The organism is Arenibaculum sp., from assembly GCF_035998295.1.
Classification (GTDB): Bacteria; Pseudomonadota; Alphaproteobacteria; order Azospirillales; family Azospirillaceae; genus DASYHS01.
On record NZ_DASYHS010000193.1, the window covers coordinates 1 to 55,844 of the forward strand.

At 71.6% G+C, this 55,844-nt stretch carries 52 protein-coding genes and 1 riboswitch (1 of these 53 running past the window's edge); of the genes, 33 read left to right on the forward strand and 19 right to left on the reverse strand.

Annotated elements, in window-relative coordinates; all coding sequences use genetic code 11:
* The 11 genes from cheB to VGO20_RS19010 all read left to right on the forward strand — a co-directional run.
* A partial coding sequence (gene cheB, locus VGO20_RS18960) for a chemotaxis-specific protein-glutamate methyltransferase CheB (protein ID WP_327503945.1) occupies positions 1 to 1,036 on the forward strand: 1,036 nt, incomplete at its 5' end.
* A 1-nt stretch (position 1,037) separates the two neighbouring features.
* Complete coding sequence (locus VGO20_RS18965) at positions 1,038 to 1,655, forward strand: HEAT repeat domain-containing protein (protein WP_327503946.1); 618 nt, start codon at positions 1,038 to 1,040, stop codon at positions 1,653 to 1,655.
* 4 nt (positions 1,656 to 1,659) lie between these two features.
* Positions 1,660 to 2,532 carry a CheR family methyltransferase gene (locus tag VGO20_RS18970; RefSeq protein ID WP_327503947.1) on the forward strand — a complete coding sequence of 291 codons (873 nt, stop codon included), beginning with the start codon at positions 1,660 to 1,662 and terminating at the stop codon, positions 2,530 to 2,532.
* Positions 2,522 to 2,938, forward strand: a complete 417-nt coding sequence (locus VGO20_RS18975) for a response regulator (RefSeq protein WP_327503948.1) — start codon at positions 2,522 to 2,524, stop codon at positions 2,936 to 2,938. Before VGO20_RS18970 ends, VGO20_RS18975 begins: the two co-directional genes overlap by 11 nt.
* Positions 2,935 to 5,472, forward strand: coding sequence for a chemotaxis protein CheA (locus VGO20_RS18980; protein ID WP_327503949.1), 2,538 nt, complete (start codon positions 2,935 to 2,937; stop codon positions 5,470 to 5,472). The genes VGO20_RS18975 and VGO20_RS18980 overlap by 4 nt, the downstream gene beginning before the upstream one ends.
* Positions 5,469 to 5,717: a hypothetical protein gene (locus tag VGO20_RS18985; RefSeq protein WP_327503950.1), complete on the forward strand. Its 249-nt coding sequence runs from the start codon at positions 5,469 to 5,471 to the stop codon at positions 5,715 to 5,717. The genes VGO20_RS18980 and VGO20_RS18985 overlap by 4 nt, the downstream gene beginning before the upstream one ends.
* Positions 5,714 to 6,082, forward strand: coding sequence for a response regulator (locus VGO20_RS18990; protein ID WP_327503951.1), 369 nt, complete (start codon positions 5,714 to 5,716; stop codon positions 6,080 to 6,082). The genes VGO20_RS18985 and VGO20_RS18990 overlap by 4 nt, the downstream gene beginning before the upstream one ends.
* Positions 6,083 to 6,224: 142 nt before the next feature.
* Positions 6,225 to 6,608, forward strand: coding sequence for a response regulator transcription factor (locus VGO20_RS18995; RefSeq protein WP_327503952.1), 384 nt, complete (start codon positions 6,225 to 6,227; stop codon positions 6,606 to 6,608).
* Positions 6,608 to 7,261: a chemotaxis protein CheC gene (locus tag VGO20_RS19000; protein WP_327503953.1), complete on the forward strand. Its 654-nt coding sequence runs from the start codon at positions 6,608 to 6,610 to the stop codon at positions 7,259 to 7,261. Before VGO20_RS18995 ends, VGO20_RS19000 begins: the two co-directional genes overlap by 1 nt.
* Complete coding sequence (locus VGO20_RS19005; RefSeq protein WP_327503954.1) at positions 7,258 to 8,664, forward strand: sensor histidine kinase; 1,407 nt, start codon at positions 7,258 to 7,260, stop codon at positions 8,662 to 8,664. Before VGO20_RS19000 ends, VGO20_RS19005 begins: the two co-directional genes overlap by 4 nt.
* Complete coding sequence (locus tag VGO20_RS19010; RefSeq protein ID WP_327503955.1) at positions 8,661 to 9,062, forward strand: response regulator; 402 nt, start codon at positions 8,661 to 8,663, stop codon at positions 9,060 to 9,062. The genes VGO20_RS19005 and VGO20_RS19010 overlap by 4 nt, the downstream gene beginning before the upstream one ends.
* A 103-nt stretch (positions 9,063 to 9,165) precedes the next feature.
* Here the strand turns inward: VGO20_RS19010 and VGO20_RS19015 are convergent, their stop codons facing one another.
* The 3 genes from VGO20_RS19015 to VGO20_RS19025 all read right to left on the reverse strand — a co-directional run bounded on the left by VGO20_RS19015 (position 9,166) and on the right by VGO20_RS19025 (position 12,231).
* Positions 9,166 to 10,587: a sensor histidine kinase gene (locus tag VGO20_RS19015; protein WP_327503956.1), complete on the reverse strand. Its 1,422-nt coding sequence runs from the start codon at positions 10,585 to 10,587 to the stop codon at positions 9,166 to 9,168.
* Positions 10,588 to 10,605: 18 nt separating this feature from the next.
* Positions 10,606 to 11,262, reverse strand: coding sequence for a chemotaxis protein CheX (locus VGO20_RS19020; protein ID WP_327503957.1), 657 nt, complete (start codon positions 11,260 to 11,262; stop codon positions 10,606 to 10,608).
* A 132-nt stretch (positions 11,263 to 11,394) separates the two neighbouring features.
* Complete coding sequence (locus VGO20_RS19025; protein WP_327503958.1) at positions 11,395 to 12,231, reverse strand: SGNH/GDSL hydrolase family protein; 837 nt, start codon at positions 12,229 to 12,231, stop codon at positions 11,395 to 11,397.
* Between the two features lie 389 nt (positions 12,232 to 12,620).
* On the opposite strand from VGO20_RS19025, the gene VGO20_RS28695 reads away from it, so the two are divergent.
* Complete coding sequence (locus tag VGO20_RS28695) at positions 12,621 to 14,582, forward strand: methyl-accepting chemotaxis protein (RefSeq protein WP_327503959.1); 1,962 nt, start codon at positions 12,621 to 12,623, stop codon at positions 14,580 to 14,582.
* Between the two features lie 102 nt (positions 14,583 to 14,684).
* A complete protein-coding gene (locus VGO20_RS19035; protein WP_327503960.1) occupies positions 14,685 to 15,575 on the forward strand; it encodes an NAD(P)-dependent oxidoreductase in 891 nt (296 codons plus the stop codon).
* A 7-nt stretch (positions 15,576 to 15,582) separates the two neighbouring features.
* Here the strand turns inward: VGO20_RS19035 and VGO20_RS19040 are convergent, their stop codons facing one another.
* Positions 15,583 to 16,071 carry a YchJ family protein gene (locus VGO20_RS19040; RefSeq protein ID WP_327503961.1) on the reverse strand — a complete coding sequence of 163 codons (489 nt, stop codon included), beginning with the start codon at positions 16,069 to 16,071 and terminating at the stop codon, positions 15,583 to 15,585.
* A 147-nt stretch (positions 16,072 to 16,218) separates the two neighbouring features.
* On the opposite strand from VGO20_RS19040, the gene VGO20_RS19045 reads away from it, so the two are divergent.
* Positions 16,219 to 17,025, forward strand: a complete 807-nt coding sequence (locus tag VGO20_RS19045; protein ID WP_327503962.1) for an enoyl-CoA hydratase-related protein — start codon at positions 16,219 to 16,221, stop codon at positions 17,023 to 17,025.
* Between the two features lie 58 nt (positions 17,026 to 17,083).
* The gene (locus VGO20_RS19050; protein WP_327503963.1) at positions 17,084 to 17,902 is read left to right on the forward strand and encodes an SDR family oxidoreductase; all 819 of its coding nucleotides are present in this window, start codon (positions 17,084 to 17,086) and stop codon (positions 17,900 to 17,902) included.
* On the opposite strand, the gene VGO20_RS19055 is transcribed toward VGO20_RS19050, so the two are convergent.
* The gene (locus tag VGO20_RS19055; protein ID WP_327503964.1) at positions 17,851 to 19,485 is read right to left on the reverse strand and encodes a glycoside hydrolase family 17 protein; all 1,635 of its coding nucleotides are present in this window, start codon (positions 19,483 to 19,485) and stop codon (positions 17,851 to 17,853) included. The genes VGO20_RS19050 and VGO20_RS19055 overlap by 52 nt on opposite strands.
* A gap of 374 nt (positions 19,486 to 19,859) precedes the next feature.
* Between VGO20_RS19055 and VGO20_RS19060 the strand changes: the two genes are divergently transcribed.
* Positions 19,860 to 21,218: a sensor histidine kinase gene (locus tag VGO20_RS19060; protein WP_327503965.1), complete on the forward strand. Its 1,359-nt coding sequence runs from the start codon at positions 19,860 to 19,862 to the stop codon at positions 21,216 to 21,218.
* A gap of 9 nt (positions 21,219 to 21,227) precedes the next feature.
* Here VGO20_RS19060 and VGO20_RS19065 read toward each other — a convergent pair whose 3' ends face one another.
* The 3 genes from VGO20_RS19065 to VGO20_RS19075 all read right to left on the reverse strand — a co-directional run bounded on the left by VGO20_RS19065 (position 21,228) and on the right by VGO20_RS19075 (position 23,872).
* The gene (locus VGO20_RS19065; protein ID WP_327503966.1) at positions 21,228 to 21,902 is read right to left on the reverse strand and encodes a CbtA family protein; all 675 of its coding nucleotides are present in this window, start codon (positions 21,900 to 21,902) and stop codon (positions 21,228 to 21,230) included.
* Positions 21,903 to 21,912: 10 nt separating this feature from the next.
* Complete coding sequence (locus VGO20_RS19070; protein WP_327503967.1) at positions 21,913 to 22,095, reverse strand: CbtB domain-containing protein; 183 nt, start codon at positions 22,093 to 22,095, stop codon at positions 21,913 to 21,915.
* A gap of 34 nt (positions 22,096 to 22,129) precedes the next feature.
* Positions 22,130 to 22,351, reverse strand: a riboswitch (cobalamin riboswitch).
* A gap of 78 nt (positions 22,352 to 22,429) precedes the next feature.
* Positions 22,430 to 23,872, reverse strand: coding sequence for a helix-turn-helix domain-containing protein (locus VGO20_RS19075; RefSeq protein ID WP_327503968.1), 1,443 nt, complete (start codon positions 23,870 to 23,872; stop codon positions 22,430 to 22,432).
* Positions 23,873 to 24,081: 209 nt separating this feature from the next.
* On the opposite strand from VGO20_RS19075, the gene aceA reads away from it, so the two are divergent.
* Positions 24,082 to 25,359 (forward strand): isocitrate lyase, encoded by a 1,278-nt coding sequence (gene aceA, locus VGO20_RS19080; protein ID WP_327503969.1) that lies wholly within the window; start codon positions 24,082 to 24,084, stop codon positions 25,357 to 25,359.
* A gap of 38 nt (positions 25,360 to 25,397) precedes the next feature.
* On the forward strand, positions 25,398 to 25,592 hold the full coding sequence (locus VGO20_RS19085; protein ID WP_327503970.1) for a DUF4170 domain-containing protein: 195 nt from the start codon (positions 25,398 to 25,400) through the stop codon (positions 25,590 to 25,592).
* A 91-nt stretch (positions 25,593 to 25,683) separates the two neighbouring features.
* On the opposite strand, the gene VGO20_RS19090 is transcribed toward VGO20_RS19085, so the two are convergent.
* Positions 25,684 to 26,007: a DUF4870 family protein gene (locus VGO20_RS19090; protein ID WP_327503971.1), complete on the reverse strand. Its 324-nt coding sequence runs from the start codon at positions 26,005 to 26,007 to the stop codon at positions 25,684 to 25,686.
* 591 nt (positions 26,008 to 26,598) lie between these two features.
* On the opposite strand from VGO20_RS19090, the gene VGO20_RS19095 reads away from it, so the two are divergent.
* Positions 26,599 to 27,165 (forward strand): DJ-1/PfpI family protein, encoded by a 567-nt coding sequence (locus tag VGO20_RS19095; protein ID WP_327503972.1) that lies wholly within the window; start codon positions 26,599 to 26,601, stop codon positions 27,163 to 27,165.
* 86 nt (positions 27,166 to 27,251) lie between these two features.
* On the opposite strand, the gene VGO20_RS19100 is transcribed toward VGO20_RS19095, so the two are convergent.
* Genes VGO20_RS19100 through VGO20_RS19120 form a run of 5 tightly spaced genes read right to left on the reverse strand, consistent with a single transcriptional unit; the run spans position 27,252 to position 32,694 of the window.
* The gene (locus tag VGO20_RS19100) at positions 27,252 to 28,244 is read right to left on the reverse strand and encodes an ABC transporter ATP-binding protein (RefSeq protein ID WP_327503973.1); all 993 of its coding nucleotides are present in this window, start codon (positions 28,242 to 28,244) and stop codon (positions 27,252 to 27,254) included.
* Positions 28,241 to 29,275 carry an ABC transporter ATP-binding protein gene (locus VGO20_RS19105; RefSeq protein ID WP_327503974.1) on the reverse strand — a complete coding sequence of 345 codons (1,035 nt, stop codon included), beginning with the start codon at positions 29,273 to 29,275 and terminating at the stop codon, positions 28,241 to 28,243. The genes VGO20_RS19100 and VGO20_RS19105 overlap by 4 nt, the downstream gene beginning before the upstream one ends.
* Positions 29,272 to 30,141, reverse strand: a complete 870-nt coding sequence (locus VGO20_RS19110; RefSeq protein ID WP_327503975.1) for an ABC transporter permease subunit — start codon at positions 30,139 to 30,141, stop codon at positions 29,272 to 29,274. Before VGO20_RS19110 ends, VGO20_RS19105 begins: the two co-directional genes overlap by 4 nt.
* 11 nt (positions 30,142 to 30,152) lie before the next feature.
* Positions 30,153 to 31,076, reverse strand: coding sequence for an oligopeptide ABC transporter permease OppB (gene oppB, locus VGO20_RS19115; RefSeq protein WP_327503976.1), 924 nt, complete (start codon positions 31,074 to 31,076; stop codon positions 30,153 to 30,155).
* Positions 31,077 to 31,089: 13 nt separating this feature from the next.
* Positions 31,090 to 32,694: a peptide ABC transporter substrate-binding protein gene (locus VGO20_RS19120; RefSeq protein WP_327503977.1), complete on the reverse strand. Its 1,605-nt coding sequence runs from the start codon at positions 32,692 to 32,694 to the stop codon at positions 31,090 to 31,092.
* 246 nt (positions 32,695 to 32,940) lie between these two features.
* Between VGO20_RS19120 and VGO20_RS19125 the strand changes: the two genes are divergently transcribed.
* Genes VGO20_RS19125 through VGO20_RS19135 form a run of 3 tightly spaced genes read left to right on the forward strand, consistent with a single transcriptional unit; the run spans position 32,941 to position 36,955 of the window.
* Positions 32,941 to 35,214 carry a VTT domain-containing protein gene (locus VGO20_RS19125; RefSeq protein ID WP_327503978.1) on the forward strand — a complete coding sequence of 758 codons (2,274 nt, stop codon included), beginning with the start codon at positions 32,941 to 32,943 and terminating at the stop codon, positions 35,212 to 35,214.
* Positions 35,211 to 36,008: an endonuclease/exonuclease/phosphatase family protein gene (locus tag VGO20_RS19130; protein ID WP_327503979.1), complete on the forward strand. Its 798-nt coding sequence runs from the start codon at positions 35,211 to 35,213 to the stop codon at positions 36,006 to 36,008. The genes VGO20_RS19125 and VGO20_RS19130 overlap by 4 nt, the downstream gene beginning before the upstream one ends.
* The gene (locus VGO20_RS19135; RefSeq protein WP_327503980.1) at positions 36,005 to 36,955 is read left to right on the forward strand and encodes a lysylphosphatidylglycerol synthase transmembrane domain-containing protein; all 951 of its coding nucleotides are present in this window, start codon (positions 36,005 to 36,007) and stop codon (positions 36,953 to 36,955) included. The genes VGO20_RS19130 and VGO20_RS19135 overlap by 4 nt, the downstream gene beginning before the upstream one ends.
* A gap of 49 nt (positions 36,956 to 37,004) precedes the next feature.
* Here the strand turns inward: VGO20_RS19135 and VGO20_RS19140 are convergent, their stop codons facing one another.
* Complete coding sequence (locus VGO20_RS19140) at positions 37,005 to 38,081, reverse strand: COX15/CtaA family protein (RefSeq protein ID WP_327503981.1); 1,077 nt, start codon at positions 38,079 to 38,081, stop codon at positions 37,005 to 37,007.
* A gap of 218 nt (positions 38,082 to 38,299) precedes the next feature.
* Here VGO20_RS19140 and VGO20_RS19145 point away from each other — a divergent pair, with 218 nt between their 5' ends.
* The 3 genes from VGO20_RS19145 to VGO20_RS19155 are packed head-to-tail and all read left to right on the forward strand — an operon-like array spanning position 38,300 to position 42,973.
* Positions 38,300 to 39,004, forward strand: a complete 705-nt coding sequence (locus VGO20_RS19145; RefSeq protein ID WP_327503982.1) for a class I SAM-dependent methyltransferase — start codon at positions 38,300 to 38,302, stop codon at positions 39,002 to 39,004.
* A gap of 25 nt (positions 39,005 to 39,029) precedes the next feature.
* Entirely contained in the window at positions 39,030 to 42,557 is a 3,528-nt protein-coding gene (locus VGO20_RS19150) for a pyridine nucleotide-disulfide oxidoreductase (protein WP_327503983.1), read from the forward strand.
* Positions 42,554 to 42,973 carry a nuclear transport factor 2-like protein gene (locus VGO20_RS19155; protein ID WP_327503984.1) on the forward strand — a complete coding sequence of 140 codons (420 nt, stop codon included), beginning with the start codon at positions 42,554 to 42,556 and terminating at the stop codon, positions 42,971 to 42,973. The genes VGO20_RS19150 and VGO20_RS19155 overlap by 4 nt, the downstream gene beginning before the upstream one ends.
* Here VGO20_RS19155 and VGO20_RS19160 read toward each other — a convergent pair.
* The gene (locus tag VGO20_RS19160) at positions 42,954 to 43,574 is read right to left on the reverse strand and encodes a TetR/AcrR family transcriptional regulator (RefSeq protein WP_327503985.1); all 621 of its coding nucleotides are present in this window, start codon (positions 43,572 to 43,574) and stop codon (positions 42,954 to 42,956) included. The two genes, VGO20_RS19155 and VGO20_RS19160, sit on opposite strands and share 20 nt — an antisense overlap.
* Positions 43,575 to 43,660: 86 nt before the next feature.
* Here VGO20_RS19160 and VGO20_RS19165 point away from each other — a divergent pair, with 86 nt between their 5' ends.
* The 5 genes from VGO20_RS19165 (at position 43,661) to VGO20_RS19185 (ending at position 49,278) form a co-directional block, all read left to right on the forward strand.
* Positions 43,661 to 44,431, forward strand: a complete 771-nt coding sequence (locus VGO20_RS19165; protein WP_327503986.1) for an HD domain-containing protein — start codon at positions 43,661 to 43,663, stop codon at positions 44,429 to 44,431.
* 76 nt (positions 44,432 to 44,507) lie between these two features.
* Positions 44,508 to 44,837 (forward strand): heat shock protein HspQ, encoded by a 330-nt coding sequence (gene hspQ / locus VGO20_RS19170; protein WP_327503987.1) that lies wholly within the window; start codon positions 44,508 to 44,510, stop codon positions 44,835 to 44,837.
* A 97-nt stretch (positions 44,838 to 44,934) separates the two neighbouring features.
* A complete protein-coding gene (locus VGO20_RS19175; protein WP_327504001.1) occupies positions 44,935 to 45,942 on the forward strand; it encodes an aspartate-semialdehyde dehydrogenase in 1,008 nt (335 codons plus the stop codon).
* 125 nt (positions 45,943 to 46,067) lie between these two features.
* Positions 46,068 to 48,677 (forward strand): AsmA family protein, encoded by a 2,610-nt coding sequence (locus VGO20_RS19180; protein WP_327503988.1) that lies wholly within the window; start codon positions 46,068 to 46,070, stop codon positions 48,675 to 48,677.
* Positions 48,678 to 48,792: 115 nt separating this feature from the next.
* The gene (locus VGO20_RS19185; RefSeq protein ID WP_327503989.1) at positions 48,793 to 49,278 is read left to right on the forward strand and encodes a response regulator; all 486 of its coding nucleotides are present in this window, start codon (positions 48,793 to 48,795) and stop codon (positions 49,276 to 49,278) included.
* Between the two features lie 14 nt (positions 49,279 to 49,292).
* On the opposite strand, the gene VGO20_RS19190 is transcribed toward VGO20_RS19185, so the two are convergent.
* On the reverse strand, positions 49,293 to 50,369 hold the full coding sequence (locus VGO20_RS19190; RefSeq protein WP_327503990.1) for a winged helix-turn-helix domain-containing protein: 1,077 nt from the start codon (positions 50,367 to 50,369) through the stop codon (positions 49,293 to 49,295).
* 88 nt (positions 50,370 to 50,457) lie between these two features.
* On the opposite strand from VGO20_RS19190, the gene VGO20_RS19195 reads away from it, so the two are divergent.
* Positions 50,458 to 51,024 (forward strand): hypothetical protein, encoded by a 567-nt coding sequence (locus VGO20_RS19195; RefSeq protein WP_327503991.1) that lies wholly within the window; start codon positions 50,458 to 50,460, stop codon positions 51,022 to 51,024.
* Positions 51,025 to 51,043: 19 nt separating this feature from the next.
* Here the strand turns inward: VGO20_RS19195 and VGO20_RS19200 are convergent, their stop codons facing one another.
* Complete coding sequence (locus tag VGO20_RS19200; RefSeq protein WP_327503992.1) at positions 51,044 to 52,810, reverse strand: stimulus-sensing domain-containing protein; 1,767 nt, start codon at positions 52,808 to 52,810, stop codon at positions 51,044 to 51,046.
* Between the two features lie 17 nt (positions 52,811 to 52,827).
* On the reverse strand, positions 52,828 to 53,523 hold the full coding sequence (locus VGO20_RS19205) for a response regulator transcription factor (RefSeq protein WP_327503993.1): 696 nt from the start codon (positions 53,521 to 53,523) through the stop codon (positions 52,828 to 52,830).
* Positions 53,524 to 53,668: 145 nt separating this feature from the next.
* On the opposite strand from VGO20_RS19205, the gene VGO20_RS19210 reads away from it, so the two are divergent.
* Both VGO20_RS19210 and VGO20_RS19215 read left to right on the forward strand, forming a co-directional pair.
* Positions 53,669 to 54,442, forward strand: a complete 774-nt coding sequence (locus VGO20_RS19210; RefSeq protein WP_327503994.1) for a HugZ family pyridoxamine 5'-phosphate oxidase — start codon at positions 53,669 to 53,671, stop codon at positions 54,440 to 54,442.
* 124 nt (positions 54,443 to 54,566) lie between these two features.
* A protein-coding gene (locus tag VGO20_RS19215) for a phosphoenolpyruvate carboxykinase (protein WP_327503995.1) crosses the window boundary here: on the forward strand, positions 54,567 to 55,844 show its 5' portion. It continues 330 nt past the right edge of the window; only the first 1,278 of its 1,608 coding nucleotides appear in the window; its start codon is at positions 54,567 to 54,569; its stop codon lies beyond the right edge, outside the window.

The window sequence follows — 55,844 nt, forward strand, 5'->3', positions numbered from 1 at the left end:
GGAACTGCTGGCGCTTGCCCGGACGTTCCGCCCGAACGTCGTGACGCTCGACGTCAACATGCCGGTCATGGACGGCCTGACCTGCCTCGGCCGCCTGATGGTCGAGACGCCCTGCCCCGTCGTCATGGTGTCCTCGCAGACGGTGGAGGGGGCCGAGGCGACGATGGAGGCGCTGCGCCTGGGCGCCGTCGACTTCGTCCCGAAGCCCGAGGGCGCCATCTCGCTCGGCATCGACCGGGTCCGGCCGGTCCTGGTGGAGAAGGTGCGGATGGCGGCCCGCGTCCGCCTGCGCTCCACGCTGCGTCTCGCCGACCGGGTGCGCCACCAGATCGGCCAAGCGGCCCGCCCGCACGACCGGCCCGATCCGCCGCGCCCGGCCCGGCCTGCCCAGGGGCTTGCCCAGGAGCCGGCGCAGAAGGGACCGGCGCAGGCGCCCTACGCGCCGGCCCTGCCCGACCCGAGCCGCTCGGGGCTGGTCCTCCTGGGGGCGTCCACCGGGGGCCCCCGCGCGGTCGAGATGATCCTGTCCGCGCTGCCGCACGACTTTCCCTGGCCCGTGCTCGTCGCCCAGCACATGCCGGCGACCTTCACCGGCATCTTCGCGCGGCGGCTCCAGCAGCACTGCGCGCTGTCGGTCGTCGAGGCCGCACGCGCGATGCCGCTGCGCACCGGATACGTCTATATCGGGCGCGGCGACGCCGACCTCGTCGTCGCCCGCCGCCCGTCCGGGCTGTTCGCGCTGCCGGTCCCGGCCTCGCAGGCGTATCGCTGGCATCCCAGCGTCGACCGGCTGGTGACCAGCGCCCTCGACCATGTCGGGGCCCGGCGCCTGCTGGGCGTCCTCGTGACCGGGATGGGCGACGACGGCGCCGCGTCCATGGCCAGGCTCAGGGCCGAAGGCGGGCGCACGATCGCGGAGGACGAGAGCACGGCGATCGTCTGGGGAATGCCGGGCGAATTGGTGAAACGGAACGGCGCGGATCAGGTTCTCGCTTTGCCGGACATCGGTCCGGCCCTTTCCAAGGCCGTGAGGTGACATGCCGCTCGTAAGACGGGAGCCGGGGAAACCGCAACCGGACGCCGGGACCGAGGCCGCCGATCTGCGCTCGGCCGACCCCGAGCGCCGCAGGCGCGCCGTCCGCGGCCTCGGCCGCGCCCTCGACCGGAATCCGGAAGCGGCGGAAACGCTCACCGGCCTCCTGGCGACGGAGCCGGACCCGACGGTGCGCGAGGCGATCCTCAGCTCCCTGGTCGGCCATCACGACCCGCGGACCGCGCAGGCCCTCCTGCCGCTGCTGCGCTCGCAGGACGCCGGGCTGCGCAACGGCGCCTCGGAGGCCCTGCAGGCGATGCCCGACGCCGTCCGCCCCCATCTGCCCGGCCTTCTGGCGGACGACGATCCCGACGTCCGGATCCTGGCCGCGGACCTGGCGCGCGGCCTGCCCGCCCGGGAGGCGTCGGCGCTGCTGTGCGACATGCTCGACCGGGAGACCCATGTGAACGCCTGCGCCGCGGCGATCGACGTGCTGGCCGAAACGGGGACGCCCGATGCGCTGGGAACGCTGCGCGCGGTCGCCGGCCGGTTCCCGGGAGAGCCGTTCCTCGCCTTCGCCGTGTCGGTCGCGATCGCCCGCATCGAAGGAAGCGGGGGCTGACCGCGTGGCGCGAGACATCCCGGGGCAGCCGGCGTCGGACACCGTCGCGGTCACCGACGCCGAGTTCGAACGGCTCTGCGCGTTCCTCTACCGGCGCTCGGGCCTCAGCTACGGAGAGACGAAGCGCTACTTCGTCGAGCGGCGGCTGCGCGACCGCATGGCCGCGACCGGCGCCCGAAGCTTCCAGGCGTATTTCGGCAAGCTCGCCACCGATCCCGGCGAGGTCGAGCGGCTGATCAACGCCTTCACCGTCAACGAGACCTACTTCTACCGCGAGGAGCACCAGTTCCGTTGCCTTACCGGCTCGCTGCTGGACAGGATCGTTGCCCGCAAGCCCGCGGGTTCCCCGATCCGCATCTGGGCGATCCCGTGCGCGACGGGAGAGGAGCCCTACTCGATCGCGATCTGGCTGCTGGAGAACTGGCCGAAGGTGGACGAGTGGGACATCGAGATCATCGGCTCCGACATCGACACCCGCGTCCTGAAGGCCGCCGAGGCGGGCCTGTATTCCACGCGCGCGCTGATGCGCCTTCCGGAGGTCCTGGTCGCGAAGTACTTCCGGCGGACCCCCGCAGGCTTCCTGATCGACGAGGCGCTGCGCGGCTCGGTCAGGTTCACCCGGGCCAACGTCGTGGATGCCGCGGAGATGGGGCGGTATCGGGGCTTCGACGTTGTATTCTGCCGCAACCTCCTGATTTACTTCGACGAGGTCTCGCGAAGGCAGGCGGCGGAGAACATTTATGACAGTCTGGAACCCGGCGGCTACGTCTGCCTCGGCCATACCGAATCGATGAGCCGCATATCCTCGCTGTTCCGCGTCCGCCGCTTTCCCGAAGCGATCGTCTACCAGAAGCCCGCCGCCCCCGATGATGACTGACCCTGCCCTTCCCTTCGTCCGCCGGCCCGACGCCGCGCGCAGGGTCCTGATCGTCGACGACGCGACGCTGGTGCGGCTCTTCTACCGCGAGGCGCTGCAGGCCGCGGGCTTCGAGGTCGAGGAGGCCATCAACGGCATCGAGGCGATGGAGAAGGTCCTGTCGCAGCGCTTCGATCTTCTGGTGGTCGACGTGAACATGCCGAAGATGGACGGCCTGGCGCTTCTTCGGGCGTTGCGGGCGCAGGCGGAAGTCGCCTCGGTCCCCGTGCTGGTGACGAGCAGCGAGGCCGCCGAGCACGACGTCGCGGCCGCGCGGGCGGCCGGCGCCAACTATTATCTCGTCAAGCCGATCTCGCAGGAGGACCTCGTCCTCTACTCGGCCGTCCTCACCGGAGCGCCGGCTTGAACCCGCTGCTGCAGCAGTTCCTGCTCGAAGGCCGCGACCTGATCCAGGAGGCGACGGACAACCTGCTCGCCCTGGAGCGCGACCCGGCCGCCGCCGAGCGCGTCGCCGTCGTCTTCCGGGCCTTCCACACTCTGAAGGGGTCTTCCGGGCTGTTCGACGTGCAGCCGATGACGCGCGTCCTCCATGCCGCCGAGGATGCCTTGGCCGCCGTGCGCGCGGGACGGCTGGAGATCGCCCCGGCCCTGATCGACGCGCTCCTGGAGTATCTCGACCATACCGCGCGGTGGCTGGGCGACCTGGAGGCGGCCGGGGCCCTGCCGCCGGACGCCAATGCCAGGGCCGCCGACCTGATCGGCCGCCTGGACCACCGTACCGGGCGCGCGGAGGAGGACGCCGGCGGGACCGGCAAGGCAGGTGGTGCTGGCGACGCCGGCGAGGACGACCTCGCGGCGTTCCCGGAAGCCGATCGCATGGCGGTGCTGGCAGCCGTGATCGAGGCGGGGCCGCGGGCCCCGCTCCTGGCCGTGGCCTACCGGCCGGACCCGCGCTGCTTCTTCAACGGCGACGATCCCCTGCGGCTAGTGCGGGCGCTGGACGGCTTGGCGGCCCTGCGGATCGGGGAACCCGCCCCCTGGCCGCCGGCGGGGGACATGGACCCCTTCATCTGCGCGCTCACGTTCCGGATGCTGGCCGTCGCCGACGAGGCGAGCGCCAGGGACGTGTTCCGCTTCGTGTCGGACCAGGTGCGCATACAGGCACTCGACCCGGCGTCCCTGGTCCGGCCGCAGGGCACGCCCCATGACGCGCCGCAGCTCCGCACGCTCGCCGCGGCCCTCGACGGCGCCTGGGACGCGGGCAGCCGGGCGGACCTGCGGCGACGCGTCGGCGACCTGCTCCCCGATCTGCCGCCGGGCTCGGCGCCGGCCTCCGCCCTGCGCTGGCTGGCATGGCTGCTCGACCGGCCGGACGCGCCCCGGGCTTGGGCGGACCGGCCGGTCGCGGCACTGCGCGAGATGCCCGGACCCGACCTCGCCGGCCGCATGCGCCGGGACGTCGTTCGCGCCGTCGTCGCCGAGCAGCAGCGCCTGCTGGAACTCGGCGGCCCGGAGGCGGAGCGTGCCGGCCGCTCGGGCTCGGCGGCCACGGTCGTGATCAACGCCCTGCTCTACGAAGGCAACGAAGACGAGGCCCGGCAGGTCGCCGAGGCGCATGCCGAAGCCGCGGCGGCCGGGACGGACACGCCACTCAGGGACGCGATCGGGCCCCTGGCCCGCCGCCGCGCGGCACCCCCGGCGCAACCCCCGGCGGCGCGATCCCCGGCGGGGCCGGACGCGCCGGAGACGCAACGCGCGCGCGGCCGGGCGGCATCGGGCCGGGTCCTGCGCGTCGACGAGGCCAGAATCGACCAGCTCCTGAACCTCGTGAGCGAGATGATCGCGGCGAACGGCAGGGTCGCCTGGCTCGCCGGCGAAGCCGGGCCCGTCGCCGGCGAAGCCTTCGCGCACCGCCTGCGCGACGTCAACAACGTGCTGGACCGCCTGATCCGCGAGATGCACGGGACCGTGATACAGCTGCGCATGCTCCCGGTCGGGCAGGTGTTCCAGCGCTTCCCCCGCCTGGTGCGCGACCTGTCCCGCCGCCTCGGCAAGGAGGTGCGGCTCGTCCTCGAAGGCGAGGAGACCGAGGCCGACAAGGGCGTGGTCGAGAACCTGTTCGAGCCGCTGCTCCATCTCGTCCGCAACAGCCTCGACCACGGCATCGAGACGCCCGAGGAGAGGCGCGCCGCCGGCAAGCCCGCGGAGGCGACCCTGGCGTTGCGGGCCTTGCGGGACGGCGACCGGATCGTCGTCACCGTCGGCGACGACGGCCGCGGCATCGATGCGGACGCCGTCAGGCGCCGGGCCGTCGCCGGCGGCCTGATCGACCCCGCGGACGCCGAGTCGCTGGGCGAGGAGGAGGCAGCCCGCCTCATCTTCTCGCCCGGCTTCTCGACCAGGGAGACGGCTTCCGAGCTGTCCGGGCGCGGCATCGGGATGTACGCCGTGCGCACGATGATCGAGAAGGCGGGCGGGCATGTCGGCGTGCGCAGCGCCCGTGGGACGGGAACGACCGTCCGCCTGGAGCTGCCGCTCAACATCGCGATGACCCGCATCCTGACGGTGACGGCCGGGCAGCGCCGGTTCGGCATCCCGATCGAGATCGTCCGCGAGACCGTCCGCCTGCCGCGCGGCCTGATACGGCCGGTCAAGCGGCATCGCGCCTTCGTCCTGCGCGACCGCGTCGTCGCGCTGCATCGCCTGGACCGCCTGCTCGGCCTTCCCCCCGGCCCCGACGACGCCGAGGCGCGCATCATGGTGGTGGAGGTCGACGGGCGGAGCGACGGCATCGAGGTGGACGCCTTCGGGGAACGGCTCGACGTCGTGCTCAAGCCCCTGGACGGGCTGCTCGCGAACACCCCGGGCTATCTCGGCACGACCGTCCTCGGCAACGGCGACGTGCTGCTCGTGCTCGACCTCAAGGAGATCCTGCGATGACCGTGCGGCTCGACGACGGCCTCGTCCGCCTGGAAGGATCGTGCACCGTCGAGGAGGCCGAGGCGCTGCTCGAGACCATCCTCGCGAACCCCGAGCTGCCGGTCGACTGGTCGCGGTGCACCTCCCTGCACACCGCCGTCCTCCAGGTGCTGATGGCCACCCGGCCGGTGCTCCAGGGACTGCCGGAGGACCCGTTCCTGCGGCGCTGGGTCGAGCCGGTCCTCACGGACGGGAGGGAAGCATGACGCCCGCGGCCATCCTCGTCGTCGACGACAGCCCGACCGTCGTGCTGAGCGTGTCGACGATGCTGCACGAAGCCGGGTTCGGGGTCGAGACGGCGATGAACGGGCAGGAGGCGCTCGACCGCCTGCAGGCGGGCTTGAGGCCGTCCTTGATCCTGACCGACGTCAACATGCCGGTGATGGACGGGCTCGCCCTGATCCGGGAGGCGCGCAGATACGGGCCGACGCGCTTCACGCCGATCCTCGTCCTGACCAGCGAGACCGACCGCGAGGCGGAGGCGCGCGCCGCCGGAGCCTCGGGCTGGCTCGCCAAGCCGCTGGACCGCGACGCCCTGCTCACGGCCCTGGGCCGCCTGCTGCCCACATGACGATGCCCCGGCACGAAGGAGTTTCTTCCATGGGCGCCCGTTTCGGCGCTAAAACCCGAATGGTGTCACCGAAGCGGCTTTCCGTGCGGCCCGAACGAAAGACGCTCCCCACCTGTTGATTGTAGATCGAGGAAAGGCAGTGATGGAACGCACGGTACTCGTCGTGGACGACAGCAAACTCGCACGGATGGTCGTGAACGGCATCGTCCGCAGGACCCGGCCGGACTGGAACACCGTCGAGGCGGCCAGCGCGGGGCAGGCGCTACAGATCCTGGGCAACGGCTCCGTCGACATCGTGCTGATCGACTTCAACATGCCCGAGATGGACGGGCTGGCGTTGACGGCGCGCATCCGCGAGAGCCACCCAGACGTGCCCATCGCGATCGTCTCCGCCAACGCCCAGGACCCCATCATCGCGAAGGCCCGGTCGCTCGACGCGGCCTTCCTCGAAAAGCCGCTGAACGACGAGGCTCTCGCCTCCTTCCTCTCCGGCGCGGCGCTGCGCCTTCGCCGCGGCAGCTCGTGATGGCGTCGCCGCGCCCCGCCCCGGAGTTCGTCCTGACCGAGATCGAGCGCGACGCGTTGACGGAGCTCGTCAACATGGGCATGGGCCGTGCGGCGCGGAACCTGAGCCGCATGATCCGGGAGCAGGTGGAACTCTCCATCCCGCGGACGGAGATCTTGAGCCGGGTCGGGGCCGCCGACCATCTGTCGCGAGACGGCCAGCTCGCCCTGGTGGCGGTCGGCCAGGACTTCGAGGGCAGCTTCTCCGGCCGGGCCCTGCTGCTCTTCCCCGAGAACAACAGCTTGGCCCTGGCCCGCGCCGTGCTCGACGACGGCTTGAGCCTGGAGGAGATCGTCGACCTCGAGCAGGAGGCCCTGGCGGAGATCGGCAACGTCGTGCTCAACGGCTGCCTCGTCATCCTGGCCAATACGCTCGAGCGCAGCCTGAACATGTCGCTGCCCCGGGTGTTGCGCGGAGACGGACGGTTCCTGTTCCTCGGCACGGACGGCGACCCGGACGAGCTGGTACTGTTCCTGAGGATCGAATTCGCGGTGAGCTCCCGGTGCATCGAGGGGTACATAGCACTGCTGATGGACCTGCCCTCGCTGTCGGAAGTCCGCCAGCTGGTCCGCGACGTCATCCATGATCTGGAAAATGGACCGGGAGCCGAATGAAGCCGCTGCCGGATACGGGCTCGATCGCCGATGACGTGCTGGACGCCGTCGATGTCGGCCTGATCCTCCTCGACGCCGGGCACGTGATCCGCACCTGGAACACCTGGATGGAGCGCACCTCGGGCCTCGGCCGGGACGCGACGCTCGGGCGGAAGATCTGGAGCCTCCTCCCGGCCCTGAGCGACACCCGCCTGCACGACGCGGTTCGCGAAGCCCTGGAGCTCGGCACGTCCAGCCTCCTGTCCCACACCCTGAACCCGAAGCTTCTCCCGCTGCGTCTTCCCGACGGCCGCGCCCTGCTGCACAGCGCCGTCGTCCGGCCCCTGGATGCCGGCGCCGGGCGCAACTGCCTGGTCCAGGTCACCGACGTCACGACGCTGGTCGAGCGGGAGCGGCTGCTGCGCGAGCGGCGCGACGCCCGGTTCCGGGCCATCGTGGACACCGCCCAGGAAGCCATCGTCACCACGGATGTCACCGGGCGCGTCCAGTGGGCGAACCGCGCCGCCGAGCTGCGCTTCGGCTACGACCTTCCGGAACTGGTCGACCGGGACGTCGGCCTATTGCTGACGCCCGAGGACGCCGACCGCTGGCCGCGCGGGGAGGCCGCCCGTTCCTGGGAAAGCCCGGGCGCGCCCCTGGACCTTGCCGGCCGGCAGCGCGACGGCACGCGGATCGCGCTCACCTTGTCGCTCGGCCGCTGGGTCAGCGAGGGCCGCGTGTTCCTGACCGGCATCCTGCACGACGTCACGGACCGCCAGCGCGCGCGCGAAGCGCTGGAGCGCGCGCTCGACGACAAGACGGTCCTGCTGCGCGAGGTCAACCACCGGGTCAAGAACAGCCTCCAGCTCGTCTCCGGGCTCCTCAACCTCCAGGTCGCGGCGGCCGGCGACGAGACGATCCGGCACCACCTGCGCGACGCGGCCCACCGGATCAGCGCCGTGGCGCAGGTCCATCAGCGGCTGTATCGGGCGGACCAGTTCCACTCCCTCGACTTCGGGTCGTTGCTGACCGAGCTGTGCGACGACCTCGCAAAGGGGGCCGGGGGGCCGAGGGCGATCGTGCTGGAGGTCGATGCCGGCGCCCTGGAGTTGCCGGTCGATCACGCCGTGCCGCTCGGCCTGATCGCCAACGAGCTCGTCACCAACGCGATCAAGCACGGCAAGACCGCCGCGCAGGTGCGCGTGTCGCTCACCAGGCAGGCGGGCGGCCTGCTGCTGACCGTGGCGGACCAGGGGCCCGGCCTGCCGGCGGGGTTCGATCCCGGGCGCAGCTCCGGGCTCGGGATGCGCATCGTCTCCGCCCTGACCCGGCAGCTGTGCGGAAGCATAGAGATCCCGGCCGTGAGCGCCGGCGCCAGGTTCGACGTCTTCATACCGCTACCGGCACCCGAGGGTCCGCCATGAGGATCCTCCTGGTCGAGGACGAGTTCCTGATCGCGATGGAGCAGCGGCTCTATCTCGAAGACGCCGGCCACGTCGTCGCCGGTCCGGCGACCGACACGCGCGAAGCCCTCGCCATGGCGGCGGCCGGCTCCTACGACCTCGCCCTCGTCGACGTCCACCTCGCCAGGGGATCGAGCGGCATCGACGTCGCCGCGGGCTTCGCGCCCCTCGGCATACGCTGCCTGTTCGTGACGTCGCACCCCCAGGACGTGCTCGGCGCGGGCCTGGGCCTCGGCGTCCTGATGAAGCCGTTCACCGCGGAAGACCTGCTGTCGGCCGTGGCCGCGGTCGCGGCGCTGCTCGAGGGGCGGCCCGCGCCGGCGGACCTGCCGCGCACGCTGACGCTCTTCGCGCGCTAGATCGGATCGCGGGCGGGCGTGAACGCCCGTCCGCGTGAATCCGATCTAGAATCAACAGATCAGGAGCGGATTGAGGTTCAGGATGAACCTCAATCCGCTCTAGCTATCCCGCGAGGCCGTCGGGCTGGAGATGCAGCACGAACTCCGCGCCGCGGGCGGTGCGCGGGATCTCCAGCCTGGCGGAGAGCTGTTCGCACAGCCGGGCCAGGATCGTCAGCCCCAGACCGCCGTCGCGGGCCGGATCGAAGTCCGGCGGCAGGCCGGCCCCATCGTCGGCCACGCTGATCAGGAGCCCGCCGGTTTCCGGCCGATGGCAGCGGACCACGACTTCGACCGGCGTCCCGTCGGGACGCGCGTGCCGCAGGGCGTTCGTCACCAGCTCCGAGACGATGATCGCCAGCGGCAGCGCCTGGTCGATCGGAAGCGCCACCTCGGCCGAGACGTCCGTCAGGACGCAATACCGTCCCGCCTCGCTCGCGACGGCGGCCTCCAGGTCGCCGCACAGCTCGCGCAGCAGCAGGCCGATCTCGACCTGCTCGAGGTCGTCGCTCCGGTGCAGCCGGTCGTGGAGCCGGGCGATCGCCATCACCCGGTGCTGCGCGCTGAGCACCTGCTCGCGGGCCACCTCGTCGGTGACCTTGTGGCTCTGGACCGACAGGAGGCTCACCGCCAGGGCGAGGCTGTTCTTGACCCGGTGATGCGCCTCGCGGGTCAGCATGTCCTTCTGGACCAGGAGCTGCTCCCGCTCGACCTCGACCTTCTTGCGTACGGATATGTCCTCGATCGTAGCGACGATATAGGCCGGCCGGCCATCGGAACCGGGAACGAGCGATCCCGTCGCGTTGACCCAGATCGCGCCGCCGTCCCGGTCGAGGAAGCGCTTCTCCGTGCAGCAGGTTCCGATCTCGCCCGCGAGCATGCCCTGCAGCAGCGCGCGGTCGTTCTCCAGATCGTCGGGATGGGTGATGTCCTGGAACCGCAGTCGCAGCAGCTCGTCGCGGTCGCGCCCCAGGATCGCGCGCAGGCGGTCGTTGACCTGGAGGAAACGCCCCGTCAGGTCGCACTCGGTGATGCCGATCGCGGCATGCTCGAAGGCCGCGCGGTAGCGCATCCGGCTCTCCAGGAGCGCCCCCTGCATGCGCCGCCGCTCGGTCACGTCCTTGATCTGGACGAGGCAGTGCGTGGCCGACCGGACGCTGAGCGGCAGGACGGTCACGTCGTGCAGCATCGCCCGGCCGTCCCGGCAGCGCAGCGGGAACAGCAGCGGATGCAGCGTGTGGGACAGGATGCTGGGCGCGCCCGAGACCAGCGCGTCCTCGACGGCGGTGTGGAGATGCGAGGCGCCGAGCGCCGGGAACGCCTCCCACAGCGGACGGCCGAGCACCTCGTCGGGTGCCAGGCCGGAGGCGCTCCGCATCCAGGCGTTCCAATGCCGGACGCGGTGCTCCGCGTCGAGGACGACCACGCCGCCGTCGATCTCGTTCAGGAGGTCGAAGGAGGCCGAACGGGTGTCAAAGGCTCTCATGGGCTTTCATGGGGGCTCTCAATCGTCCTTGCCGCCGAGGCCGGCTATGAATTGCTGGATCAGGGATTTTAACGCCGACAGGGAGGGCAGGTCCATCAGCAGGGCAATGTAGCCGTGCAGGTTGCGGGTCCGGATCTCGAAATCGATCGTGAGGAACAGCACGAGGTCGTCGGGCCGGTCCTCGCGGTCCCTCGCCAGGATGCGGCGGCCGCTGCCGCGCATCAACTGGGGCAGGGAGATCCGGAAGCTGCTCTTGAGCGTGTTGGCGACGGTGACCAGGCAGCCGTTGAGGATGACGTTGCCGATTTCGGTCAGCGCCTCCTGCTCGAGGTCGGCCACCTCCTCCATGCTGACCGTCGAACCCACGACGGCATGCACGAGCTCGAAGCTGTTCGCCTCGGGGAAGATCAGCAGGGCGTGACCGGAGAACTGGCCAGCGAACTCCTGCCCGACCGCGACGAGGTCCACGGGCTCGCGCCTCGACAGCAGCTCCGCCGCGACCGAAAGCGCCAGCACCTCCGTCCGGGGAACCGAGAGGAACACCTGCTCCCTGACCAGCCGGCTGAGGTTCGTGGCCGCCCGTCCCACCCCGATATTGGCCAGCTCCGTCAGGGCGTCGTGCTCGAGATCGCTCAATCCGAAGCCGGCCGGTGCCGCCTTTTCCGGTTTGGTCATGAAACGTCCACGCTGCCGGGCACCCTTCATCCCGATCGTCGGGCGGGCACGGACCGCCGCAACCATCTACATACATGAGGTACCACGCCACCGTGCAGGAAGCCAAGGCACGATTGGTTTTCCAGGCTCCCCTCACGGGCCGGCGGCCCCGTCGCCGACGAGGCGGTAGGCCGCTTCGGCGAGCCGGCCATGCGCCTGCGTCGTCGGGTGCACGGGGTCCCAGAACACGTGCCCCTCGCAGTCCTCCAGCTCGCCGCAGGGCGTGGCGAAGTCGACGAAGCCGTACGCGCCCGGCTCGTCGCGCGCCCGTTCCGCCATCGCCCGCACGTCGAGACGGTAGAGCCGCAGGCCCGGGACCGGAGCGAGTTCGGCGGCCATGCGGTCGATGCCGGCATTGAACCGTTCCGTCAGCCGGCCCGCCCGTTCGACCGCCTGCTCGCCATAGGCGCGGACCGCCGGCGTCAGCCCGACGTCGGGAAGGTTGGGCACGAGGATATCCCTGGCGCCGCGCTCCACGAGATCGCGCAGGATGCCCCTCAGGGAGGCCAGCGCCGCATCGACCGCCGCCTCGCCTTCCGGAGAGCCGACCGCCCCCAGCAGGTCGTTGCCGCCGCCGTAGACGACGTGGAGCGCCCTGCCGCGGGCGCGCGGCAGGGCGAGGAACAGGTCGGCCTGCGCCCTCAGGCTGAAGGGACCCGATCGCGGGTCGAGTCGCGCGCCGCCGACCGCGAAGTTGGTGCCGCCCATCCTCGCGGGCATCAGCGGCAGGCCGAGCCGCTCGGCCAGCTGCTCGACCCACACCGGCCCGTTCGAGAACCGGCCGGCATTCCCGTTGTCGGACAGGCTGTCGCCGAACACGACCAGCCGGTCGAACCCCGCCGCCGGCGCCGCGGCCGCGGTTCCGCTCGCGGCAAGGCCCACGCCCAGCAGCGCCGCCCCGAGAACGCCCGAAATCATCGACCAAGCCATCGGTCACCCCGCTTCGCCCGACCCTGAGGAAGGGGTTCAACCATGCCCGGCCCAAATCGTCCCTGCGACGTTTTGGGCGGCGGCGGCGGCGCGGACGCATCCTCCGACATGCGGCACGGAGAAGAGAAAAATGCCCATCCGAAGATAGATCCGAAACCCGCGAACAAACAATAATTGTGCGAGTTCGGAAATACCAGACTCGACTAAAGGTAATCTGAACAAAAGACTGCCTCATCTCCGGCGCATCAGACCTCCTTCAGTTTTTGTTAAAATTTTACGTGCCTAAATTTTCAAGGCCACCGGCAGCTATCACCATCGAACGGCGATCCGACGATAGGTTTTCTCCAATCTTCAGATCCGCCGCGAGCAGTAGTAGGAGGAAATCTCCCATGAGTAGTTTGCTCTCCCGCTTTGGATTGTCCGTGCAGATCGGGCTGATCGGGGCAGTCGGCACCGTGGTGCTTCTTCTGCTCGGCGCCTTCAACCAGTACGAATCGTCGAAACGCGCCGCCTTCCTGGAGCAAGCGCAGGCCATGGGCGCGCTGAACGATCGGCTGGACCAGCTCCGCATAGCCCTGCTGGACGCGCGCAGGTCCGAGAAGGACTTCCTGCTCCGGCAGGACGAAAAATACGTGGCCCGCAACGCCGAAACGGTGGCCTCGGCCGATGCGATGATCGCCGCGGCGCTCGCCCGGCCCGAGGCTGCCGCCATCGCCGGGCGCCTGGAGGCGGTGAAGGGCGACCTCGGTGCCTATGGCAGGGCGTTCGCGACGGTCGCGGCCACCCAGACCCGCATCGGGCTCGACGAGACCAAGGGCCTGCTCGGCTCGCTGCGGCAGTCCGTGCACGAGGCCGAGGACATCCTGAAGGACAGGGACCAGCCCGCGCTAACGATCACGATGCTGATGATGCGCCGGCACGAGAAGGACTTCCTGGCCCGGCGCGACGCGAAATACGTCGAGACGTTCGAGAAGCGCAGCGAGGAGTTCTCGGCCCTCCTCGCCGCGTCCTCCCTGCCCGACGCGGCGGCGGTCTCCGAGAGGATGGCGGCCTACCGGCGCGACTTCCTGGCCCTCGCCGAGGCGACGCTCGCCCTGATCGGGCAGACCGGCACGCTCTCGCAGGCCTATGCGCGCATGGAACCCGTGCTCGTCGAGGTGTCCGACCACCAGAACGCGGCCTATGCCGCGGCCCTCGCCGCCAGCGAGGAGGTGAACCGCGAAGCCGACCGGATGACCTGGATCGCGCTGGCGGCGGCCGTCGCCGCGATGACGGTGTTCGGCATCCTCATCGCCCGCGGCGTGACGCGGCCGATCCTGGCGCTGGCCGGCATCATGCGGAAGCTGGCGGACGGCCTGCTGGACCTCGACGTTCCCGGACGCGAACGCCGGGACGAGATCGGCACGATGGCCCGGGCGGTCGAGGTGTTCCGGGGTAACGCCGTCGAGATGCGGCGGCTCGAGGCCGAGCAGGCGGCCGCCGAGGCGCGGACGGCCGCGGAGCGCCGCGCGGCGATGCTGGCCGTGGCCGACGGCTTCGAGGCCCAGGTGCGGGGCATCGTCCAGGCCGTGGCCTCGGCGGCCATGCAGGTCGAGGCGGCGGCGCAGACGGTGGCCGCGTCGGCCGACCAGACCCGGCGGCAGTCGACGGCCGTGTCCGGGGCGTCGGAGGAGGCGACGACCAACGTCGACATGGTCGCCGGCGCGACCGAGGAGTTGAGCGCCTCGATCCAGGAGATCAGCCGCCAGGTCGCAGCCTCCAGCGACGCCACCGGGGCCGCCGTGCGCGAGGCGGACGGGGCGAACCGGATGGTCGAGGGGCTGTCGGTCTCGGTCGAGACGATCGGCGAGGTGGTGAAGCTGATCTCCGACATCGCCAGCCAGACCAACCTGCTGGCGCTGAACGCGACGATTGAGGCCGCGCGTGCCGGCGAGATGGGGAAGGGCTTCGCCGTCGTGGCCGCCGAGGTCAAGGGCTTGGCCAACCAGACCGCCCGGGCGACCGAGGACATCCATGCCAAGGTGTCGGAGATCCGGGGCTCGGCCGGCTCCACGGTAGAGGCCATCCGGGGGATCGCCTCTACCATCGCCCATATCGACGGCATCTCGACCGCCGTCGCGGCGGCGATCGAGCAGCAGGGTGCGGCAACCCGCGAGATCGCGACCAACGTCCAGCAGGCCGCGGCGGGGACGCGGGAGGTCTCGCGCAACATCTCGGGCGTGATGGCGGCGGCCGGGGAGGCCGGCTCCGCCTCCGGCCAGCTCCTCGGGGCGGCGCAGGGCCTGGCGCGCGACGCGGAGCGCATGCGCGTCGAGGTCGACGGCTTCCTGGAGCGGATCAGGGCGGCATGAGCCCCGGAAGGGGGGCGGCCGCCCCTCGCGTCTTCATTTCCCTCCCGGTTCGGGCGATGCTTCGGGATGCGCCACGAACCGGGGGATGACGACGTGACGACCATGAGGAGCATCGGTTTCATCGGCCTCGGCTCCATGGGCCTGCCCATGGCCAGGAACCTGCTGGCGCGCGGCTTCGCGGTCCGGGGCTTCGATCTGCGCGCCGAATCGGCGGCGGCACTCGCCCGCGACGGAGGCGCCGCCGCCGCGAGCGCCGCCGACGCCGCCGCCGGGGCCGACCTGCTGGTGCTGATGGTCGTGAACGCGGCCCAGGCCGAGACGGTGCTGTTCGCGGACGGCGCCCTCGACGCGCTGCCCGCGGGCGCGGTCGTGGCGCTGATGGCGACCTGCCCGCCCGGCGCGGTCGAGGCCCTGGCGGGGCGCGTCGCCGCGGCCGGCCGGCGCTTCCTGGACGCTCCGGTCTCGGGCGGGGTCGTCGGCGCCTCGGGCGGCACCCTGACCATCATGGCGGCGGCGCCGCGCGAGACCTTCGAGGCGGCGGAGCCGGTGCTCCGCGCCTTCGGCGACAAGGTCTTCCATGTCGGCGAGCGCCCCGGCCAGGGCGCGACGGTCAAGACCGTGAACCAGCTCCTGTGCGGCGTCCACATCGCCGCCGCCGCCGAGGCCCTCGCGCTGGCGGCGAAGGTCGGGGTCGACCTGGGCATCCTGCTGGAGGTCCTGGGCGGGTCCGCGGCGTCGAGCTGGATGCTGAGGAACCGCGGCCCGCGCATGCTCCAGGACGAGCCGGAGGTCGCGAGCGCCGTCGACATCTTCGTGAAGGACCTCGGGATCGTGCTGGAGGCCGGCCACGACGCCAGGGCGGCGCTGCCGCTGGCCTCCATCGCCCACCAGATGTTCCTGGCGGCCTCCGCCCGCGGCGACGGCGGTGCCGACGACAGCCAGGTCGTCCGCACCTACCTCGCCCTGAACGGCCTCCCGCGCCCGCCGGAGTGACCTCCACTCACGCCGCGGCGGCGCCGCAGCACTTCTTGTACTTGCGGCCGCTGCCGCAGGGGCACGGATCGTTGCGGCCGACCTTGGCCGCGCGGCGCGGCGGCGGCCCCATCGTGCCGTCGGCGTACCACCAGCGCCCGTCGCTGCGCTGGAAACGGCTCGTCTCGTGGTGGACCAGGTCCTTGCCCTCGGTGCGGAAATGGGCGACGAACTCGACCATGCCCTGGTCGTCGTCCGGGCCGCCGCCTTCCGTCGAGCGGATCTCGAGCCCGGTCCACTCGCTGCCGGCCGCCCATTTCGCGACGCTCTCGCGGTCGAAGTCGTCCCGCGTCCCTGGCAGCAGCGTGCGCTCGAGGTGGTCGAGGTTGCCGACCGCGAAGGCGGTGTAGCGCGAACGCATCAGGGCTTCCGGCGTCGGCGGCACCGCATCGCCGGACAGGTAGGGGCCGCAGCAGGCCTCCAGCGGGCGGCCGGAGCCGCAGGGGCATGTGGTCATGGCGTCGGTCTCTGAGTTCCAGGAGGCCCTTCCATACCGCGGCCGGACGCCGCGGCCAACCCCGGCGTCGCCGGCGGACGGTCCCCATGGACCGCGCGCGCGCGACCGCGTACCGTTGGAAGCCGTCGAAACCCGGGGGAGGACCGCATGGTTGCCGTCAACGAAAGCGTGCTGCTGGACGTGGAGGACGGGGTCGCGACCGTGACGCTGAACCGCCCGGACGCCCTCAACGCGCTCGACCTTCCGATGGCCGAGGGCCTCGCCGGCGCGATGGCGCGCTGCGAGGAGGACGCGGCCATCCGCGCCGTCGTGCTGCGCGGGGCCGGCGGCGCGTTCATGGCCGGAGGCGACCTGAAGACCTTCGCCGCCCTGTTCGGCGAGCCGCGCGGCTCGCAGCGCGCCTTCTTCGAGCGGCTGATCCAGCAGGTCCACCAGGGCATCCTGATCATGCGCCGGATGCCGAAGCCGATCGTCGCCGCCGTCCACGGCCCGGCGGCCGGGTTCGGCGTCAGCCTGGTCCTGGCCTGCGACCTCGCGGTCGCCGCCGAGGACGCCGTGTTCACCCTCGCCTACAGCCTGATCGGCGCCAGTCCGGACGGCGGCTCCACCTTCCATCTTCCGCGCGCCGTCGGCACCAAGCGCGCGATGGAGATCGCCCTGCTCGGCGACCGGTTCTCCGCCGCCGAGGCCGTCAGGGCGGGCCTCGTCAACCGGGCGGTACCGGCGGCGGCGCTGGCGTCCGAGACGCAGGCGCTGGCGCGCCGCCTCGCCGCCGGGCCGACCCTCGCCTACGGGCGGACCAAGGCGCTGATCAACGCCTCCTTCGAGCGCCCGATCGAGCAGCAGCTCCAGGCCGAGGTCGAAAGCTTCGCCGCCTGCGCGCTGACCCGCGACTTCGCCGAGGGGGTGGCCGCCTTCCTGGGCAAGCGCAAGCCCGAGTTCCGTGGCGAGTAGGGGGCGAGTAGGGGGCGAGTAGGCAGCGAATAGGCAGCCAGCAGGAGGAGCGAAGCGCATGTCCGGACTGTCCGGCAAGACCCTGTTCATCACCGGCGGCTCGCGCGGGATCGGGCTCGCGATCGCGTTGCGGGCCGCGCGCGACGGCGCCAACGTCGCGATCGCCGCCAAGACCGCGGAACCCCATCCCAAGCTGCCGGGGACGATTCACAGCGCCGCCGCGCAGATCGAGGCGGCGGGCGGCCGCGCCCTTGCGCTGATGGCCGACATCCGCGACGAGGCCCAGGTCGAGGCCGCGGTCGCGCGCACCGTCGAGACGTTCGGCGGCATCGACGTGCTGGTCAACAACGCGAGCGCGATCAGCCTGACCGGCACCCTCGACACGCCGATGAAGCGCTTCGACCTGATGATGTCGGTCAACACCCGCGGGACCTTCGCCTGCACCCGGGCCTGCATCCCGCATCTGCGCCGGGCCGATAACCCGCATGTCCTGATGCTGTCGCCGCCGCTCAACCTCGACCCGAAATGGTTCGCGGGCCACACCGCCTACACGATCGCCAAGTACGGCATGAGCCTGTGCGTGCTCGGCATGAGCGCCGAGTTCGCGGGAGACGGCATCGCGGTCAACGCGCTGTGGCCGCGCACGCTGATCGCGACGGCCGCCCTCGCGATGATCCCGGGCGTGCGGCCGGAGCTCGGGCGCAAGCCCGAGATCGTCGCCGACGCGGCGCATGCCGTGCTGGTTCGCGACAGCCGGAGTTGCACCGGCAACTTCTTCATCGACGACGAGGTGCTCGCGAGCGAGGGGGTGGGCGACCTGGAGCGCTACGCCGTGGCGCCCGGGGCGAAGCTCCTGCCGGACCTGTTCCTGGACTGAAGGGGGGCGGCGGCCGCCCACGGCACGGCGAGGACGGCCAGCAGGACGGCCCAGGTCACCGCCTCGCGGTTGACCCACCCCTCGGCCACGACGATCGCGACCGCCCCGGCCGCGAGCAGGATGGCGGCCGCCGTCGCCGTCCGCGACGATGCCGGGAACACCGCGAACGGATGCGGCATGCCCCGGCCCATCCTGGCGAGGCCGAGCAGGAGCAGCCCGATCGCCGGCCCGGCGATGTCGGGGACGAGGAAGTCGCGGTACCGCCCGTCGGCGACCAGCAGCCCGGTCTGCGCCAAGGCCGACAGCGTCAGCAGCGCCACGGCCGCCCCGCCGAACCGGCCGAGCCGGCCGGCACCACCGAACCGGTCGAATTGGCCGGCGCCGCCGGCGAGCGCGTCCGCGAAGCTGCGCAGGATCGCCGCCGCCACGATGGCGTGGACGACGACGAGCGCCCAGGCCCGAAGCGTCTCGAACGGGTAGTAGGTCTCGCCCGCGGCGACGTGCACGGCCCAGACCAGCCCGCCGGCCAGCCCCTGGGCGAGGACCGCGGCCGCCAGGAACCCCGCCGCGCCGAGCGGGCGGCGCCTCGCCGCCAGCGCCGCGCCCGCCACGCCTAGCGCGATCGCCGCGGCGGCGTGCCAGCGCCAGAGCGGGTCGGCCACGACCGGCCCCGACAGCGAGAACTTGCGTTCCCGCTCGGCGGAGAACAGGCCCCAGTTGGCGCCGACCGTCCCCTCGTTGAGGGACTTCCAGGGCTGGTCGAACGCCTCGATCAGGTTGTAGTCGAACCCCTCGCGCTCGGCGAGCCGGACCACCAGGTTGATGAAGCGCGCCTTCTCGACCAGCCCGGTCTCGGCCGGGCCGCGCGTCCGCCCTGCCGTCGGCCAGCCGATCTCCCCGATCAGGATCGGCTTGCCCGGGAAGCGCTCGCGGATCGCGGCATGGGCCTCCAGGATGCGGTGCTCGGCCCCGTCGACCGCGACCGGGTCGTCCTCCCAGTACGGCAGGATGTGGATCACGATGAAGTCGACATGCTCCGCCACCTCCGGATGGCGCAGCCAGAACTCCCAGACGTCCGCGTAGCCGACCGGCTGGTCGATCTCGGCGCGCACGCGCCCGATCAGGTCGATGAGCTGCGCGGGCGTGCGGGTCCCGCGCAGCAGCACCTCGTTGCCGACGATCACGCGCCGGATCACGTCCGGATAGTCCTTCGCCGCCCGGATCAGCGCCGCGACCTCGGCCTCGTTGATCTCGGGATCCGAATCGATCCAGGCGCCCTGCAGCACCTCGATGCCGAGCTCGCGCGCGATCGGCGGCACCGCCTCCAGCCCTTCGCGCGAGGTATAGGTGCGCACGCCCCGCACCTCGGAGGACAGGAGGCGGAGGTCGTCGGCGATCTCGGCCCGGGTCGCGAAGACGCCGGTCAGCGGGCTTTGCCCCTCGCGGAACGGCGCGAAGGAAACGCTGGGCAGCTTGCCGCCGGGCAGCGGCTCGAGGTCGACTGGACGGTTGGGCCAGGCCCAGGCCGCGTAGGCGGCCAGCGACACCAGCAGCAGGATGATCGAACGGAGGATGAGGCGCATGGGCGGTGCTTGTACACCAGATCGGCCCTCATCCCAATGGCATCCCGGTCCTCGCCCGAACCGGCATCCCGGCCGGCGTTTCGACCGGATCGATCCCCGGTTGGACAATGTGGACCCGCCCCGCTCCTCGCCCTGGAATGCGCCTGCGATTAAGGGTATTCTCCTTACGTGCAGTTCCCGTGGCGCGCATATGCCGAAAGTCGTCCTCGACAGTATAGGCGCCGGTCTGGCATGGCGGTCGTTCGGCACGGCGCAACCCGAACGGACCGGTTCGGTCACGGCCATCCGGGAACGTCACTGAACCGCCAACGCAGACAGTCGGTCGGAGAGAGAGAGCGGAGCGATGCCCGGCACTCGTGAACGGGAGATGCGCCGTGCTGCGCGGTAAGGGCGCCGCCGGCCTTGCCGAGGCGCCGCCGGCGACCCGGGACGCTCCCGGCGCCCAGGCTCCGCAGGTTTCCGCCGCAGGCGACGTGCTGGCCGCGATCGTCGATGCGCAGGCCCGCTTCATAGCGGGTGCGCGCGACCATGCCGTTTTCGAGCCGTTGCTGTCCCATCTGCGCGCCCTCACGGGCAGCCAGCACGCTCTGGTCGGGGCGTATGACGACACCGGCGAGCTGCCGTACCTGCTGCTCGCCGCCGGCGATTCGGGTGCCGACTCGACCCGCCCGGCCGCGGCCGAGCTGGTGCCGGTTTTCGCGGCGGCGCTCGGCTCGGCCGAGCCCCTGCTGGTCAACGACGCCGCGATCGGCGGCCGGGCGCTGAGCCACCCTCCCATGGACCATCTGATGGCCCTTCGGCTGACCGGCGACGCGCGGCCGGGAATGCCGGTGGGCCTCCTGGTGCTGGCCAACCGCAGCGGCGGCTACGCGGGCTATGCGGGCAATGCGGGGACGGTGCCGCCGGCGGCGGCCCTCGATGCGGTCGGGCGCCTGATCGCCGCCTGCCGCAGCCGCGCCGCCGGCGCCCTGACCGAGGCGGAGACCGCCGCCGCGCTGACGCGGGCCGAACGGGCCGAACGGGCCAAGACCGCCTTCCTGTCGCGGATCAGCCGCGAGCTTCACGCGCCGCTGACCGCGGTCGTCGGCTTCGCCGACCTGATCGCGCAGGAGGCCGCGACGGCGAGCTGCCAGGACTTCGCCCGCGACATCAAGGAGGCCGGCGCGCTGATGCTCCGCTTCGTCTCCGACGTCGGCGAGGTGGCCCGCATCGAGAGCGGCGAGGTGCGGCTGCGGCCGGACTGGCACGACCCGATGGCGCTCGCGCGCGACGCGGCCGCGCAGACGGCGGAAGCCGCCGCCGCCGCGGGGGTCGATCTGAACCTCCTGGCTTGCGAGCAGGGGCCGCTGCCGCGGCTGTGGGCCGACGGCCGCCTGCTGCGCCAGGCGCTGCTGAACCTGCTCTCCAACGCGGTGCGCTTCACGCCGACCGGCGGCCGCGTCGACATCGTCCTGCGGCAGATCGCGGGGATGGACCCCGACGACCCCCAGCTCGAGATCGAGGTCACGGACACCGGCGTGGGCATCGCCCGCGACCGGATCGACCACCTGTTCGAGCCGTTCCTCCACCTCGGTACGCGCGGCGGCAGCGAAGGGACCGGGCTCGGCCTGGCGCTCGCCCGGTCCTTCGTGACGTTGAACGGCGGGACGCTGACGCTCGACAGCGACCCCGGCGCCGGCACGACGGCCCGCATCCTGCTGCCGTTCGGCAGCACCGTCGCGGTCGAGGCCTGAGACGCCCGGTCAGCCGAGCCGGCGGTACAGCCCTCCCGCGATGCAGCCCAGCGTCGCCCAGAACACCGCCTGGACCGCGATCGCCAGGGCAGCGAACTCGGCGGCCAGCTCGGGCGGGGCGCTGCCGCCCATCGCCTCGGGCGCCGGCGCGCCGACGACATGCGGCAGCAGGGCCGCCGCGAGGCCGAGCGGGACCCGGAAGCGGTTGCGTCCGAAGACGATCAGCCATAACCCGACCGCGGCGCCGCCCGCAGCGAACAGCCACCAGGCCTGCCGGTCGGCCAGTTCCGCGGCCATGGTCCCGGGCAGTTCCGGCGGCAGCCCGGCGGCCGGCGCCAGGGCGAAGACCGCGAAACCGGCGAGGCCCCACAGCAGTCCCTGGCGCTCGTCGACATGGCGGCCCGACAGGGCGAAGCCCGCGACCAGCAGCAGGGCGAACCCGACCGCGGTCACGACGTTCGCGAGCAGCGTCGACACCAGCCGGTCGACGTCGCTCCCCGACAAGGTCCCGTCCCCGTCATGGGCGTGATCGCCGTCATGGGCATGGCCGTGGACCTCGCCCGCGGATTCGTACACTTCCGCCGCGAGGATCAGCGGGGTCGTCGTGAACGCCTGGAGGGCCGTGATCAGGACGCCGGCGGCCAGCCCGGCGGCCAGCGCCGCCAGGAGCACGCGTCTCATCATGTCGCCGCCCTCAGTGGCAGGGGAAGGCGAACGCGTGGCGGGCGTCGTGCGCGACGTCGTGGAGGGTCGCCGACCCGGCGAAGCCGGCGCCGAAGATCAGGAAGGTCCCCAGCAGGATCGCGAGCACGGCCGGCGCGGCGGCTTCGGCGCGCGTGCCGGTCGAGGGGGCGGAAACTTTTGCATTCGAAGTCATGTCGATTTTCCTTCTGCCGTCACACCCGACGGGTTGGATCACACGGGCGATGGCAGGTTTCCTGGCTCGCGGGTCGTCGCCTCGTGGCCCGTACCTTCCCGACGGACGACGTCCGTCGGTGGCATCGGGCCGGCTCTCCGCTCACAGTTGCGGGGGCAGCCGCGGATTTGGTCCCTCGTCTTGGTCGACCGCACCGCGTTCCCTATTACCCCCCGGCGGCTTGGCCTCCGGGGGCACCATCGCCGCCGAGTGTGGCACCGCCGCCCTTCGCGCGCAAGAGTGGCCGCGCGCCTTCGCGCGCTCCGATGACCGCGCGCCTTCGCGCGCTCCGCTCTCAACGCTCGATGCCGGGGGCGAAGCCGTAGGTGCTGATGCCGCGCAGGTTCTCGTCGATCGCGAGGCGCTGGTTGAGCGGCGGGAACGCCCGCTGCCCGCAGTCCGGCCGCGGGCACAGCCGGCAGTTGACCCCGATCGGGGTCGCGGCCTCGACGTTGTCGAGGTCGACCCCGTCGGCATAGACGAGCTGGCCCGCATGGGCGACGTCGCAGCCGAGCGCCAGGGCGAACTGCTGGGGCGGGCTGCGGAAGCCGAACCCGGTCTTGGTGACGGTGCGCGCGATGCTGAACCAGGCCGTGCCGTCGGGCATGCGCGCGAGCTGGGTCCCGATCACGCCCGGCGTGCGGAAGGCGTCGTGGACGTTCCAGCGCGGGCAAGCACCGCCGAAGCGGGCGAAATGCAGGCCGCCCGGCGAGAAGCGCTTGGAGACGTTGCCGGCGTTGTCGACCCGGATAAGGAAAAACGGCACCCCCTTCGCCCCCGGCCGCTGCAAGGTGGTCAGCCGGTGGCACACCTGCTCGAAGCTGACGTCGAAGCGGCGCTCCAGGATCTCCAGGTCGTGGCGCAGTGCGCGCGCGGCCTCGAAGAACCGCTGGTAGGGCATCACGACCGCGCCGCCGAAATAGTTGGCGAGCCCGATCCGGGCGAGCCGCCTGCCCTCGTCGTTCGACAGCTTGGCCCGGCCGATGATCCGGTCGATCAGGTCGCGGTGCTGCAGCAGGGCCGTCATCACGGCGAGCTGGAACGTCCGGCCGGACCCGGACAGCATCTCCGACAGCAGGATGCGCCGGCTGTGCCGGTCGAAGCGGCGCAGGCTGTAGCCCATCACCTCCGAAGGCATCGTCCTCACCCGGACGTTCGCCTCGTGGCCGAGATAGTCGGTCAGCGCGCGCTGCAGGTCGCCGTTCTGGAGGTCGAGCCCGTCCAGCAGCGCCTCCGCCGCCTCCTCCAGTTCGGGGAAGTGGTTGCCCTCGGCGTGGAAGAAGTCCCCCACCTCCTCCACCGGGAAACCCGTCGTGGTCACGAGCTGGAGCTTGTCGCGGTCCGCCACCTTCTCGGCCAGGACCTGGATGTCCTCGCGCGTCTCGCGATAGGCCTGGTACAACGTGACCACCGCCTGCGCCAATGTCGGGTTGACCGAGGCGAGCTCGCGCAGGTCCTGGCGGCCCAGCTCCGAGGCGGCGAACAGCGGGTCGGCGAAGATCTCCTTGAGGCTCGCCAGCAGGCGCGTCTCCTCGTCCTCCGCGAAGGCCTGGAGATCGACGTCGAAGGTCTGGCCGAGCTTGAGGAGCAGCGGGACCGTGACCGGGCGCTGGTTGTGCTCGATCAGGTTCAGGTAGCTGGCCGAGATCCCCAGCATCTCCGCCATCTGCACCTGGGTCAGCCCGCTGTCCCGGCGCAGGCGGCGCACCTTGTGCCCGAGCATGGCCTTCTTGTCCACCGGACCCCGCCCGCCGAAGCTGTAATTGTCTCACCTCCAGATAATTTACAAAATTTACCGATTTACAACAAGCCCCCTTGGTCGCATTACCAAATTACCACTTTACAGTCATGACCTTGTTGTTCGTTGCGCGTTGAAGTCGTAGCTGTGAAGCGATGCTGCGGTGCACCCGCGGCGGACGGATATGAGTAGCGAAGGGAATTGGGGTCATGGCGAATTCAGGCTCGAATGACGGGAAGATCCACGCGGCGCGGTGGGAGGGTATCCGGCGCGACTACTCCCAGGACGAGGTGAAGCGCCTGTCGGGCTCGATCAGGATCGAGCACACGCTGGCCGAGCTCGGCGCGCGGCGCCTGTGGGAGCTGCTGCACGCCGAGCCCTACGTCAACACCCTGGGCGCCCTGACCGGCAACCAGGCGATGCAGGCGGTCAAGGCGGGCCTGAAGGCGATCTATCTCTCGGGCTGGCAGGTCGCGGCCGACGCCAACCTGGCCGGCAGCATGTATCCCGACCAGAGCCTCTATCCCGCCAACTCGGTCCCGGCGGTCGTCGAGCGGATCAACAACGCCCTCAAGCGCGCCGACGAGATCCACCACGCCGAGGGCAAGGACGACACGTACTGGTTCGCCCCGATCGTGGCCGACGCCGAGGCCGGCTTCGGCGGCCCGCTGAACGCGTTCGAGCTGATGAAGGCGATGATCCGGGCGGGTGCGGCCGGCGTCCATTTCGAGGACCAGCTCGCTTCTGAGAAGAAGTGCGGCCATCTCGGCGGCAAGGTGCTGGTCCCGACCCAGCAGTTCATCCGGACGCTCAACGCCGCGCGCCTCGGCGCCGACGTCTCCGGCACCTCGACCCTGCTGCTGGCCCGCACCGACGCCGAGAGCGCCCAGCTCATCACCAGCGACATCGACGAGCGCGACCACCGCTTCATCGACTTCGACCAGGGCCGCACAGGCGAGGGCTTCTACCGGCTGAAGAAGGGCATGGGGGTCGAGCACTGCATCGCCCGCGGCCTCTCCTACGCGCCCTATGCCGACCTGCTGTGGTGGGAGACCTCGAAGCCGAACCTGGAGGAGGCGCGCCGCTTCGCCGAGGCGATCCACCGCGAGCACCCCGGCAAGCTGCTGGCCTACAACTGCTCGCCCTCCTTCAACTGGCGCGCCAACCTCGACGAGGCGTCGATCGCGCGCTTCCAGAAGGAGCTCGGCGCCATGGGCTACAAGTTCCAGTTCGTGACGCTGGCGGGCTTCCACTCCCTCAACTACAGCGCCTTCATGCTGGCGAAGGGCTACCGCGAGCGCGGCATGGCCGCCTATTCGGAACTCCAGCAGGCGGAGTTCGCGGCCGAGGCCGACGGCTACACCGCGACCCGTCACCAGCGCGAGGTCGGCACCGGCTATTTCGACGCGGTCAGCGTCGCCGTGTCGGGGGGCGCCGCCTCGACCACCGCGATGAAGGACAGCACGGAATCGGACCAGTTCCACTGATCGACCGGCGGGCCGGTCGCATGATGCAGGAGGACATCATGGAAAAGTGCAATCGCTACTGGGTCGTCGGCGGAGAGTACCGGGACACCCGCTTCGAGGAGCTGTGCGACGGCACCAGCGAACTCTTCGGCCCCTACGCCAGCTACGAGACGGCGCGGGCCCGCTGGCAGGCCGCCGCCGAGGCGACGCGCTGCAACGCCCACATGCGCTACACGATCGCGCGCGAAGGCTGACGCACGCGATCCGTCCGACGGGACGGCGGCCGCCTCTCCGCGGGGCGGCCGCCGTCATCGTCCGCAAGCATCGTCCAGGTGCAAGGGCCGTTCAGGTATAGGGCCTGCCGTCGATCGCGCGCAGGAACCCCTTGATGGAGCGGTACAGGAACCAGATGCCGGCCGCGATCAGGACGAGCCAGCCGACCACGACGAGCGTGAGGACGCCCCCCACCAGTCCGAGCACCAGCCCGATCCAGAATATCTTGATCTGGTTGGCGAAATGGCTCTCGTAGACCGTTCCCGCGGCATCCCCCTTCTTGATGTGCGCGATGATCACGCCGATGATGGACGTGAACCCGCTCACGAGCGACAGGAAGTACAAGCCGTACACGACCAGCGAAACCGTCCTCAGGTTCCTTTGCGTTTGCGACATCGCGCCTGAAGAAACATCCTGCACCGGCACTTCTCCCTATCCTTCTCGAAATCCGTCACGGACGGTGGCGCCGCCACCATGGGCTCGGGAAACTTGATTTTTCGATAATCCCCGCATGTCCCGCCGCATTACCCGCCGGCGGCCCGGCCTCTCGGCAGAGTTGCGCTCCTTGCGGGTCCGGCATGCATCCAGTCATGTGCCCCGACCGGTCAAATCGCCGCAAGTCCAGGCGGACGCGGCAACATGCCTCCGTCCCCGCCCGGCGGCCGCCGGGCAATGCGCCCGCGGCCGGATCGACACCGTCGCTGCACTGCGAAAAGGTGCGGATTTAGGCATTGACTTGCAGGCGGAAAGCCGCCACTTAACCTTACGCATCAGATAGCCCATGGCGCTTCGAGCGCTCCGGCCGCGGCGTGTTCGATCCCCGGACTGCCGCGCTTGGTTTCTGCACCTTCGGCTCTGCCGCGTCCCCGCCCCGGGGCGTGGCGTCGTGTGCCTCGTGCACGCGCGCCGGTGCTGGCGCCATGCAGTCCGACGGGTGGCCGGCAACGCCGGCACGAGGAGTTTCAACAGGGAAGGAGAACAGACCAGATGGATCATCAGCCGCTCGCCGGAAAGACCATCGCCATTCTCGTCGCCAACGGCTTCGAGGAAACGGAAATGACTGAACCGCAGCGCGCCCTGCTCAAGGCCGGTGCCACGCTGCGTCTGATCTCGCCCGAGCAGGGACTGGTCAACGGCTGGCACGGCAAGGCCTGGGGCCACTACTTCCCGGTCGACAAGCAGGTCGGCGAAGTGCTCGCGGCGGACTACGACATGCTGCTGCTGCCCGGCGGCGAGCGCAGCGTCGCCAAGCTCGCGCAGAGCCCGCACACCAAGCGCATCGTCGGCAGCTTCGTGGACGGCGGCAAGCCGATCGCGGCGATCGACGACGGGGTGGAGCTGCTGGCCCTCGTCGATCGCATCAAGGGCCGGGCGCTGACCGGCGCCGAGGGCTCCCGCAACGCGCTCGAGGCGGCCGGCGCCACCTGGAGCGAGGAGCAGGTCGTCGTCGACAAGGCCCTCGTCACCGCCAACGGCCCCGACGCCCTGCCGGCCTTCGTCGAGCAGGCCGTGAAGGTCTTCGCCGAGGCGGCGCAGGTCAAGAAGGCCGCCTGAGGCGGCCCGGGTCAAGAAGGCCGCCTGAGGCCTTTCTTCCGAAAAAGGCGTCGTCCCTGCCGGGACGGCGCCTTTTTCTTTTTTATCTACCCCTCGCGGAGATGGCAGGCCACGAGGTGCCCGGGGCGCACCTCCTCCAGGGCCGGCGCCTGGGCGGCGCAGCGGTCGTGGGCGAGCGGGCAGCGCGTGCGCAGGCCGCAGCCCGACGGCGGGGCGAGCACGGAGGCCGGCTCGCCCGCCAGCACGAGGCGCCGCTTGGCCCGCTCGCGGTCCGGGTCGGGGATCGGCACCGCCGAGATCAGCGCGCGGGTGTAGGGGTGGCGCGGATCGCGGAAGATCGCGTCGCGGTCCGCGATTTCGGCGACGCGCCCGAGATGGAGCACCATGATCCGGTGGCTGACCTGGCGCACCACCGACAGGTCGTGGCCGATGAAGATCATCGACAGCCCGCGCTCGCGCTGGAGGCGCTTCAGGAGGTTGACGATCTGCGCCCGGATCGACACGTCGAGCGCCGAGACCGGCTCGTCGCAGACCAGCAGGCTCGGCCCGGCGATCACCGCCCGCGCGATCGCGACCCGCTGGGCCTGCCCGCCCGACACCTCGTGCGGGTAGCGGTTGACCATCTCCGGCGCGAGGCCGACCTCGGCCATGGCCTCCTCGACCCGCCGCCGCCGCCCGGCCGCGGACAGCCCGGGCTGGAAGGTCTCCAGCGGTTCGGCCAGGATGGCGCCCACCGTCATCCGGGGATCGAGCGAGGTCACCGGGTCCTGGAAGACCATCTGCATCTCGCGGCGCCGGGACCGCAGCTCGCGCGGGCCGAGCGAGCGCAGGTCGCGGCCGCGCCACGCCACCGTCCCCGCCGCCGGCTCGATCAGGCGCAGCACGGCGCGCCCGAGCGTCGATTTCCCGCAACCGGACTCGCCGACGACGCCCAGCGTCTCTCCCGCCTCCAGGTCGAAGTCGACGCCGTCCACCGCCCTCAGCACGGCCGGCCGGCGCAGCGGGCCGCGCGGCACCCGGAACAGGACGCGCAGGCCCCGCACGCTCAGCAGGGTAGGCGCAGAAGGAGGCGCGGTCACGGCCCCCCTCCCGCCGCCGTATCCCGGTGGCAGGCGCTGGCCCGCGCCGCCGGGTCGCGCCCGTCGAGCCCGCGCAGCCCCGGCTCCTCGCGCCGGCAGCGGTCGCCCGCCTCCGCGCACCGCCCCAGGAAGGCGCAGCCCCGCGCCGGATCGCCGGACGCCGGCGGCTGGCCGGGGATCGCCGGCAGCTCGTCGGGCACGTCGGCGTCGAGCCGGGGCACGCAGCCGAGGAGTGCCCGCGTATAGGGATGGCGCGGGTCGTGGAAGAGGTCGCGCACGGGCCCGCGCTCGACGATGCGGCCGGCATAGGTCACCACGACCCGGTCGGCGAGGCCCGCGACCACGCCGAGGTCGTGGGTGATCAGGACGATGGCGGTGCCGAACTCCCACCTCGCCTCGGCCAGCAGGTCCAGGATGTCGGCCTGGACCGTGACGTCGAGCGCCGTCGTCGGCTCGTCGGCGATCAGCAGTTCCGGCCGGCACAGCAGCGCGGTCGCGATCATGACGCGCTGGCGCATGCCGCCGGACAGCTCGTGCGGATAGGCGTCGAGGCGCCGCGCCGCGTCCGGGATGCGCACGAGGTCCAGCATCTCGGCCGCGCGCCGGCGGGCGTCCCGGGCCGACAGGCCCCGGTGCAGCCGCAGCACCTCGGTCATCTGGGTCGAGACGCGCAGATACGGGTTCAGCGACGTCATCGGGTTCTGGAAGACCATGGCGACGCGCGCGCCGCGGATGCGGTTGAGGCGGCGTGCCGGCAGGCCAAGGATCTCCTCCCCGCCGAGCCGCACGCTCCCGCTCGCGCGGCCGTTCGCGGCCAGCAGGCCCATCGCCGCCAGGAAGAGCTGGGTCTTGCCCGACCCCGACTCGCCGACCACGCCGACCACCTCGCCCGCGGCGACGGTAAGGTCGACGTCGCGCACCGCCCGCACCTCGCCGTCCTCGGTCGCGAACGCGACGTTCAGCCCCGACACCTCCAGCAGGGGGCCGGCACGGCAGGGAGCGGTCCCCCGGTCCATTGTGGGGTCCGTCACGGGTCCCTCGGGTCCAGGGCGTCGCGCAGGCCGTCGCCGAGGAAGTTGAGGCAGAACAGCGTCGCCGCGAGGAAGCCGGCCGGGAAGACCAGCATCCAGGGCGCCCTCTCCATGTTCGCGACCCCGTCGCCGATCAGCACGCCCCAGCTCGTCGCCGGTTCGCGCACCCCGAGGCCGAGGAAGCTCAGCAGGCTCTCGAGCAGGATCACCTTGGGGACGGTCAGCGTCGCGTAGACCACGACCGGGCCGAGCGCGTTCGGCACGACGTGGCGCCGGATGATCGCGGCGCTCCCCAGGCCGCCGGCCCGCGCCGCCTCTATGTAGGGCAGGCGCTTGATGCTCAGCGTCTGGCCGCGGACGATCCGCGCCATGTCCAGCCATGCCACGGCCCCGATCGCGACGAAGATCAGCAGGATGTTCCTGCCGAAGAAGACCATCAGCAGGATCACGAAGAACATGAACGGCAGCGCGTACAGCACGTCGACGATCCGCATCATCACGGCGTCGACCCGCCCGCCGGCATAGCCCGCGACCGAACCCCAGGCGACGCCGATGACCAGGCTGACCAGCGTCGCGGCCAGGCCGACCGCCAGCGACACCCGGCCGCCGTGCAGGGTGCGCGCCAGGATGTCCCTGCCGTTCGCGTCCGTGCCGAACGGGTGGCCGGCGGCGATGTCGGGCGGGCTCTGGATCGCGTCCCAGAACACCTCGCCCGGCGGCACCGGATGAAGGAGCGGGCCGAGGAGGCACGCGGCCGCGATCGCCGCCAGCACGGCGCCGGCGGTGAGCGCCGCCCGGTTGCGCCGCAGCCGGCGCCAGGCATCCGCCCCCGGCGAGCGTCCCGCGACCGCGGACCGGACCTCCATTCTCCGCCCCCTCAGTCGTACCGGACGCGCGGGTCGAGCGCGCCGTAGAGCAGGTCCACCACGAGGTTGAACAGGATGATCAGCGCGCCGTAGAAGACCACGACGCCCATCACCAGCGTGTAGTCGCGGTTGAGCGCGCCCTGCACGAAATGCCGGCCGATCCCCGGCAGGCCGAAGATCTGCTCGATCACGACCGAGCCCGTCAGGATGCCCGCCGTCGCCGGGCCGAGATACGAGACGACCGGCAGCAGCGCACCGCGGAGCGCATGGCGGAACAGGACCGCGCGTTCCGGCAGCCCCTTGGCGCGCGCGGTGCGGATGAAGTCCGACCGCAGGATCTCGATCAGGCCGGCGCGGGTCAGGCGGGCGACGTAGGCGACCTGCGGCAGCGCCAGCGCCACCACCGGCAGCACGAGATGCCGCCACTGCCCGTCGCCCCAGCCGGCGACCGGAAGCCAGGCCAGGTAGACGCCGAACACCAGGCTGAGGAACGGCGCCACCACGAAGGTCGGCACCGCGACCCCGGCGATGGCGCCGGTCATCAGGGCGCGGTCGAGGACGGTGTTCCGGCGCAGCGCCGCGATCGAGCCGAGCGTGGCGCCGGCCAGGGCCGCGCCCACGATCGCGATCCCGCCGATCCTCAGCGAGACCGGCAGTCCGTTCCGGATCAGCTCGCCGACCGAGAAGTCCTTGTACTTGAACGACGGCCCCAGGTCGCCGGTCAGGACCCCGCCGAGATAGGCGGCGTACTGGGCCAGGAGCGGCCGGTCCAGCTCGTAGGCGCGCAGAAGGTTGGCCTCGATCTCGGCCGGCACCATCCGCTCGCCGTCGAACGGGCCGCCCGGCGCCAGCCGCATCATGAAGAAGGCGAGCGTGACGATGACGAACAGCGTCGGCACCGCGCCGAACAGCCGGCGCACGGCATAGGTCAGCACCGGGCGGCGGCCCTCATTCCCCGATCGAGACGTAGCGGGTCAGGTGGTAGTTCATGATGTTGCCGATCCAGCCCTTGACGTGGGGCGCCGCCATGTGGGGACGGGTGTAGTGGTGGATCGGGATGATCGCATGCGCCTCCAGCAGGCGCCGCTCCGCCTCCTGCATCAGCAGCGCCCGCTTGTCGAGGTCGTCCTCGACCCCCGCCCGCTTCAAGAGCGCATCGTACTCCGCGTCCTCGAAGTCCGCCGGATTCTGCACGCCGATGTCGCTGCGGAACAGGTCGAGGAAGCTGTTCGCGTCGTTGTAGTCGCCGATCCAGCCGAACCGGGCGAGGTCCTTGTAGGCGTTCTTGTCGCGGGTATCGAGGAACACCTTCCACTCCTCCGTCCGCAGGTCGACGTCCACGCCGAGCTTCTGCTTCCACATCGTCGCGATCGCGATGGCGATCTTCCTGTGGCGCTCGCCGGCGTTGGACAGGTACTCGACCTGCAGCGGATTGTCGGGTCCGTAGCCGGCCTCGGCCATCAGCTCGCGCGCGAGCTGGTCGCGCTCGTCCTGCGTCATGCCGGCATAGTCCAGCGACTGGGACTCGTAATGGTTCGTGCCCTGCGGGATCCAGCCATAGGCCGGCAGCTCGCCGCCCTGGGTGATCTTCTCGACCAGCAGGTCGCGGTCGATGGCCAGCGACAGCGCCTTGCGCAGTTCCGGGTTCGACTTCCAAGGCTCGTTGTTCAGGTTGAACGCGTAGACGTAGGTGCCGAAATAGGGCGCGTTGCGGAACGCGTCCGGCATGTTCTCCTCGGCCCAGGCGATCTGTTGGGGCGGCATCTCGTAGGTCGTGTCGAGCTCGCCGGCGCGGAAGCGCTTGAACTCCGCGTCGATGTCCTCGGTCGCGTGGAAGAACACCGTATCGACGGCGACGTCGGCGGCCCCGTGGTAATGGGGGTTCTTCACCAGCTTGACGTGGCTCTGCGGCACGTGCTCGGCCAGCATGTAGGCGCCGTTGGAGACGAGGTTGCCCGGCTTCACGTGGTCGGCGCCGAACTTCTCGTGCGCCGCCTTGGAGATCGGATAGGTGGAGGGGTGCATCTGCGCCGCGAGGAAATAGGGCGTCGGCGCGCGCAGCGTCACCTCCAGGGTCCTGGCGTCGACCGCCCGGACGCCGAGCGTCTCCGGCGGCTTCTCGCCCTTCGTGATCGCCTCGGCGTTGGCGACCGGCCACAGGAAGCGGGCATAGTCGGCGGCCGTCGCCGGATCGACCAGGCGCCGCCAGGAATGGACGAAGTCCTCGGCGGTGACCGGCGTGCCGTCCGACCACTTCGCGTCGTCGCGGAGCGTGAAGGTATAGACGAGATCGTCCCCGCTGACCGTCCAGCTCTCGGCGACGCCGGGCTGCGGCGTCGCGTCGGGACCGGGGGTCAGGAGCCCCTCGTACAGGTCCATCTGGATGTAGGCGTCCGGCATGCCCGTGGACTTGTGGATGTCCAGGGTCTCGGCGTCCGGCCCGTTGCCGCGGCGGAGCACCGTCTCGGCCCGGGCCTGGTCGGCGGCCAGCGCACCCGTGCCGAGGACCAGGGCCATGACGGCACCGGCCATGAGCTTGCGAATGTCCCGCATTCGTTTCACTTCCCTGTCTCGATGTCGGTCGTCGCCTGCGCCGCGCCCCTTGACGGTTTCCCTGCCGGGAACGGCTCGTCCGGTGCGTTCTGAATACGATCGACGGTATCCAGACACACGTATGTCGGCAATGAAATTGTCAATCGCGAGGCAGGATTCGACCCGCGACCGCTTCTGCGGAGCGGAAGCGCCGTCCGGGGGTTATGGAAGGGGAACGGGGGCGGAGGTCGCCGCCGGGGGAGGTCCATGTCCACGACGCTGAGCGAACCGATACCGGAACCCGCCGATGCGCGCAACGGCGGGGAAGATCCCCTGCTGGCGCCGGGGCGCACCTGCTGGCGCGTCGAGCCGGCGCGCCGGATGGCCTGCCTCGTGGACGCCGACGACTACTTCCGGGCCGTGCACGCGGCCCTGGCCAAGGCCCGCCACCAGATCCTGCTGATCGGCTGGGACTTCGACACGCGGATGGCGTTCGGCCCCGAGACCGCCGCCCGGGCCGGCACGGCCGACCGCCTCGGCCCCTATCTCGACCGGCTCGTGGCAGCCCGGCCGGGCCTGCGGGCCCATGTCCTGAAATGGGACTTCTCGATGATCTTCGCGCTGGAGCGCGAGATGATCCCGGTCTTCGTGATCGACTGGATGAGCAATCCCCGCGTCTCCTTCCGCGTCGACGGACGGCACCCGCGCGGTGCCAGCCACCACCAGAAGCTCGTCGTCGTCGACGACCGGGTGGCGTTCTGCGGCGGCCTCGACCTGACGGCGCGGCGCTGGGACACGCGCCGGCACCTGGACGACGACCCCGGCCGCGTCGATCCCGGCGGCGCCCCCTACGCCCCGTTCCACGACGCCGCGATGGCGGTCGACGGGGCGGCCGCCGCCGCCATCGGCACGCTCGCGCGCGAACGCTGGCGGCGCGCCACCGGCGAGACACTGGCACCACCGCCGCCCGTCGGGCCGGAAGAGCCGGACGCCTGGCCGGACGTCGTCCCCTCGCTGCGCGAGGTCGGGATCGGCATCGCGCGGACCGATCCCGAGCACGAGGGCCGCCCCGAGGTCCGGGAGGTGGAGGCGCTGTACCTGGAGGCCATCCGCCGGGCGCGGCGCAGCATCTACCTGGAGACCCAGTACTTCACCTGCGAACGCGTCGCCGACGCGATCGCGGCCCGGCTCGCCGAGCCGGACGGACCGGAGGTGGTGGTGATCGGCCCGCATCGCTGCTCGGGCTGGCTGGAGGAGGAGGTGATGGGCCCCAAGCGGCAGAAGATCCTGCGCCGCCTGCGGGCGCGGGATCGGCACGGCCGGTTCCGGCTGCTGGTGCCGGTGACCGCGCGCGGCACGCCGAAGAACGTGCACGCGAAGATCGCCGTGATCGACGACCGCCTGCTGCGCATCGGCTCGGCGAACCTGAACAACCGCTCCATGGGCCTCGACACCGAATGCGACCTCGCGGTCGAGGCCGTCCCGGGGACCGCCCGCGAGGCCGCGACGCGCCGCGTCGTCGCCGGCTTGCGCGACGACCTGCTGGCCGAGCATCTCGGGCGGACGGCCGCGGAGGTCGGCCGCAGCCTGGAGGAGACGGGCTCGCTGGTCGCGACGATCGAGGCGCTGGGCGAGGCGCTGGGCGGCGGCGCGGACGCGGCGGGCCGGCCCCGCCTCCTGCCGCTCGAAATCCTGGAGCCGGCCGGCGACTGCGGCGGCGGGCCAGGGGAGGAGAACGAGATCGAAGGGTTGCTCGTCGACAGCCCGCTGATCGATCCCGAGCGGCCGGTGCGCGCGGAGGACCTGACGCGGATGCTGCTGCCGGACCATGACGAGGCTCGCCCGCACCGCCGCTTCCTCCTCGCGGCCGGCGCCCTCGTGCTGCTGGCCGGCGCCCTGCTGGCGCTGTGGCGCTTCACCCCGCTGTCGGCGTTCGCCGACGTCGACGCGATCCTCGGCTGGGCCGAGGGACTGGCGGCGATGGGGCCCGCGGGCATGCTCCTGACCATCGGCCTGTTCGTCGCCGGAAGCTGCGCGATGTTCCCGGTCACGGTGATGATCGCGGTGACCGCGATCGCGCTCGGCCCGCTGGCGGGGTTCGCGACGGCGCTCGCCGGGAGCGTGCTCGCCGCGGCGATCCTGTTCGCGCTCGGGCGGTTCGGCGGCCGGGACCTCGTGCGCCGCTTCGGCGGCAGGACGGTCAACCGCATCAGCCGAAGGCTCGGCCAGGGCGGCATCCTGACCGTGGCGGTGCTCCGGGTGATGCCGGTGGCGCCGTTCACGGTCGTGAATCTGGTAGCCGGGGCCTCCCATCTGCGCTTCACTCACTTCGTCGTCGGAACGCTCGTCGGGATGACGCCGGGAGTGCTCGCGTTCAGCCTGTTCGGCGGCCAGCTCGAGCGGGCGTTGCGCGATCCCGCGCCCGCGACGGTGGCGGTCGCCGTCCTGCTCGGCGCCGCGGCCATCGGCCTGGGCTGGATCGCCAACAGGCTCTTCGGGCCGAGGGGAACGGCACAACGCAAGGACGGGGAAGCAGCGTGACGGATCTGGCCGGCAAGCGGGAAGCGGAGACCCCCGCGGACGAGGATGGCATCGACGAGCGCGACGAGCGCCCGGGGCAGGCCCCGGAAGGCTCGGCGAACTTCCGCATCGCGACCTACAACGTCCACAGCTGCGTCGGCATCGACGCGAAGTTCTCGCCCGCGCGCATCGCCGACGTGATCCGGCAGCTCGACTGCGCGGTCGTCGGCCTGCAGGAGGTCGGCTGGCACCACCGCGGCGAGATCGGCCTCGACCAGTTCGAATACCTGTCGCGGGCGACGGGCCTGGCAGCCCATGCCGGGCCGACGAAGCACCATGAGCGCGCGCATTACGGCAACGCGCTGCTCACCAACCTGCCGATCCGCGATCTGCGGCACATCGACCTGTCGGTCGGCAGCCGCGAGCCGCGCGGCGCGATCGACGCCGACATCGAGATCGCCGGACGGCTCGTCCGCGTCATCGTCGCCCATCTCGGCCTCGACCCTTGGGAGCGCAACACCCAGATCGGGCGCATCCTCCACGCGGTCGAGGACGGCGGCAGGATCCCGACCGTCTTCCTGGGCGACCTCAACGAATGGCGCGGCCGGTCGCCCCGCATCCGCAGGCTTCACCACACCTTCCCGGACTGCGCGGCGCCGCGCAGCTTCCACGTCCGCATGCCGGCGCTGCGCCTGGACCGCATCTTCGTGACCGACGAGCTGCTGCTCTCCAGCTTCGACGTCGTGCGCACGCCCCTGACGCGGCGCGCCTCCGACCACCTGCCGGTACGGGCGACGATCGCCCTGCGGCAATGACCCGGCGCGCCGGCGCGGGCTTCGCGCTGCGCCTGGGGTTCTCCGGGCTGCTGCTCGCCCTGGTGCTGGCGCGCACCGACCTCGGCGCGGCCGCGCTGCGCATCGCCTCGGCGGACCTGGCGCTGCTCGCCGCCGCCTTCGCCGCCACCGCGCTCCAGATCCTGGCCATCTCCTGGCGCTGGAGCGCGATCATGGACGGCATCGGCGCCCCGCTCGGCCTGGGCCGCGCGCTCGCCGTCAACCTCGGCAGCCTGTTCGTGGGCCAGGCGCTGCCGACCTCGGTCGGCAGCGACGCCTGGCGGGTCTGGCGGGTCCGGCTGCTGGGCCATCCCGTCTCGGCCGGCGTTCACGGCGTGCTGGTCGACCGGGCGGCGGCGCTGGGCGGCCTCGTCGTCGTCGTCGGGGCGACGCTGCCCGCACTCTACCCGCGCGTCGCGGACCCGGACTGGCGGACGGCCCTGACCGCGGGGCTTGCGGTCGCGGCGGCGCTGCTCGTCCTTGCCGTCTCGGCCGACCGGATCGCGCGGGTGCTGCCGCCCTGGCGCTGGCTGGAGGCGGCCGGCCGCTTCACCGAGGCGCTGCGCGGGCTGGCGCGGCGGCCCCGCCATGCCCTGCCGCTCGTCGCCGTGTCCGTGCTCGTCCATCTGGGCGCGGGCGCCACGGCTTGGCTGATCGCGCGTTCGCTCGACCTGCCGGCCTCGCTCGCGGACTGCATCGTGCTGATGCCGCCGGTCCTGCTGCTGGCCGGGCTGCCGATCTCGCTCGCGGGCTGGGGCGTGCGCGAGGGCGCGATGGTCGCGCTGTTCGGCGCCGCCGGCCTCCCCGCCGACGGGGTCCTGCCCCTCTCGCTCATCTTCGGGCTGCTGCTCCTGGCCGCCAGCCTGCCCGGCGCCGCCGTCGTCCTGCTGGGCACCGACCTGCGCCGGGTCCCGGAAGATCCCCGCTGACTTTCAAACGGTCGGCGTTTGACTTTCAATTGGTCGGCGTCTCCCGGGCTCACGCCGGCCGGCGCAGCTCCGACAGCAGCCAGACCAGGAACGTCAGCAGGCCGAGCGCGCCGGCCTGATGGGCGGCGGCGACCGGGATCGCGACGCCGGTATGCAGGGTCGCGATCCCGAGCGAGACCTGGACGACCGTCATCCCCGCGAGCAGCACCGCCGCCAAGCGGACGCGCGGCCCGGCTCCGCCGCGCCCCGCCCGCCACGCGAAGGACAGCGCCAGCAGCCCGGTGGCGACCGCGATCCAGCGGTGGAAGAACTGCACCGTCGCGTGGTTCTCGAACAGGTTCAGCCACGCCGGTTCCAGGTGCCAGGCCTCGCTCGGGACGAAGCGCCCACCCATCAGCGGCCAGTCCGGATGGATCAGCCCGGCGTCCAGCCCGGCGACGAAGGCGCCCCACACCATCGTCACCCCGGCCAGCGCCAGCGCCAGGCCGCCATGGACGCGCAGCCGCCGCGCCCGGTCCTCCCCGATGCGGGCATCGCCGCCGCCCCCCAGCAGCCCCAGCGCCACCCACAGCAGCAGCGCATAGATCAGGAACGCCAGCGACAGGTGCATCGCGAGCCGGTAGTGGCTGACCGAGGGGCGGTCGACCAGCCCGCTCACGACCATGAACCAGCCGACGAAGCCCTGGAGCGCGCCGAGCGCCAGCAGGCCGAGCAGCTTGGGCATCAGGCCGGCCGGGATTTGGCGCCTCAGCGCGAACCAGGCCAGCGGGACCGCGAAGGCGATGCCGATCAGGTGGCCCCACAGCCGGTGGAACCACTCCCAATAGAAGATGTACCGGAACTCCTCCAGCGACATGCCGCGGTTGACGTGGCGGTATTCCGGCGTCTCGCGGTACAGATCGAAGACCCTGTTCCATTCCGCTTCCGAGAGCGGCGGCAGGACGCCCACCAGCGGCCGCCACTCGACCATGGACAGGCCCGACTCGGTCAGCCGGGTGACCGCCCCGATCACCGCCATCGCGAAGACCATGGCGCAGCAGAACAGCAGCCACCAGGCGATCGGCCGCGCCGAGGCGCCATCGCGGCCGGCGGCGCGTGGAAGGGATTGGTAGGGAAGCGTGGCCAAGTCCAGGGTCCCGGGATGCGGTGTCGCTGCGCCGTTATCTGGGCCAGGCCGGCGGGCGGGTCAAACCGAACCGGCCGCCGGCCCGGGCGGGAGCGGCACTGTGCCGCAGCCGGATGACGTCCGGGGAGCCCCCGATAAAGGGCAGCGTTGTACTTCCCGTACCCTATCAGCTCGGATACCGTTTTCTCCTCGTTGCCGGACCGAGGGCACCTCGACCCATGAAGTCTGATCCGAAAATTCTGGTCTCCAACGGCTATGATCGGATGGCGGAGACATATCTCGCACGCTTCGGCAGGTCGATCGTGCGAGACCGGTGGCTTGCCGCGCTGGCAGCCCTGCTTCCCCCGGCGGGGGGCGCGAGAGTTCTCGACCTGGGGTGCGGCGCCGGACTTCCGGTCGCGAAGGAACTGACTGCCCTGGGGCATCGCATCCTGGGTATCGACGGATCAAAACGGCAGGTTGCCTTGGCTCGTCACAACGTACCTGCCGGCGACTTCCTTCACGGCGACATGACCACGACCGAACTGCCGGAGACAAGTTTCGACGCGGTTTCCGCTTTCTATTCGATAACTCACGTTCCCCGATCCGAGCACGGCGATCTGCTGAAGCGCATTGCCGGATGGCTCAAGCCCGGAGGAGTTTTCGTCGGCAGCCTGGGCGCGACGGCATCCTCGGATTGGCAAGGGGAATGGATGGGAACAGAGATGTATTTCAGTCATTATGGATCTGATAGAAATATTTCTCTGGTTCAAGAAGCGGGCCTGACAATCGAGCACGCCGAAGAACAGCTTCAAGACGATGAAGACCATCGTTTCCTGTGGATCATCGCCCGCAAGCCGATAAGTGTCGAGCCGGGATGCAGCCTTGACGGCCACGGCGCTCTTGAAAGACGTTCTGGCAATCCCGGCGGGCGTCACCGATGATCCCTCGGACACCGAAGTGAGCCCCATGTCCAACGCCGTCCTTTCCGACCGAAACCCGGGTCCTGCCCACGACCTGACGCCCGCCTTCGGGCTGGCCTTCCGGGACCTGTACGACCCGGCCGGGCTCGCCCGCCTGGACCGCTGCTTCCTGGACCGCCTCGCCGAGGCCGACGGGGAGCTGGCGAACCGCCTGCTCGCCGCCCGCGCCGAACCGGACGGCCTCCCGCGCAAGGACGAGAGCGAGCTGATCGTGGCGCTCGCCCCGCATGTCGACGACTTCGTGGGCGAGCTGTTCGGCATCGGGGCCGAGGTCCGCGCGCTTGCGGCCCGCCACGACCGGCTGGCGCCGCTCGACGCGGCCAAGCGGCTGTTCATCCAGCGCAAGGCCGCGCGCGCCTTCACGCCCGAGCAGGCGGCCGGCCTCGATGGCGACGCCCTGGCCGCCGCGCTGGCCGAACGGCTCGGCCCCGGCTTCGACGAACTGGCCTTCGCCGAGTCGGTCGTCGCCTGGTCCGCGGACGAGGCCGCGCACGCCGCCGAGCTGGACCTCGCGACGCGCTACGCCGCCTGGGCGCTCCATCATCCCGCCGGGCGCGGGCGCCACGGCGGGGGCATCCTGTTCCAAATGCCGCACAAGATCGATCCGCTCGCCCTCGTCGAGATCGAGACGGAGGAGGTCGACGGCGTCACCATGATGCGCATCCCGGGCCGCAAGCGGCGCGAGCGCGAGGGGTTCGGCCTCACCGACCCGGGCACCGACCTCGCCGGCGCCCTGGACGAGGCCAACTACTGCATCTGGTGCCACAACCAGGGCAAGGACAGTTGCTCCAAGGGCCTCAGGGACCGCAAGACCGGGAAGTTCCAGCAGTCCCATTTCGGCGTCGTGCTGGCGGGCTGCCCGCTCGAGGAGAAGATCTCCGAGATGCACGCCGTCAAGGCGGCCGGCCATGCGGTCGGCGCGCTGGCGGTGGTGACGGTCGACAACCCGATGTGCGCCGCGACCGGGCACCGCATCTGCAACGACTGCATGAAGGCCTGCATCTACCAGAAGCAGGAGCCGGTCGACATTCCCCAGGCCGAGACGCGCACCCTGAAGGACGTGCTGGACCTGCCCTGGGGCTTCGAGATCTACGGCCTGCTGACGCGCTGGAACCCGCTGGACGTCCGCCGCCCGCTGCCGCGCCCGGCTTCGGGCTACAAGGTGCTGGTGGCCGGCCTCGGCCCGGCGGGCTTCACGCTCGCCCACCACCTCCTGAACGACGGGCATGCCGTGGTCGGGATCGACGGGCTCAAGATCGAGCCGCTGCCGGCTGACCTCTCGGGCGTGCGCCCGGACGGCGCGCGCGTGCCCTTCCGCCCGGTCCGCGACGTGCGCGAGCTGTACGAGCGCCTGGACGAGCGCGCCATGGCCGGCTTCGGCGGCGTCGCCGAATACGGGATCACGGTGCGCTGGAACAAGAACTTCCTGAAGGTGATCCGGCTGCTGCTGGAGCGGCGCGCGCATTTCGCGATGATCGGCGGCGTGCGCTTCGGCGGCACGCTCGGCGTCGACGACGCGTTCGAGGCCGGCTTCGACCACGTGGCGCTGTGCATGGGCGCCGGCAGGCCGACGGTGATCGCGATGCCCAACGGGCTCGCCCGCGGCGTCCGCCAGGCTTCCGACTTCCTGATGGCGCTGCAGCTCACCGGGGCGGCGAAGCCCGGCTCGATCGCCAACCTGGAGGTCCGGCTGCCGATCGCGGTGGTCGGCGGCGGGCTGACCGCGATCGACACCGCGACCGAGGCGCTCGCCTACTATCCCGTCCAGGTGGAGAAGTTCCTGCGCCGCTGGGAGACGCTGGCCGCCGAACGCGGGGAGGCCGCGCTCCTGGCCGGCCTCGGGGAGGAGGAGCGGGAGACGGCGGCCGAGTTCCTCGCCCATGCGGGGGCGATCCGGGCGGAACGCGAGGCGGCCCGGGCCGAGGGCCGGCAACCCCGCATCGGCGCCCTGCTGGACGCCTGGGGCGGCGCGACCATCGCCTATCGCCGGCGCCTGATCGACGCCCCCAGCTACACCCTCAACCACGAGGAGGTCGAGCACGGCCTCGCCGAGGGCGTGCGCTTCGTCGAGCGGGCGACGCCCGAGGCGGTCGAGATCGACCGGTTCGGCCACGCCGCGGGACTGAGGCTGCGCATCTCGCCGGAGGATGCCGAGGCGACCGCCTCGAAGCCGGTGGTGGTGCCGGCGCGCACGATCCTGATCGCGGCCGGGACCCAGCCCAACACCGTGCTGGCGCGCGAGACGGGCGGGATCGAGCTCGACGGCCGCTATTTCCGCGCCGTCGACGAGGACGGGAACCCGGTGCGCCCGCAGCGCCTCGCCAAGCCGGACGAGGTCCGGGTCCTGATGTCCCGCGCCGCGGACGGGCGCTTCGTGTCCTTCTTCGGCGACCTGCACCCGAGCTTCGCGGGCAACGTCGTCAAGGCGATGGGCAGCGCCAAGCAGGGCTATCCCGTGCTGACCCGGGCCATGGCGGCGCGGGCGCCGACCCCCATGGACGCGGACGCGCTGATATCGGCCATGAACGGCGAGCTGCGGCCGGTCGTGCATTCGGTCGAGCGGCTGACGCCGAAGATCGTCGAGATCGTCGTCCGCGCGCCGCGCGCCGCGCGCCGGTTCGAGCCCGGCCAGTTCTACCGCCTTCAGAACTTCGAGAACCTGGCGCCGCGCGCCGGCGACACGGTGCTGGCGATGGAGGGGCTGGCCCTGACCGGCGCCTGGGTCGACCGCGACCGCGGGCTGCTGTCGACGATCGTGCTGGAGATGGGCGGCTCGTCCGACCTGTGCGCGCTGCTGCGGCCGGGCGAGCCGGTCGTTCTGATGGGGCCGACCGGCGAGCCGACCGGGATTCCGGACGGCGGCACGCTGTGCCTGGTCGGCGGCGGCCTCGGCAACGCGGTGCTGTTCTCGATCGGCCAGACGGCCCGGGCGCGCGGCTGCCGCGTCGTCTACTTCGCGGGCTACAAGGCGATCGAGGACCGCTACAAGACCGACCAGATCGAGGCCGCGGCCGACCTCGTGGTCTGGTGCTGCGACGAGGCGCCGGGCTTCGCCCCCGGCCGGCCCGGCGACCTGGCCTTCGTCGGCAACATCGTCGAGGCGATGCGCGCCTATGCCGAGGGGCGGCTCGGCCCGGCCGCGATCCCGCTCGGCGAGGTCGACCGCATCGTCGCGATCGGCTCGGACCGGATGATGCACGCGGTGGCGTTGGCGCGGCACGGCGTGCTGGCGCCCTACCTGAACCCCGGCCACCGCGCGATCGGCAGCATCAACTCGCCGATGCAGTGCATGATGAAGGAGATCTGCGCCCAGTGCCTCCAGCTGCACCGGGACCCGGAGACCGGCGAGGAGACGGTCGTCTTCTCCTGCTTCAACCAGGACCAGGACCTCGACCGCGTCGACTTCGCCGGCCTCAACCAGCGCCTTCGGCAGAACTCCGCCCAGGAGAAGCTGACCGCACGCTGGATCGACCGCTGCCTGAAGGAGATGGGCGTGCGGGAGCACGGCCGGTGAGCGCGCCGCCGTCCGTCTTCGTCCCGGCCGGAGACGGGCAGGACCCCGAGGAGATGGTCCGGGCGGCGCTCGCGACCGTCGACGCCTTCACCGACCGCTTCAACGCCCGCGACCTCGCGGGCATGGACGCGCTGCTCCACTTCCCGCACGTGATCCTGTCGGGCGAGAGCCTGGTCGTCTGGGACCGGCCGGGCCGGATGCCGGCCGGCTTCTTCGACGACCTCGCCGCCACCACGGGATGGCACCACACCGCCTATGTCGAGAAGCGCCCCGTGCTCGTCAACGCGCGCAAGGTCCACCTCTTCGTCGACTACACGCGCAACCGCGCCGACGGGACGGTGATCACCCGCCACCAGAACCTCTGGATCGTGACCCTGGACGGCGGCCGCTGGGGCATCAAGCAGCGCTCCTACTGAGCGCGCCCCTCAGCGCGCCGAGCGCCGCGGCTACGGACGCCTCCAGCTCCCGGCGCGGCTGCCCGGCGCGGGCACGGATCGCGATGCTGTGCAGCGTCGCCGCCAGCAGCAGCGACAGGCCCTCCGCGTCGCCGTCCGCCGGCAGCTCCCCCCGCTCCTTAGCCGCCAGCAGGAGCGCTTCGAGGCGGCCGTCGATCTCCGCCAGCACGCCGCGCAGCGCGTCCTGGATCGCCTCGTCGGACGCGGCCTCGGCCGTCGCCGTGCACAGGGCGAGGCACCCCAGGGCTTCGCCGCCTTCCGGCGCGTAGAGGTCGAGCGCCGCCGCGAAGAACCCCTCCACCGCCTCGGCCACGCTGCGCCGGTCCGCCACCGCCTCACCGAACACCCGGTCGGCGCGCGCGCGGAAGCGGTCGAGCGCCTTCAGGTACAGCGCCCTCTTGTCCCCGAAACCCGCATAGAGGCTCGGCCGGTTCATTCCCGTCGCCTCCGCCAGGCCGTCCAGGGAGGTCGCCGAGAAGCCGTTGCGCCGGAACAGCTCCGTCGCCCGGTCCAGCGCCTGTCCGGGATCGTAGGCCCGAGGCCGTCCGCGCGTCCGCTTCATATTCTGTACCGTTTCGCAATAAATGAGTTGACTATTTTTATGCGAAACGGTTCAAAAAGGCAAGGAACACCGACCGGAGAAGCGGCATGGGCAAGGGCATGGCGATGGGTACATTGGCCTGGGGCGAGGCGACGAAGGGCCGGCTGAGCCGGCGGGAGACGGCGCGCCTGCTGAGCAACCTCGCCTTCGTGCAGGTGCGCGAGGCGTGGGACGCCCTGCGCTCGACGCTCGGGCTGCTCCGCCCGACCGAGGTGGGGATCGGGGACCTGGCGCCCCCGCGCACGTCCCTCGCCCGCGACGCGCTGTCCCATGCCGAGGAGACGCACGCCCCCGCCCTGCTCTTCCATAGCTGGCGCACCTATTATTTCGGCGCCTTGATCGCGCGTCACGACGGCATCGCGTTCGACCGCGAGCTGTTCTTCGCCGCCGCGATCCTCCACGACGCCGGCCTCACGGGCGAGAACCCGGCCCCGCTGGACGCGTGCTGCTTCGCGGTCGCCGGCGGCGGCCTGGCGCGCGACCATCTGCTGGGATGCGGCCACGGCCGGGACCGGGCCGAGGCGGTCGGCGACGCGATCTCCCTGCACCTGAACATGCACGTCCCGCGCCGCCGCCATGGGCCGGAGGCCTTCCTCGTGGCGCGCGGGGCCGTGTGCGACCTGTTCGGCGCCGGCCATCGCCGGCTGCATCCGCGCGACGTCGCGGCCGTGCTGGCCGGCCATCCCCGCGACGGCGTGATCGAGGCCCTGCGGTTCGAGACGGCCGAGCACCTGCCGGGATCGCGGCCGGGCGTCATGACCGGCATTTTCGGCCGGTCGGCTCCGCCGAGCCCCTTCGACCGGCCGGTCCGCGCATAGGCCTGCCGACGGCGCCCCCCTTGCTCCCGGACGCCCCCGAACCGATATACCGTCCGATGGGGGCATGGGAATGGCAGTGAAGAACAGGACCGCGAAATACACGCTGGGGGACGTCGTGCGTCACCGGGTCTTTCCGTTCCGCGGCGTCGTGTTCGACGTGGACCCGGAATTCGCCAACACGGAGGAGTGGTACCAAGCCATTCCGACGGAGATGCGGCCGCGCAAGGACCAGCCGTTCTACCATCTCTACGCCGTGAACCCTGAGTCGGCCTACATCGCCTACGTCTCGGAGCAGAACCTGGTGCCGGACTCCGGCAACGGCCCGGTCGAGCATCCCCTCGTGAAGGCCCAGTTCGACGGCTTCGACGGCCGCAGGTACCAGGTGCGCGCCGCGTCGCGCCAGTAGGTCACGGCAGTGATGCGGGAGACGCGCTTTCCGCCGCGCCCGGAATCGTGTTAGCAGAGGCTCCCTTTTCTTCTTCCAGGGAGTCTCTGCCGTGTCCATGCGTGTTGACGGAAAGCGGGTCGCGATCGTCGGTGCGACGGGCGCCGTCGGCACCGAGATGATTTCGGTGCTGCACCGGCGCGCCTTTCCCCTGTCGGGCCTCGAGCTCTTCGCCTCCGAGCGTAGCGCCGAGAGGAAACTCGACACTCCGTTCGGCACCCTGACCGTCAAACCGTTCACCCTGGAAGCGGCCCAGGCCTGCGACGTCGTCCTGCTCGCGGTGTCGGGCGACTTCGCTAAGAAGCACGCCCGCGCGCTCGGCGAGAAGGGCGCGGTCGTGATCGACAACTCCTCCGCCTTCCGCTACGACCCCGACGTGCCGCTGGTCGTGCCCGAGATCAACGGCCGCCTCGCCCGCGGCCAGCGCCTGATCGCCAACCCCAACTGCACGACCGCGGTGCTGGTGATGGCGCTGAACCCGCTCTACGCGGCGTTCGGGCTGGAGAAGGTGATCGTGTCCAGCTACCAGGCCACCAGCGGGGCCGGGGCCGCGGCCGTAGAGGAGCTGAAGCGGGAGACCGCGAACTGGCTCGCCGGGCGCGAGGTCGGGCACGAGCACTTCGTGCATCCCATCCCCTTCAACGTGATCCCCCACATCGACACCTTCCAGGACAACGGCTACACGCGCGAGGAGATGAAGGTCGTCTGGGAGACGCGCAAGATCCTGGACGTGCCGAACCTCCCGGTGAGCTGCACGGCCGTGCGCATCCCGACCATCCGCGCCCATGCCGAGGCGGTGACGATCGAGACGGCGAAGCCCGTCGACCCCGCCGTCGCCCGGCAGATCCTCTCCGAAGCACCGGGCGTGCGGCTGATCGACGACCCGGCGGCCAACGCCTACCCGATGCCGCTGACGGCGAGCGGCGCCTACGACGTCGAGGTCGGCCGGATCCGGCAGAACCTGATCTTCGGCGAGCGCGGCCTCGACTTCTTCGTGTGCGGCGACCAACTCCTGAAGGGCGCCGCCCTCAACGCGGTCCAGATCGCCGAGGTGGCGGCGGCCTGACGCCGCCCCTGCTCCAGACCCGGGTCCGACGAGGCGGCCGCACGGAACGTGCGGCCGGCCTCGCCTGTTTTCCTAGCCCGATCCGTCCGCTGGGGACGCCGTCGGACAAGGGAGGCCGGGCCATCATGGGCCGTCGTCGGGTCGCAAGGATCGCCGTTTACGGCCTGTGCGCCGTCGCGCTCCTCGTGCTCGCGGGGTACGCGGCGCTGCGCTTCGCCGATCTCGGCAATACGCTTCGTCCGGTCGTGGCCCAGCGCATCGAGGCGCTGACGGGCCGGACCGTCGCCATCACCGGGGATTTCGAGCTGGCGCCCTCGCTCGTCCCGACGGTCGTGGCCCGGGGCGTGGCGCTCGCCAACGCGTCCTGGGCGTCCGACGCGCCGATGCTGCGCGCCGGGCAGTTCGAGGTGACGCTCCAACTGATGCCCCTGCTGCTCCGCGGCGACGTGATCGTCGACCACCTCGCACTTTCCGATGCGGACATCCTCCTGGAGCGCGGGCCGGACGGCCGCGCCAACTGGCAGTTCGGCGACCCGGACGCGGCCACGCCGGAGCCGCCGGCCGACGAGAAGGCGCGCCTGATCCTGTTCGACGAGGTGACCCTGCGCGACAGCCGCGTCACTTGGTACGACGCGGCGACCGACCGGCGGACGCGGGTGCTGATCGATCAGATCGGCTGGCTCGCGGACGGGCCCGACGACGCGCTGACGGTGGCGGGGAACGGGCAGGTCGGCGAACTGCCGTTCCGCGTCGCCGGCACCCTCGGCCCGCTCTCCCGCCTCGCCGCCGGGGAAGGCCCCTATCCGCTGGCGCTGACGGGAAGCATGGGCGACGTCGAGGTCGCCGCCGAGGGCCGGCTCGGCCTGGCCGGCGCCGGGACCGACCTCGCCGTCGCCGTGTCGGGGGAGCGCCTGACGGAACTCGGCGCGCTCGCCGGGGTCGACCTGCCGCCGCTAGGGCCCTACCGCGCCGAGGGACGGCTGACCGACACGCCCGGCGGGTTCCAGATCGGGCAGATCGCCGCCGACGCCGGGGCGCCGGAAACCCTGTCGGTGTCCATCGCCGGCGGCACGGTCGCCGGCCTGCCCTCCTCGCCGACGCTGGACCTCGACGTCGCGGCCGAGGGCGGTTCGCTGGCGGCGCTCGGCGACCTTGCCGGGGCGAGCCTGCCGGCGATCGGTCCTTTCCGCCTGGAAGGGCGCGCGACCGGCCCCGCCCAGGCACCCGCGCTCACCGGCCTCTCCGGCGTCGCGGGCGGGGAAGACCTGGCCGTCCGGCTGGCCGAGGGCCATGTCGGCGACCTGCTCGCCTTCGCCGACGCCCGCCTGCCCCTCGCGGTCGAGGCCGCGGACCTGGCCCGGCTCGCCGCCCTGTTCGGGACCGAGATCGGCGCCTTCGGGCCGGTGGCGGCCGAGGGCGTGCTGGCGTCGCGGCCCGACGGCGGCCTCGCGGTCGAGGGGCTGGTGGCCACCGCCGGCGGCCCGGCGGCGGCGATGCGCGTCGAGGGGAGCGTCTCCGACCCCCTGGCGCTGGCCGGTCTCGACCTCGCGCTCGCGATGGAGGGAAGCGATCTGGGCGCGCTGGAGCCGCTGGTCGGCTTCGCGCTGCCGCGGTCCGAACCGTTCCGGCTCGAAGGCCGCGTCGCCGGCTCGGTCCGGGAGTTCGCGATCGACCCGCTGGAGGCGGAGCTTGCCGGCAGCGCCCTCACCGGAGGGCTCGCCCTCGTCCTGCCGCCGGACGGCCCCCCCGCGGTCGAAGGGCGGCTCGCGGCGGACCGGCTCGACCTCGACCGGATCATGGCGCTCGCCGAGGCCGACCAGGAGGTCGCCGACGCCGGGGAGGGCGAGGTGGTCGCGGCCGCCGCCGAGGAGGAGGAGGCACTCCCCGTCGACTGGCTCGACGAGGTGGAGGCGCGCCTGGACATCGCCGCCGACCGCGTTTCCACGGGGGAGATGGAGTTCGGGCGGCTGAGCGCCGGCGTGACGGTCGCCGGCGGCACGCTGTCGGTGCGGGACCTGACGCTGCGCACGTCGGGCGGCGTGGTCGAGGCGGACGCCGAGGTCGAACAGGCGCCGGGGCCCTCCATGGCGGACGTGACCCTGCGGATGACGGCCGAGGACCTGCCGCTGAGCGAGCTGTTCTCGGGCGCGGCATCCGAGATGCCGGCCACCGGGCAGATCGACCTCGATCTCGCGATCGACGGGACGGGCCGCACGGTCGACCAGATCCTCGCCGATCTCGACGGGGACGCGACCGTCACGGCGGACGACGGGAGCATCCGGGGCACGCAGCTGAACTACCTGACGCCCGACATGGACCTGCTGCGCATCCTGCCGTTCTTCCGCAACCGCGCCGACCGCATCAGGGTCAACTGCCTGGTCGGGCGCTTCGACATCGAGGATGGCGTCGCCACAACCAACGCGATGCTCGACACCGCCCGCATGACGCTGCTGGGCAAGGGGACGGTGAACCTCGAATCCGAACGGCTGAACCTGGCGCTCCGCCCGGTGCCCAAGAGCAACAAGCTGTCGGCGACCAGCGTCCCGGTCGACGTCAGCGGCTCGATCACGTCTCCGGACATAAGCCTGCGCGAGGACGCGCCGGGCCGCATCCTCGGCGGGCTGCTCGGCGGGCTGCTGGTGCCGCTGAACCAGATCGCCTCGATCTTCGGGGAGGAGACGGTCGACGCCTGCACCGACGCGCTCGGCCAGGCACGCGAGCGCGCCTCGCGCTGAGGGGCGCCCCCCGGGGGGCGCCGAGGGGGGCGCTGAGGGGGCCGGCCCCGGTTGAGCGTGCCGGGATTCGTGCTAGATTGATCTGCACGCTGTCAACCGCAGCAGGTGTCCCGGAATGTATCTCGGTGTCTCCAGTCCCGCCGCCGGCCCGAACCGGGACGGCCGTGGCCCCGCCCCGCCGCCCGCCGCCGGTTCCTCCGAGACGGCCGGCGAGGACGAGGCGCCGCGCCGGGTGCTGATCGTCGAGGACGAGGGGCTCGTCGCCGCGACCCTGGAGGCGATGATCGAGGGCTTCGGCTACGTCGTCGTCGGCATCGCCGACACCGCCGCGGAGGCCGTCGATCTGGCGCGCTCGACCCGCCCCGACATCGCGCTCGTCGACATCCGGCTGCGGGGCCAGCGTGACGGCATCTCGGCGGCGGAGGAGATGACCTCGGCCGCCGGCGGGCCCGGCATCGCGATCGTGTTCCTGACCGCCAACTCGGACCCCGCGACGCGGACGCGCGCCGCCGCGGTCGGGGCGCGCGCCTTCCTGACCAAGCCGTTCCACCCGGACGAGCTGGAGGCGACGCTCGCCGTGATCGCGGCGGGGACGAACTGAGTTCGGCGGGGACGCTATCCGTTCCCGCCCAAGCTCCGCCGCCCGATGATCATCGCGCCCACGATGCAGGCGCCGAACAGCACGCCCTCCAGGGCGCCCGTCACGACCTGGCTGACCGGCCCGAAGCCGCTTTCGCCGAACAGGCCGCCGATCTGGTCCAGCCGCAGGCGGGAGCCCGGGAACCGGCGGGCGAGCAGATCGAGGCTGCCGCCCATCAGCCTCCCTCCCAGCACCGTGATCAGGATGCCGGCGGCGGCGCCGGACGAGGCCGCGGCGACGACGCCGCCCCGCAGCGACAGCGCGTTCGCCCCGCGGCTCGCCAGCCAGAAGCCGAAACCGACCGCGCCGCCGAGGACCAGGCCCTCGGCCGCCCCGGTGATGTCGCCCGGCGATCGGCCGAACAGCAGCTCGAACGCGTCCAGGCCGAGCAGCTTCACGACGGCGCCCACGACCAGTCCTCCGGCGGCGCCGCCGGCGGTGCTCCACCGCCACGGGCGGCCGGAGGCGAAGCCCGCCGCCGCGATCCCGAAGCTGACCCCGGCGCCCCCCAGCAGCGCCATCGACGCCGTGAGGCAGGTGAGGACCAGAAGCACCGAGACCGCGCCCATGCCGGGTTGCTGCGGTAGCGAGGCCCCGGCGAAGCCATAGAACAGGCCGCCGACGATGCCGGCGACCCCGGCTCCGAGCATCCCGGCTCCGCCGAGCAGGAGAAACTGCCGCCAGGAATAGGACGAAGCGGCCGCGGTCTGGGTGGGAGGCCCGGGCTCATGCCCGGCCCGCTCGACGGGCGCGATGAAGCGGTAGCCATGCTTCGGGACCGTCTCGATGAAGCGGGGACTGGCCGCGTCGTCGCCGAGCTGCTTGCGCAGCGTCCTGATGCACTGCGTGAGGGCCTCGTCGGTGACGGGCACGCCCCGCCAGACCTCTTCCAGGAAGCGGTCCTTCGAGACGAGCTTCCCCTGCTCGTGCACCAGCAGGGCCAGGGCGTCGAAGTACCGGCCGTTGATCTCCACCGGCTCGTCGTCCCGCCTGAGCCGACGCTCGCGGGTATCGAGGAGGAAGCGTTCGAAGCGAAAGCCGCCGGAACCCATTGTTCAGCAAAACCTCAGAAATCGCTCATGCCGCTCAGCGGCCCTGCGGGCGAGGCTGGAAGCCTCACTCATGCAGGGAGGCAAGGCAATGGTGGAAAGCAGGGGAACGGGCGGCAGGCGGCGCTGGAACCGCTGGAGGGTGGCAGGTTGGGGCACTGCGGCGTTCCTGCTGCTGCTGCCCCTTCTCGCGATGCAGGTCACCGGCGAAATGAACTGGGATCTGGCCGACTTCGTCGTCTTCGGCGCCATGCTGGGCGGCGCCGGCGGCGCTTTCGAGCTGGCGGCGCGGACGACGCGCGATACCGCCTACCGGGCCGCCGTCGGCATCGCGCTCGCGGCGGCGTTCTTTCTCGTGTGGATCAACCTCGCCGTCGGCATCATCGGCAGCGAGGACAACCCCGCCAACCTGATGTATTTCGCGGTGCTGGCCGTCGGGATCGCCGGTGCCGCCGTCGCGCGCTTCCGGCCGCATGGAATGGCACGCGCGCTGGTCGCGATGGCACTCGCGCAGACCTTGGCCGCCGTGGTCGCCCTGATCGCGGGATGGGGCCACACCTTCGTCGTGACGGGGGTCTTCGTCGCGCTGTGGCTCGCATCGGCCTGGCTGTTCCGGAAGGCGGCGCGGGCGCGGGCCCGCGCAGGCGCATCGCCCTAGGTCCGGCCGCCGCCCCGCCTCACCCCCGCGGCAGGCGCACCTCGAACTCCGCCCCCCTGATGCCCCCTCTCTCGGCGCCCCCCCTCTCGGCGCCGACTCGCGACCGGCGGTTGCGCGCGCGGATGCTGCCGCCGTGCGCTTCCACGATCTGCTTGGAGATGCTGAGGCCGAGGCCGGAATGGGTGCCGAACTTCTCGCCGGCCGGCCGCTCGCTGTAGAAGCGGTCGAAGATCGCGTCGAGCTTGTTCTCGGGGATGCCCGGCCCCTCGTCGGCGACCGTCACCTCGACCATGTCGCCGTCGGCGCGCATGCTCAGGCGCACGGCGCCGCCGGGCGGCGAGAAGGACAGCGCGTTGGCGATCAGGTTCTGGAACACCTGGACGAGCCGTCCCTCGATGCCCTGGACCGTGAAGTCGCCGCCGGGCGGCAGGTCCAGCAGGACCTCGGGCGCCTCGCCCTCGGCGCTCGTCGTCTCGTGGATGTCGGCGAGCATCGTCAGCATGCGGGCGATGTCGACCGGCTCGGTCTCGGCGCGCGACAGCTCCGCGTCCAGCCGCGAGGCGTTGGAGATGTCGCTGATCAGCCGGTCCAGGCGCTGGACGTCGTCCTCGATGATTGCCATCAGGCGGCGCTGCTGCTCGGGGTCGCGCACCCGCGTGACCGTCTCGACGGCGCTGCGCAGGCTGGTCAGCGGGTTCTTGATCTCGTGCGCGACGTCGGCGGCGAAGCGCTCGATCGCGTCCATGCGCGTCCACAGCGCCGCCGTCATGTCGCGCAGCGCGCCGGACAGGTCGCCGATCTCGTCCCGGCGCCCCGTGAAGTCCGGGATCGCGTGCTGGCGGCCATGCCCGTGCCGGACCGACTCCGCGGCGACCGCGAGCCGGCGGATCGGGGTCGCGATCGCGCTCGCGAGGTACAGCGACATCAACACCGTGACGCCCAGCGCCACGAGGAAGACCTTCAGGATGTCGACCCGCACCTGGCGCACCGCGCGGTCGATCTCGGCGCCGCTGCGCGACAGCAGCACCGCTCCCAGGACCTCCTTGTAGCGCTGGATCGGCACCCCGACCGTCAGCAGCATGCCGCCCTCGGCCGTCTTCCACGCGCTGGCGCTCACCTCGCCCGCCAGCGCGCGCGCCACGTCCGGCCGCTCCAGCCCCGTCCGGGCCGCATCGGAGCGGTAGGTCGGCAAGTGGTCGCGGCGCGGCAGCGCGGTGACGACCCGGTCGTAGAAGTCCACCACGGCGTCGACCGGGCCGTCGGACCGGTTCGGCGGCGGCAGTTCCTCGATCTGGACGACGCCGCCCGGCCCGACGAGCTTGCGGCTGTCGGCGAGCATCGTGCCCGTGGGCGAGAACAGGCGGGTGCGCGTGTCGTTCGTCTCGACCAGCCGGCGCACCATCTGGCGCGCGAGGTCGGACGACAGCTCGAAGCTCTCGTCCTCGGCGCGGGTCACCGCCCCCTCGCCCAGCGCCCCGGCGAAGATGCGGGCCTCGGTGCGCAGCGCGTCGAGCTCGGCCTGGATCAGCCGGTCCTGGTAGCGCCCGAGATACATCAGCCCGCCGACCAGGATCATCAGGGCGAGCACGTTCACCGCCAGGATCCGCAGCCGCAGCGGCGAGAAATGGCGGCGGTAGCGCCTGCTGGCCCGCCGCTCCGCGGCGCTGGCGTGCCCCGCGGCCTCGCGCCCGTCCGACACGCGCCCTTCCAGTGCGCGCCCGTCGGATGCGCGCCCGTCCGGTAAGCGGTTGCGCGACGTGCCGGGTTCCCGGCCGGCCTGGACCATGCTTCCCATCCCGGCCATCAATCCCGGTAGCGATAGCCGACGCCGTACAGGGTCTCGATCTGCGCGAAGTCCGGGTCGACCGCCTTGAACTTCTTGCGCAGCCGCTTGATGTGGCTGTCGATCGTCCTGTCGTCGACGTAGATGTGCTCGCCATAGGCCGCGTCCATCAGCTGGTCGCGGCTCTTGACGTGCCCGGGACGCTGCGCCAGCGCCTTGACGAGCAGGAACTCGGTGACGGTGAGGTCGATCTTCTCGCCCCTCCAGGTGCAGACGTGGCGCGCGCCGTCGAGCATCAGGTCGCCGCGCACCAGCATGCTGCTGGGCTCGCCGTGGATACGCCCCTCGGCGATGGCGTCGCGGCGCAGCAGCGCCCGGATCCGCTCGATCAGCAGGCGCTGGCTGAACGGCTTCCTGATGTAGTCGTCGGCGCCCATGCGCAGGCCAAGGACCTCGTCGATCTCGTCGTCCTTCGAGGTCAGGAAGATCACGGGCATGCTGGAGCCCTGGCGCAGCCGCTGGAGCAGTTCCATGCCGTCCATGCGCGGCATCTTGATGTCCAGGACCGCGAGGTCGACCGGACGCGTGGTCAGGCCGCGCAGCGCCTCGTCGCCGTCGGTATAGGTCCGGACCTCGAAGCCCTCGGCCTCCAGGGCCATGGAGATCGAGGTGAGGATGTTGCGGTCGTCGTCGACAAGCGCGATGGTCTGCGCCATGGCTGCCCTCCCGTTGTCCTTACCCGTCACCCGAACGGGCTAGAAAAACACCCATTTGCAGCGGGCAACTTCCTGTTTCAATATGGCACCATTGCGGCGCGTCGGCATCCGCCGTGCACGAAGGCATGCTGCATTTTGGAGCCCGATGACGTCCGGCGCCGAGCCAGCCACGGCAGGCAACCCATCCGAGAGCGCAGCCGTTCGCGCACGGGCCGTCATGCGCTCGGCCGACCGGGCGACGCTCGCGACCATCCGGACCGGCGACCGGACCCCCGCGGGCGGCGGATGGCCCTACCCGTCGCTGGTCCTGGTGGCGCTCGACCATGACGCGACGCCGGTGCTCCTGCTCTCCGACCTGGCCGACCACACCCGCAACATCGCGGCCGACCCGCGCGTCGGGCTCCTGTTCGACGCCACCGCCGGCATGGAGGAGCCGCTGGCCGGCGCCCGCGCCTCGGTGCTGGGCACGGCCGCCCCCTGCCCGGACCGGGGGCTGCGCGACCGCTTCCTGCGCCGCCACCCCGGCGCCGCGGCTTATGTGGATTTCCGCGACTTCCGGTTCTACCGCGTCGAGATCGATTCCGTACATTTGGTCGCAGGCTTCGGCCGCATACATCACATCCCCGGTAGCGTTATACTGTCCGGTACGGACGTCACCGCGCTGGCGGCGCGGGAAGCCGACATCGTACGTCACATGAACGAGGACCATGCCGATGCCGTCGATCTGTACGCCAACGTACTCCTGGGCCGCGCCGGCGGCGGCTGGGCTCTGACCGGCGTCGATCCGGAGGGATGCGACCTCCGGCGCGGCCCCGAATTCGCGCGACTGGCCTTCGAGCGGCCGGCCTTCGACGCCGACGGCGTCCGCCGGGAGCTGGTGGGCCTCGCTGGGCGGGCGCGGCGAAGCCGCCGGGACTGAACGCGCGGCGGAGCCGGCCGAGGCTGAACGCGCGGCGGAGCCGCCGGGACTGAATACTGAGAACCCGTCCGGGATGCAAACCCCCGGGGCCGGACGGGACGACGAAAAAATGGAGAAACGCACCGTGGATCACTTCGGACCCGTCATCAGCACCACCGGCCTGGACACGGTCGGCCTGTCCAACCTCGCGGCCGTCCACTGGAACTACAGCGTGCCCGCCCTGTACGAGCAGGCGCTTCGGCGCGGCGAGGCGATCCTGTCCTCGGGCGGTCCGCTGGTGGCGCTGACCGGGCAGCACACCGGCCGCTCGCCGAACGACAAGTTCATCGTCCAGGAGGCGTCCACCAGCGACAAGATCTGGTGGGGCAACGTGAACAAGCCGATCTCGGAAGAAGGCTTCGACCGGCTGCACGCGAAGGTGGCCGCCTTCCTCCAGGGCCGGGAAGTCTTCGTCCAGGACCTCTACGCCGGCGCCGATCCCGAATACCGGCTGCCCGTGCGCATCGTGACGCAGCACGCCTGGCACAACCTGTTCGCGCGCAACATGTTCATCCGCCCGGCGATCGAGGAACGCGCGCAGTTCGCGCCGGAGTTCACGGTGCTCCAGGTCCCGGACTTCAAGGCGGTGCCGCAGCGCGACGGCACGCGCTCGGACGTGTTCATCCTCGTCAACTTCGCCAAGCGCCTGGTCCTGATCGGCGGCACCTCCTACGCCGGCGAGATCAAGAAGTCGATCTTCTCGATCCTGAACTTCCTGCTGCCCGAGCGCGGCGTGCTGCCGATGCACTGCTCGGCCAATATCGGGCCGGCCGGCGACACCGCGATCTTCTTCGGCCTGTCGGGCACGGGCAAGACGACGCTGTCGGCCGACGCGTCGCGCACGCTGATCGGCGATGACGAGCACGGCTGGTCCTCGACCTCGGTCTTCAACTTCGAGGGCGGCTGCTACGCCAAGGCGATCCGCCTCGACCCGAAGGCCGAGCCCGAGATCTACGCCACCACGCAGCGCTTCGGCACCGTGCTCGAGAACGTCGTGGTCGATCCGGGCACGCGCGTGCTCGACCTCGACGACGCGCGCTACACCGAGAACACCCGCGCCTCCTACCCCATCGACTTCATCCCGAACGTCAGCCCGTCCGGCATCGGCGGCATGCCCGAGAACATCGTGATGCTGACGGCCGACGCCTTCGGCGTGCTGCCGCCGATCAGCAAGCTGACGCCCGAGCAGGCGATGTACCATTTCCTGTCCGGCTACACCGCGCGCGTCGCCGGGACGGAGAAGGGCGTGACCGAGCCGCAGGCGACCTTCTCGACCTGCTTCGGAGCACCCTTCATGCCGCGCCACCCCGCCGTCTACGCCAAGCTGCTGGGCGAAAAGATCGCCAGGCACGGCTCGAACTGC

Coding starts and splice junctions, on each gene's coding strand:
- VGO20_RS18965 (WP_327503946.1), top strand. CDS start 1,038: ATGCCGCTCGTAAGACGGGAGCCGGGGAAACCGCAACCGGACGCCGGG.
- VGO20_RS18975 (WP_327503948.1), top strand. CDS start 2,522: ATGATGACTGACCCTGCCCTTCCCTTCGTCCGCCGGCCCGACGCCGCG.
- VGO20_RS18985 (WP_327503950.1), top strand. CDS start 5,469: ATGACCGTGCGGCTCGACGACGGCCTCGTCCGCCTGGAAGGATCGTGC.
- VGO20_RS18990 (WP_327503951.1), top strand. CDS start 5,714: ATGACGCCCGCGGCCATCCTCGTCGTCGACGACAGCCCGACCGTCGTG.
- VGO20_RS18995 (WP_327503952.1), top strand. CDS start 6,225: ATGGAACGCACGGTACTCGTCGTGGACGACAGCAAACTCGCACGGATG.
- VGO20_RS19000 (WP_327503953.1), top strand. CDS start 6,608: ATGGCGTCGCCGCGCCCCGCCCCGGAGTTCGTCCTGACCGAGATCGAG.
- VGO20_RS19005 (WP_327503954.1), top strand. CDS start 7,258: ATGAAGCCGCTGCCGGATACGGGCTCGATCGCCGATGACGTGCTGGAC.
- VGO20_RS19010 (WP_327503955.1), top strand. CDS start 8,661: ATGAGGATCCTCCTGGTCGAGGACGAGTTCCTGATCGCGATGGAGCAG.
- VGO20_RS19015 (WP_327503956.1), bottom strand. CDS start 10,587: ATGAGAGCCTTTGACACCCGTTCGGCCTCCTTCGACCTCCTGAACGAG.
- VGO20_RS19020 (WP_327503957.1), bottom strand. CDS start 11,262: ATGACCAAACCGGAAAAGGCGGCACCGGCCGGCTTCGGATTGAGCGAT.
- VGO20_RS19025 (WP_327503958.1), bottom strand. CDS start 12,231: ATGGCTTGGTCGATGATTTCGGGCGTTCTCGGGGCGGCGCTGCTGGGC.
- VGO20_RS28695 (WP_327503959.1), top strand. CDS start 12,621: ATGAGTAGTTTGCTCTCCCGCTTTGGATTGTCCGTGCAGATCGGGCTG.
- VGO20_RS19035 (WP_327503960.1), top strand. CDS start 14,685: ATGAGGAGCATCGGTTTCATCGGCCTCGGCTCCATGGGCCTGCCCATG.
- VGO20_RS19040 (WP_327503961.1), bottom strand. CDS start 16,071: ATGACCACATGCCCCTGCGGCTCCGGCCGCCCGCTGGAGGCCTGCTGC.
- VGO20_RS19045 (WP_327503962.1), top strand. CDS start 16,219: ATGGTTGCCGTCAACGAAAGCGTGCTGCTGGACGTGGAGGACGGGGTC.
- VGO20_RS19050 (WP_327503963.1), top strand. CDS start 17,084: ATGTCCGGACTGTCCGGCAAGACCCTGTTCATCACCGGCGGCTCGCGC.
- VGO20_RS19055 (WP_327503964.1), bottom strand. CDS start 19,485: ATGCGCCTCATCCTCCGTTCGATCATCCTGCTGCTGGTGTCGCTGGCC.
- VGO20_RS19065 (WP_327503966.1), bottom strand. CDS start 21,902: ATGATGAGACGCGTGCTCCTGGCGGCGCTGGCCGCCGGGCTGGCCGCC.
- VGO20_RS19070 (WP_327503967.1), bottom strand. CDS start 22,095: ATGACTTCGAATGCAAAAGTTTCCGCCCCCTCGACCGGCACGCGCGCC.
- aceA (WP_327503969.1), top strand. CDS start 24,082: ATGGCGAATTCAGGCTCGAATGACGGGAAGATCCACGCGGCGCGGTGG.
- VGO20_RS19085 (WP_327503970.1), top strand. CDS start 25,398: ATGGAAAAGTGCAATCGCTACTGGGTCGTCGGCGGAGAGTACCGGGAC.
- VGO20_RS19090 (WP_327503971.1), bottom strand. CDS start 26,007: ATGTCGCAAACGCAAAGGAACCTGAGGACGGTTTCGCTGGTCGTGTAC.
- VGO20_RS19095 (WP_327503972.1), top strand. CDS start 26,599: ATGGATCATCAGCCGCTCGCCGGAAAGACCATCGCCATTCTCGTCGCC.
- VGO20_RS19110 (WP_327503975.1), bottom strand. CDS start 30,141: ATGGAGGTCCGGTCCGCGGTCGCGGGACGCTCGCCGGGGGCGGATGCC.
- VGO20_RS19120 (WP_327503977.1), bottom strand. CDS start 32,694: ATGCGGGACATTCGCAAGCTCATGGCCGGTGCCGTCATGGCCCTGGTC.
- VGO20_RS19125 (WP_327503978.1), top strand. CDS start 32,941: ATGTCCACGACGCTGAGCGAACCGATACCGGAACCCGCCGATGCGCGC.
- VGO20_RS19135 (WP_327503980.1), top strand. CDS start 36,005: ATGACCCGGCGCGCCGGCGCGGGCTTCGCGCTGCGCCTGGGGTTCTCC.
- VGO20_RS19145 (WP_327503982.1), top strand. CDS start 38,300: ATGAAGTCTGATCCGAAAATTCTGGTCTCCAACGGCTATGATCGGATG.
- VGO20_RS19150 (WP_327503983.1), top strand. CDS start 39,030: ATGTCCAACGCCGTCCTTTCCGACCGAAACCCGGGTCCTGCCCACGAC.
- VGO20_RS19160 (WP_327503985.1), bottom strand. CDS start 43,574: ATGAAGCGGACGCGCGGACGGCCTCGGGCCTACGATCCCGGACAGGCG.
- VGO20_RS19165 (WP_327503986.1), top strand. CDS start 43,661: ATGGGCAAGGGCATGGCGATGGGTACATTGGCCTGGGGCGAGGCGACG.
- VGO20_RS19175 (WP_327504001.1), top strand. CDS start 44,935: ATGCGTGTTGACGGAAAGCGGGTCGCGATCGTCGGTGCGACGGGCGCC.
- VGO20_RS19180 (WP_327503988.1), top strand. CDS start 46,068: ATGGGCCGTCGTCGGGTCGCAAGGATCGCCGTTTACGGCCTGTGCGCC.
- VGO20_RS19185 (WP_327503989.1), top strand. CDS start 48,793: ATGTATCTCGGTGTCTCCAGTCCCGCCGCCGGCCCGAACCGGGACGGC.
- VGO20_RS19190 (WP_327503990.1), bottom strand. CDS start 50,369: ATGGGTTCCGGCGGCTTTCGCTTCGAACGCTTCCTCCTCGATACCCGC.
- VGO20_RS19195 (WP_327503991.1), top strand. CDS start 50,458: ATGGTGGAAAGCAGGGGAACGGGCGGCAGGCGGCGCTGGAACCGCTGG.
- VGO20_RS19200 (WP_327503992.1), bottom strand. CDS start 52,810: ATGGTCCAGGCCGGCCGGGAACCCGGCACGTCGCGCAACCGCTTACCG.
- VGO20_RS19205 (WP_327503993.1), bottom strand. CDS start 53,523: ATGGCGCAGACCATCGCGCTTGTCGACGACGACCGCAACATCCTCACC.
- VGO20_RS19210 (WP_327503994.1), top strand. CDS start 53,669: ATGACGTCCGGCGCCGAGCCAGCCACGGCAGGCAACCCATCCGAGAGC.